51 protein-coding genes and 1 other annotated feature (2 of these 52 cut by a window edge) are annotated in these 57,671 nt (G+C 34.5%); of the genes, 29 read left to right on the top strand and 22 right to left on the bottom strand.

Going from position 1 to position 57,671, the window contains the following annotated elements; genetic code table 11:
• Nucleotides 1-1,711 carry the 3' portion of a hypothetical protein gene (locus H3S74_RS04020; RefSeq protein ID WP_198247284.1) on the top strand. It extends 125 nt beyond the left edge of the window, so only the last 1,711 of its 1,836 coding nucleotides appear in the window; the start codon falls outside the window, past its left edge; its stop codon occupies nt 1,709-1,711.
• Between the two features lie 293 nt (nt 1,712-2,004).
• A complete protein-coding gene (locus H3S74_RS04015; protein ID WP_198247283.1) occupies nt 2,005-2,664 on the top strand; it encodes a hypothetical protein in 660 nt (219 codons plus the stop codon).
• 244 nt (nt 2,665-2,908) lie between these two features.
• On the opposite strand, the gene H3S74_RS04010 is transcribed toward H3S74_RS04015, so the two are convergent.
• Complete coding sequence (locus H3S74_RS04010; protein WP_086364555.1) at nt 2,909-3,232, bottom strand: YnfA family protein; 324 nt, start codon at nt 3,230-3,232, stop codon at nt 2,909-2,911.
• A 479-nt stretch (nt 3,233-3,711) separates the two neighbouring features.
• Between H3S74_RS04010 and H3S74_RS04005 the strand changes: the two genes are divergently transcribed.
• The 4 genes from H3S74_RS04005 to H3S74_RS03990 all read left to right on the top strand — a co-directional run bounded on the left by H3S74_RS04005 (nt 3,712) and on the right by H3S74_RS03990 (nt 9,311).
• Nucleotides 3,712-4,557 (top strand): Rossmann-like and DUF2520 domain-containing protein, encoded by an 846-nt coding sequence (locus H3S74_RS04005; RefSeq protein WP_198247282.1) that lies wholly within the window; start codon nt 3,712-3,714, stop codon nt 4,555-4,557.
• Nucleotides 4,554-5,396 (top strand): 3-methyl-2-oxobutanoate hydroxymethyltransferase, encoded by an 843-nt coding sequence (gene panB, locus H3S74_RS04000; RefSeq protein WP_198247281.1) that lies wholly within the window; start codon nt 4,554-4,556, stop codon nt 5,394-5,396. Before H3S74_RS04005 ends, panB begins: the two co-directional genes overlap by 4 nt.
• Before the next feature lie 18 nt (nt 5,397-5,414).
• Nucleotides 5,415-6,260: a pantoate--beta-alanine ligase gene (gene panC / locus H3S74_RS03995; RefSeq protein ID WP_198247280.1), complete on the top strand. Its 846-nt coding sequence runs from the start codon at nt 5,415-5,417 to the stop codon at nt 6,258-6,260.
• A 192-nt stretch (nt 6,261-6,452) separates the two neighbouring features.
• Entirely contained in the window at nt 6,453-9,311 is a 2,859-nt protein-coding gene (locus H3S74_RS03990) for a valine--tRNA ligase (RefSeq protein ID WP_198247279.1), read from the top strand.
• A 53-nt stretch (nt 9,312-9,364) separates the two neighbouring features.
• On the opposite strand, the gene H3S74_RS03985 is transcribed toward H3S74_RS03990, so the two are convergent.
• The 4 genes from H3S74_RS03985 to H3S74_RS03970 form a co-directional block, all read right to left on the bottom strand.
• Nucleotides 9,365-10,885 (bottom strand): glycoside hydrolase 43 family protein, encoded by a 1,521-nt coding sequence (locus H3S74_RS03985; protein WP_198247278.1) that lies wholly within the window; start codon nt 10,883-10,885, stop codon nt 9,365-9,367.
• Between the two features lie 44 nt (nt 10,886-10,929).
• Nucleotides 10,930-12,315, bottom strand: coding sequence for a glycoside-pentoside-hexuronide (GPH):cation symporter (locus H3S74_RS03980; RefSeq protein WP_110447744.1), 1,386 nt, complete (start codon nt 12,313-12,315; stop codon nt 10,930-10,932).
• Between the two features lie 359 nt (nt 12,316-12,674).
• On the bottom strand, nt 12,675-13,346 hold the full coding sequence (locus H3S74_RS03975; protein ID WP_198200059.1) for an OmpW family protein: 672 nt from the start codon (nt 13,344-13,346) through the stop codon (nt 12,675-12,677).
• Between the two features lie 588 nt (nt 13,347-13,934).
• Nucleotides 13,935-15,347 carry an EmmdR/YeeO family multidrug/toxin efflux MATE transporter gene (locus tag H3S74_RS03970; protein WP_232354829.1) on the bottom strand — a complete coding sequence of 471 codons (1,413 nt, stop codon included), beginning with the start codon at nt 15,345-15,347 and terminating at the stop codon, nt 13,935-13,937.
• A 221-nt stretch (nt 15,348-15,568) separates the two neighbouring features.
• Between H3S74_RS03970 and H3S74_RS03965 the strand changes: the two genes are divergently transcribed.
• The 13 genes from H3S74_RS03965 (at nt 15,569) to H3S74_RS03905 (ending at nt 31,070) form a co-directional block, all read left to right on the top strand.
• Complete coding sequence (locus tag H3S74_RS03965) at nt 15,569-15,997, top strand: hypothetical protein (protein WP_198247277.1); 429 nt, start codon at nt 15,569-15,571, stop codon at nt 15,995-15,997.
• Between the two features lie 190 nt (nt 15,998-16,187).
• Nucleotides 16,188-16,349: a hypothetical protein gene (locus tag H3S74_RS03960; RefSeq protein ID WP_198247276.1), complete on the top strand. Its 162-nt coding sequence runs from the start codon at nt 16,188-16,190 to the stop codon at nt 16,347-16,349.
• Between the two features lie 382 nt (nt 16,350-16,731).
• Complete coding sequence (locus H3S74_RS03955; protein WP_198247275.1) at nt 16,732-17,760, top strand: hypothetical protein; 1,029 nt, start codon at nt 16,732-16,734, stop codon at nt 17,758-17,760.
• 424 nt (nt 17,761-18,184) lie between these two features.
• A complete protein-coding gene (locus H3S74_RS03950; RefSeq protein ID WP_198247274.1) occupies nt 18,185-18,652 on the top strand; it encodes a hypothetical protein in 468 nt (155 codons plus the stop codon).
• A gap of 630 nt (nt 18,653-19,282) precedes the next feature.
• Entirely contained in the window at nt 19,283-19,828 is a 546-nt protein-coding gene (locus H3S74_RS03945; protein ID WP_065578649.1) for a hypothetical protein, read from the top strand.
• A gap of 470 nt (nt 19,829-20,298) precedes the next feature.
• Entirely contained in the window at nt 20,299-21,015 is a 717-nt protein-coding gene (locus H3S74_RS03940; RefSeq protein WP_110447749.1) for an epoxyqueuosine reductase QueH, read from the top strand.
• Nucleotides 21,016-21,227: 212 nt separating this feature from the next.
• Nucleotides 21,228-25,502, top strand: a complete 4,275-nt coding sequence (locus H3S74_RS03935) for an acyl-CoA dehydratase activase-related protein (protein WP_198247273.1) — start codon at nt 21,228-21,230, stop codon at nt 25,500-25,502.
• Between the two features lie 21 nt (nt 25,503-25,523).
• Complete coding sequence (locus tag H3S74_RS03930; protein ID WP_198200052.1) at nt 25,524-26,141, top strand: CDP-alcohol phosphatidyltransferase family protein; 618 nt, start codon at nt 25,524-25,526, stop codon at nt 26,139-26,141.
• A gap of 3 nt (nt 26,142-26,144) precedes the next feature.
• Nucleotides 26,145-27,902 carry a bifunctional alpha/beta hydrolase/class I SAM-dependent methyltransferase gene (locus H3S74_RS03925; RefSeq protein WP_110447752.1) on the top strand — a complete coding sequence of 586 codons (1,758 nt, stop codon included), beginning with the start codon at nt 26,145-26,147 and terminating at the stop codon, nt 27,900-27,902.
• A 2-nt stretch (nt 27,903-27,904) separates the two neighbouring features.
• Nucleotides 27,905-29,227 (top strand): phosphatase PAP2/dual specificity phosphatase family protein, encoded by a 1,323-nt coding sequence (locus tag H3S74_RS03920; protein ID WP_198247272.1) that lies wholly within the window; start codon nt 27,905-27,907, stop codon nt 29,225-29,227.
• Complete coding sequence (locus H3S74_RS03915; protein WP_198247271.1) at nt 29,221-29,685, top strand: hypothetical protein; 465 nt, start codon at nt 29,221-29,223, stop codon at nt 29,683-29,685. Before H3S74_RS03920 ends, H3S74_RS03915 begins: the two co-directional genes overlap by 7 nt.
• Before the next feature lie 35 nt (nt 29,686-29,720).
• Nucleotides 29,721-30,662, top strand: coding sequence for a phosphatidate cytidylyltransferase (locus H3S74_RS03910; RefSeq protein WP_198247270.1), 942 nt, complete (start codon nt 29,721-29,723; stop codon nt 30,660-30,662).
• 144 nt (nt 30,663-30,806) lie between these two features.
• Entirely contained in the window at nt 30,807-31,070 is a 264-nt protein-coding gene (locus H3S74_RS03905) for an HPr family phosphocarrier protein (RefSeq protein WP_034913021.1), read from the top strand.
• Nucleotides 31,071-31,193: 123 nt separating this feature from the next.
• On the opposite strand, the gene H3S74_RS03900 is transcribed toward H3S74_RS03905, so the two are convergent.
• Both H3S74_RS03900 and H3S74_RS03895 read right to left on the bottom strand, forming a co-directional pair.
• The gene (locus H3S74_RS03900; protein WP_198247269.1) at nt 31,194-32,573 is read right to left on the bottom strand and encodes an APC family permease; all 1,380 of its coding nucleotides are present in this window, start codon (nt 32,571-32,573) and stop codon (nt 31,194-31,196) included.
• 366 nt (nt 32,574-32,939) lie between these two features.
• Nucleotides 32,940-34,622 (bottom strand): amidohydrolase, encoded by a 1,683-nt coding sequence (locus H3S74_RS03895; RefSeq protein ID WP_198247268.1) that lies wholly within the window; start codon nt 34,620-34,622, stop codon nt 32,940-32,942.
• Nucleotides 34,623-34,770: 148 nt separating this feature from the next.
• Here H3S74_RS03895 and matP point away from each other — a divergent pair, with 148 nt between their 5' ends.
• The 3 genes from matP (at nt 34,771) to cysB (ending at nt 39,014) form a co-directional block, all read left to right on the top strand.
• Nucleotides 34,771-35,235, top strand: a complete 465-nt coding sequence (matP, locus tag H3S74_RS03890) for a macrodomain Ter protein MatP (RefSeq protein ID WP_198247300.1) — start codon at nt 34,771-34,773, stop codon at nt 35,233-35,235.
• A gap of 29 nt (nt 35,236-35,264) precedes the next feature.
• Nucleotides 35,265-37,865, top strand: coding sequence for a type I DNA topoisomerase (gene topA / locus H3S74_RS03885; RefSeq protein ID WP_198220341.1), 2,601 nt, complete (start codon nt 35,265-35,267; stop codon nt 37,863-37,865).
• A gap of 177 nt (nt 37,866-38,042) precedes the next feature.
• On the top strand, nt 38,043-39,014 hold the full coding sequence (cysB, locus tag H3S74_RS03880) for an HTH-type transcriptional regulator CysB (protein ID WP_198200041.1): 972 nt from the start codon (nt 38,043-38,045) through the stop codon (nt 39,012-39,014).
• Between the two features lie 65 nt (nt 39,015-39,079).
• On the opposite strand, the gene hisIE is transcribed toward cysB, so the two are convergent.
• The 9 genes from hisIE to H3S74_RS03835 all read right to left on the bottom strand — a co-directional run bounded on the left by hisIE (nt 39,080) and on the right by H3S74_RS03835 (nt 46,903).
• Complete coding sequence (gene hisIE / locus H3S74_RS03875) at nt 39,080-39,679, bottom strand: bifunctional phosphoribosyl-AMP cyclohydrolase/phosphoribosyl-ATP diphosphatase HisIE (protein ID WP_370547471.1); 600 nt, start codon at nt 39,677-39,679, stop codon at nt 39,080-39,082.
• A 20-nt stretch (nt 39,680-39,699) separates the two neighbouring features.
• Nucleotides 39,700-40,476, bottom strand: coding sequence for an imidazole glycerol phosphate synthase subunit HisF (hisF, locus tag H3S74_RS03870; protein ID WP_065613040.1), 777 nt, complete (start codon nt 40,474-40,476; stop codon nt 39,700-39,702).
• Nucleotides 40,458-41,195: a 1-(5-phosphoribosyl)-5-[(5-phosphoribosylamino)methylideneamino]imidazole-4-carboxamide isomerase gene (gene hisA, locus H3S74_RS03865; protein ID WP_110448054.1), complete on the bottom strand. Its 738-nt coding sequence runs from the start codon at nt 41,193-41,195 to the stop codon at nt 40,458-40,460. Before hisA ends, hisF begins: the two co-directional genes overlap by 19 nt.
• Nucleotides 41,196-41,212: 17 nt before the next feature.
• Nucleotides 41,213-41,800 (bottom strand): imidazole glycerol phosphate synthase subunit HisH, encoded by a 588-nt coding sequence (hisH, locus tag H3S74_RS03860; protein WP_198247266.1) that lies wholly within the window; start codon nt 41,798-41,800, stop codon nt 41,213-41,215.
• Nucleotides 41,801-42,868, bottom strand: coding sequence for a bifunctional histidinol-phosphatase/imidazoleglycerol-phosphate dehydratase HisB (gene hisB / locus H3S74_RS03855; protein WP_198247265.1), 1,068 nt, complete (start codon nt 42,866-42,868; stop codon nt 41,801-41,803). It abuts the gene before it with no gap.
• A gap of 11 nt (nt 42,869-42,879) precedes the next feature.
• Complete coding sequence (gene hisC, locus H3S74_RS03850) at nt 42,880-43,935, bottom strand: histidinol-phosphate transaminase (protein WP_232354827.1); 1,056 nt, start codon at nt 43,933-43,935, stop codon at nt 42,880-42,882.
• A 9-nt stretch (nt 43,936-43,944) separates the two neighbouring features.
• A complete protein-coding gene (hisD, locus tag H3S74_RS03845; RefSeq protein WP_198247263.1) occupies nt 43,945-45,246 on the bottom strand; it encodes a histidinol dehydrogenase in 1,302 nt (433 codons plus the stop codon).
• Between the two features lie 4 nt (nt 45,247-45,250).
• Nucleotides 45,251-46,150 carry an ATP phosphoribosyltransferase gene (gene hisG, locus H3S74_RS03840; protein WP_198247262.1) on the bottom strand — a complete coding sequence of 300 codons (900 nt, stop codon included), beginning with the start codon at nt 46,148-46,150 and terminating at the stop codon, nt 45,251-45,253.
• Nucleotides 46,151-46,189: 39 nt separating this feature from the next.
• Nucleotides 46,190-46,315: a sequence feature (His leader region), on the bottom strand.
• Nucleotides 46,316-46,510: 195 nt separating this feature from the next.
• Nucleotides 46,511-46,903 carry an Lrp/AsnC family transcriptional regulator gene (locus tag H3S74_RS03835; protein WP_065613034.1) on the bottom strand — a complete coding sequence of 131 codons (393 nt, stop codon included), beginning with the start codon at nt 46,901-46,903 and terminating at the stop codon, nt 46,511-46,513.
• Nucleotides 46,904-47,009: 106 nt separating this feature from the next.
• Between H3S74_RS03835 and H3S74_RS03830 the strand changes: the two genes are divergently transcribed.
• On the top strand, nt 47,010-47,561 hold the full coding sequence (locus tag H3S74_RS03830; RefSeq protein WP_198247261.1) for a cysteine hydrolase family protein: 552 nt from the start codon (nt 47,010-47,012) through the stop codon (nt 47,559-47,561).
• 314 nt (nt 47,562-47,875) lie between these two features.
• Complete coding sequence (locus H3S74_RS03825; RefSeq protein WP_146208320.1) at nt 47,876-48,157, top strand: hypothetical protein; 282 nt, start codon at nt 47,876-47,878, stop codon at nt 48,155-48,157.
• Nucleotides 48,158-48,164: 7 nt separating this feature from the next.
• Here the strand turns inward: H3S74_RS03825 and waaZ are convergent, their stop codons facing one another.
• Nucleotides 48,165-48,920 (bottom strand): 3-deoxy-D-manno-oct-2-ulosonate III transferase WaaZ, encoded by a 756-nt coding sequence (waaZ, locus tag H3S74_RS03820; RefSeq protein ID WP_198247260.1) that lies wholly within the window; start codon nt 48,918-48,920, stop codon nt 48,165-48,167.
• 227 nt (nt 48,921-49,147) lie between these two features.
• Between waaZ and H3S74_RS03815 the strand changes: the two genes are divergently transcribed.
• Nucleotides 49,148-50,059 (top strand): zinc-dependent alcohol dehydrogenase family protein, encoded by a 912-nt coding sequence (locus H3S74_RS03815; RefSeq protein ID WP_198247259.1) that lies wholly within the window; start codon nt 49,148-49,150, stop codon nt 50,057-50,059.
• Between the two features lie 297 nt (nt 50,060-50,356).
• Entirely contained in the window at nt 50,357-51,232 is an 876-nt protein-coding gene (locus H3S74_RS03810; RefSeq protein WP_198247258.1) for a DUF4261 domain-containing protein, read from the top strand.
• A gap of 69 nt (nt 51,233-51,301) precedes the next feature.
• Here H3S74_RS03810 and H3S74_RS03805 read toward each other — a convergent pair whose 3' ends face one another.
• The 3 genes from H3S74_RS03805 to H3S74_RS03795 all read right to left on the bottom strand — a co-directional run bounded on the left by H3S74_RS03805 (nt 51,302) and on the right by H3S74_RS03795 (nt 54,028).
• Complete coding sequence (locus tag H3S74_RS03805; protein WP_110447771.1) at nt 51,302-51,718, bottom strand: DoxX family protein; 417 nt, start codon at nt 51,716-51,718, stop codon at nt 51,302-51,304.
• A gap of 253 nt (nt 51,719-51,971) precedes the next feature.
• On the bottom strand, nt 51,972-52,805 hold the full coding sequence (locus H3S74_RS03800; RefSeq protein ID WP_086364579.1) for a phosphoenolpyruvate hydrolase family protein: 834 nt from the start codon (nt 52,803-52,805) through the stop codon (nt 51,972-51,974).
• An 11-nt stretch (nt 52,806-52,816) separates the two neighbouring features.
• Nucleotides 52,817-54,028: a Tm-1-like ATP-binding domain-containing protein gene (locus H3S74_RS03795; RefSeq protein WP_198247257.1), complete on the bottom strand. Its 1,212-nt coding sequence runs from the start codon at nt 54,026-54,028 to the stop codon at nt 52,817-52,819.
• 219 nt (nt 54,029-54,247) lie between these two features.
• On the opposite strand from H3S74_RS03795, the gene H3S74_RS03790 reads away from it, so the two are divergent.
• Entirely contained in the window at nt 54,248-54,874 is a 627-nt protein-coding gene (locus H3S74_RS03790; protein ID WP_198220331.1) for a TetR/AcrR family transcriptional regulator, read from the top strand.
• A gap of 606 nt (nt 54,875-55,480) precedes the next feature.
• Here H3S74_RS03790 and H3S74_RS03785 read toward each other — a convergent pair.
• Together H3S74_RS03785 and crcB are read right to left on the bottom strand one after the other, a co-directional pair.
• Nucleotides 55,481-55,879, bottom strand: a complete 399-nt coding sequence (locus H3S74_RS03785) for a cell division inhibitor SulA (RefSeq protein WP_110447774.1) — start codon at nt 55,877-55,879, stop codon at nt 55,481-55,483.
• Between the two features lie 105 nt (nt 55,880-55,984).
• On the bottom strand, nt 55,985-56,362 hold the full coding sequence (crcB, locus tag H3S74_RS03780; protein ID WP_086357986.1) for a fluoride efflux transporter CrcB: 378 nt from the start codon (nt 56,360-56,362) through the stop codon (nt 55,985-55,987).
• A 194-nt stretch (nt 56,363-56,556) separates the two neighbouring features.
• Between crcB and H3S74_RS03775 the strand changes: the two genes are divergently transcribed.
• Nucleotides 56,557-57,165, top strand: a complete 609-nt coding sequence (locus H3S74_RS03775; RefSeq protein WP_110447775.1) for a riboflavin synthase subunit alpha — start codon at nt 56,557-56,559, stop codon at nt 57,163-57,165.
• Nucleotides 57,166-57,266: 101 nt separating this feature from the next.
• Nucleotides 57,267-57,671: the 5' portion of a YbhB/YbcL family Raf kinase inhibitor-like protein gene (locus H3S74_RS03770; protein WP_198200015.1), read on the top strand. The gene runs 150 nt beyond the window's last position; 405 of the gene's 555 nt are visible here — the first part of the coding sequence; its start codon is at nt 57,267-57,269; its stop codon lies off the right edge, out of view.

Raw genomic sequence — 57,671 nt, 5'->3', positions numbered from 1 at the left:
ACTTAATCAATATTCCAAAAGGCTACTATTAACGCAAAGATTATATGATTTTAGTCGTTTAATCTTTATTGTTAATATTATTCTGGCGACTAATGCTTATGGTTTAAATGTAATTAATATAACGACATCCAACGCCATTCAGGGCCACGAACCCTATTTTACTATTGATAATGGTGCCAGCAAACTAGATAAGTTTGATGATTTTTTTTGGATCACTTTATCAGATGGTACAACTATCCAAGCTTCACAAGATACTTCTAGCTTCAATAACCCGATAGAATTACCATTAGACATGGAAACCTTTGCTAGTATCAAAACTTTTGTTCCTTTATCTAGTGCCGGTAATGCCAGTTATCCCAAATTAGATATGGCGGAGTTGTTAAAAACACCTTATAGTTATTTTGGTGATGATGATGGTGACGGTTACGATAATACTGGAGAAATTACCGCCACAGCAACAGGTAATCTCAGTTTAAAGTGGGAATCGCCGTATCCTGGGCAATCCACCTTTTATGACATTACGCCAATAGTTCAACAAAATATCAATGCATTAATGAATAACTGTAATGGCCCGTATAAATTAACCATCACTGCCAGTGATACCACATTAATCACACCTTATGGTGATCCCCAACAAAACACTATTCCCTCTAGTAGCCATTCTTATTACATCAAACCGAATAAATTATTAGCAACGACTTGTTATGCTCAACCTAGTTTGGTTTATCATAATCAAATTCTTCCATCAGGAGGTTATGACGTATCGGGTAAATTATGGGACGAAGGGTATTCCTCTAATGATGGAGGAATAACACGCATACCAGGTAGAGGATATAAAGTTATAAATGCCTCAAATAGCGGTGATTATAATGGTGCAAATCAGGTATTTAAGAACAACTTTCCCAGCACTGGCTCTCATGGGCTCTATTTTTACTTAATATTTGGTGGTATAGATCCTCAAACTGTCTTAAATGCTAATGGCCCAATAGTAAATGCAGAAGAAGGGGGAAATGTGACCTTATCACTGAGTGCTGGCTCGACTGAGAAATGGGAATATTTCGGTGGTTCCTTTGGAATAATCGAACCTGCTTTAAAAGTAAAGTTAAATGGTCCACGTTACAATTCAAATGATAAACTATTTAGGCCATCCACTTTTAAAATATATCTTGATAGGGCTAAAACTAAGTTACTGTATGAATTTAGATTAATGCGATGGTACATTCCTCAACCAGTTGTCAATTATGCCAAGAGTACATCGTCTTTGTCTGAAGTTATTGCTGCTCAAAATAAGGCTAAAGAATATTGTAGCAATTTTGGTTTTGGTTATCGTTTGGCTGAAGTGAATGATTATGTCAATACACTGAGTCCAAAAAATGGATGGAATATTGGTATCCCTAATCGAAATGGTACATGGTATTCTCGTCAGTTAAGTTATCGAGATAATGGACAATGGATCGGTGGAATTAATAGCGAATGGGGATGCATGGTTAATGATTGGAATGCGACAACGCAATATTCACTTCAGTGCTCAGGCTATTCGGGCAGTGATTGGGATTCCTATTATTACTTAACCGCCAGTCAAGCAAGCAATGCAACCGTATCAGCCAATAATGGCAAACCAATCATTAATCATTTGAATTTTGGTATACCGCTTGTGTATGACTTTAACCAATATGGCGATATATACCGTATTGCTTGTGTAACACCTTAGTCTTAAATTTAAAAATTAAGCAAAGTCTATTTGTTAATTTTCTATTTTTTTAACTGTAAATAGAACATTCATGGCAGCGGAAAAATTGACAATTATTAAATTAATTTTCAAATGAGCTTCAATTTCAATAATATTATAAATATGAAGGTTATACAAAATATTATGAAATGTAATCATTATTCAGTTTATTAAAGTTGTTTAGTAATGCTTAATTAGTCTATATATAGGACATTGAAATGGGGTTTTGATTTTGTTATTTTGTCGCGCTTTTAAACATGAATAGGAAATAACATATGAAGAAAGTATTAGTAACACTCTCAATAGTTATGTCGTTAACTGGCTGTAAAGTCGAGCTTGCACCAATAGTAAATCTAAGTGACATTAACAGTGAATCGGCTAAAACAGTACAATCAAAATTAATTGTTGAAGTTATGTCATGTAAAAGTTATGAAGATTCAAGACAAGAGTCATCAGATGTAAAGGATGCTAAAGAAGCTATTGCTAAAGTGTTTAATAATGCTAAATATATTGAATGTTATACTGAAAAAATGGATTCAAAAGCGTTATTTGAAATTCCGATAACGGTTGGAGGTAAAAATCCAGTTGATGGTATTCAAATCACCAATACGGATATTGGCGGTGGAATGGTAATTAAAATGTCAGATAATTTAAAACATAATTTTGAACGTCAAAAAAAAGCATCATTTATTGATATAAATCCACTAATAAAAATAACCATAAATAATGACATTAATAAAGATCAAGATATTGTTGTTCATGGTATTTTGGCAAATAATAAAACTTACCTTCCTTACTCATGGTATAGTATAAAAGCAAATGAAAATCAAATATTTAATCTATCTGATGTTTCGGTATCTTCGTTGATTCAAAATGGGGAAACTCTGGTATATGAAGATTTTGATAAACGTGTTGAGATAACAAAACCAGAATAATAAATAGTCAAAAACCCTCATCAGAGGGTTTTATATTATCTTAACTGAATCAGTTTTGACGATCTTTTAGCTCAATTATTAAAATAACCATATGAAAAATATTTAATTATAATTATTTTTGCATGGTAATTAAAATAATTACTGTAACAGGTGAATATTAATAGTAGAAAATTTCCTTTATTTTTTAGCAAAAGCTTTTGATAAAACTTAAATAATCAGAGTTAGTTAACTATTTTTCATAAAATCATGAGCGCCAGCCGGAAATAATAACCACAGTTCCCAATAAAATAATACCCGCGCCAATTAAGTCAAAACTAGACAATTTAACATTATCAACCAATCTAAGCCAAATCATTGATACGATAATATAGATACCGCCATAGGTAGCATAAATACGGCCACTTGCTTCTGGATGTAATGATAGTAACCAAGCAAATAACATTAAACTTAGTATAGCTAATCCCAAAAAACAATGAGATGCTGTTTTTTTGAACCAAATATAGACACAATAGCAGCCAAAGATTTCAGCTAAAGCAGTTAAAAAGAAAAGACTAATAATTTTCAGCATAATGTAATCCTAAAAGAATCAATATAACTATTTTATCATAATGCATTGTGTTACTTGTTGGCGATTTACAGGCATGCATTTATCATTGAAAAGTAATATGCTAAAGATTATTTATTATCGATTGGGGCAATACCGACCCAAGAGGAGAAAAAATTCCTATGTATATTAAAGTTACAAGCATGGGATAAGATAACTAAGCAATACCAAAAAGTTCCATTTATTCTTTATCAAGGTAAATAATTATTTACATTATTCTAAACCGCTTATAAAGCGGTTTAGAATTGATTACCGAGATAAAAAACTGACAACAAATTAAATTCTTCTATTTAAAAAATCCCACAGCAAATTCCCCCAAAAAAATTAAGAAGAGGGGGTTTTTAATCACATCTAATCCAATATTGCTTGATCTTTCTGGTTAAAAATTGAATCTACATCAAATTAGGCTATAATGCCGCATCGTTTAATTTTTGTTATTAAAGATGAATATTGGTTTTATTGGTGCAGGTAAAGTGGGTTGTACTTTGGCTAAATATTTTAGTCTTTGCGGTATGCAAATTACTGGTTTTTATAGTCGTGATTATCTACAAACACAAGCGGCAAGTGAATTTACAGACAGTGAAGCATATTTAACTTTATCTAGCTTAATAGCAAATTGTGATTGTCTATTTTTGACTGTGCCGGATAGTCAAATTAGTTCTGTATGGCAAGAGGTTAGTCGATTACTGATTGAGAATAAATTGGTTGGTCATTGCAGTGGTTTGCTGACATCGCAGTTATTTACTATCGATCAGATTGTTTATCCTTTAGCATTTTCGTTACACCCTTTATCGGCAATTTATGATCGTTTTATCTGCTACAAGGACATGGCTAAGGTATCTTTCACTTTAGAAACCAATAATCCCTTAGCATTAGCTAAATTACAACAGATGTTGTCACCTTTGGTTAATTCGATAGCAATATTATCGGCAGAACATAAAGCGCTTTATCATGCGGCTTGCGTTATGCTAAGTAATCATGTTATTGCCTTAGCTCAGGTTGGCAGTGATATGTTGGCTAGGTGTGGTTTAGATCACCACTTTTGTCAACAAGCGTGGCATAATTTATTTTTAGAGAATGCCAAAAATATTTGTAATGTTGGTACGTTAAATGCATTAACTGGTCCGGTTGAGCGTAATGATGCAAATACTATAAAACAACATTTACTCAACTTACCTGCTGATATAAAACCTTTATACCAACAATTATCGACAAAATTACTTAATCTTAGTCGGCAAAAACATCCTAATAGGGACTATCATCAATTAGAACTGGAGCTGTTACCTTGAAAAATACAATTCTAACTTTACAACAACGTAAACAAAAACAACAAAAGATCACCATGTTAACTGCTTATGACTACACAACGGCAAAACTGATGGACGATAGCGGTGTAGATTGTTTATTAGTTGGTGATTCATTAGGAATGGTGATGCTAGGCTATGAAAGTACGGTTTCTGTCACCATGGAAGATATGATTCATCACTCTAAAGCCGTGGCAAAAGGTGCTAAAAACGCATTGGTTGTGACGGATTTACCGTTTATGTCTTACCATGCTTCTGTTTATGATGCTGTACATAATGCTGGTCGTTTGATTCAAGAAGGCAATGCACAGGTTGTAAAACTAGAAGGTGGGCGAGCATTTTGTGAACATATTAAGATGATTGTTCAAGCATCGATTCCCGTTATTGCCCATATTGGTTTGATGCCACAATCAGTATTAGCATTAGGAGGTTACAAAGTACAAGGTAGAGATTACCAAGCGGCTAAAGATATAATTTTGGATGCATTAGCAGTTGAACAAGCCGGTGCTACAGCTATTTTACTCGAATGTGTACCTGCCGATTTGGCTAAATTTATTACTGAACTTGTTAGCATACCAACGATCGGTATTGGTGCTGGTCATGGTTGTGATGGTCAAGTGTTAGTTTATCAAGATATGTTGTCAATGTATGATGGCGTATCATCTAAATTTGTTAAATCTTTTGCGCCAATCGGTGATCAAATGAAGCAAGCATTTGCCGATTATTGCCAAGAGGTAAAACAGCAACAATACCCAGCATCAATGCATGAGTTTGCCATTGACGGTGAGATTATGATTCAACTTAAATCTGAATTTTCAAAATAGCCAGAAAGGATAATAATTGTGAAAGTTGTAACAACAATTGATGAAGTTCGTCAGCAGGTTAAATCGTGGCGTAAAAACGGTGCAACCATTGGTTTAGTACCAACCATGGGGTATCTGCATGAAGGTCATCAGAGCTTAATGGCTGTGGCTAAACAAGATAATCAAAAAGTGATTGTTACCATTTTTGTCAATCCAATGCAGTTTGGCCCGAAAGAAGACTTAGCCAGTTATCCTCGTGACTTAGAACGCGACAAAAACGCCTGTCAACAAATGGGGGTTGATCTGCTCTTTTGTCCATCAGCCAGTGAAATGTATGATGCCAATTTTAATAGCTATGTGAATGTTAATGGCCTAACTGATGCTCTTTGTGGCAAAAAGCGACCCGGCCATTTTAAAGGTGTTTGTACTGTGGTTACTAAGTTATTTAATATCACGCAACCTGATCGAGCCTATTTTGGTCAAAAAGATGCTCAACAACTAGCTGTTATTCAGCGTATGGTAAGTGATCTTAATGTTGACATCGAAATTATCGGTTGCCCAATTGTGCGTGAAAGTGATGGGCTAGCTAAAAGTTCTCGCAATAGCTATTTATCGCAACAAGAACGTTTAGCCGCTACCTGTTTGTATCAATCAATCGAATGTGCCCAGCAAATGATTCAAACTGGTGAAAAATCAGTACAGACCATCTTAACTGAGATGCAAAATATCATAAATGCACAGCCATTAGCTAAAATTGATTATATTGAATTTGTTGATTATGCAACATTAACCGCGGTTGATCGTTTAAATCAAGATAGTTTATGTGCTTTGGCGGTTTATATTGGTAAAACCAGATTGATTGATAACTTTATTTATCATCATTAGTATTTACGATTCTAATCGTTCATAACGTTAAGACCACTTGCTAACAAGTGGTTTTTTTATACTAATTTCATTGTTATCTGATTTAAATTTGATTTAATCAAACACTTTATTCGTCTAGTAATTTATTGTTAAATCATTTTACGGTAGAATAATCACATTTTTATGCCTTGAATTAGGATTGATAGCTTTATTATGAAAAACACGACTTATAATCCACAAGAAATCGAACAACCTATTTATCAACATTGGGAGGAAAGTGGTTACTTTAAGCCTAATGGTGACAAATCTCAGCCAAGTTATTGTATTGCTATTCCACCACCAAATGTAACTGGTAGTTTGCATATGGGACATGCTTTCCAACAAACTATTATGGATGCGCTAATTCGTTATCATCGTATGCAAGGCAATAACACGCTTTGGCAATCAGGTAGTGACCATGCCGGTATTGCAACGCAAATGGTGGTAGAACGTAAAATTGCTGCTGAAGAAAACAAAACTCGCCATGATTATGGTCGTGAAGCGTTTATCGAAAAAATTTGGCAATGGAAAGCTGAATCAGGTGGTAGCATCACTAAACAGATGCGACGTTTAGGTGATTCGGTTGATTGGGATCGTGAACGCTTTACTATGGATGAAGGGCTTTCAAATGCGGTTAAAGAAGTTTTTGTAAGACTTTATCAAGAAGACCTAATTTATCGTGGTAAACGCTTAGTTAACTGGGATCCTAAATTACGTACCGCAATTTCTGATCTTGAAGTAGAGAATCGTGAAGTAAAAGGTTCAATGTGGCATTTACGTTATCCATTAGCGGATGGTGTTAAAACTGCAGAAGGCAAAGATTATCTAGTTGTCGCTACAACTCGCCCTGAAACATTATTTGGTGATACTGGTGTTGCCGTTAATCCAGAAGATCCTCGTTATAAAGATTTGATTGGTAAATTTGTCATATTACCATTTGTTCATCGCCGAATTCCGATTGTTGGCGATGAACATGCGGATATGACAAAAGGTACTGGCTGTGTAAAGATTACTCCTGCGCATGACTTTAATGACTATGAAGTTGGGCGTCGTCATCAATTACCAATGATTAACATCTTAACTTTTGATGGTGACATTCGTGCTCAAGCTGAAGTGTTTGATACTAATGGTGAGCCAAGTACTGCACACGCAACCGATATTCCGGCACAGTTTCAAAATTTAGAACGCTTTGCTGCGCGTAAATTAGTTGTTGCGCAGTGTGAAGCTCAAGGTATTTTAGAAAAAATTGAACCGCATGACTTAACTATCCCTTATGGCGATCGTGGTGGTGTGGTAATCGAACCTATGTTAACCGACCAATGGTATGTGAGAGCAAAAGTATTAGCGGAACCAGCTATTGCGGCGGTAAAAAATGGTGATATCCAATTCGTGCCTAAACAATATGAAAATATGTATTTTTCATGGATGAATGATATTCAAGATTGGTGTATTTCGCGACAATTATGGTGGGGACACCGAATTCCAGCTTGGTATGATAATCAAGGTAACGTCTATGTTGGTCGTGATGAGGCTGAAGTTCGCCGTGAAAATAATCTTGCAGCAGATATTGAATTGTCTCAAGATGACGATGTTCTTGATACATGGTTTTCTTCAGCATTATGGACATTTTCAACTTTAGGTTGGCCAGAAAAGACAGATGATTTAGCTACTTTCCATCCAACTAATGTGCTAGTGACAGGTTTTGATATTATCTTCTTCTGGGTTGCTAGAATGATTATGATGACCATGCATTTCATTAAAGATGAACATGGTAAACCACAAGTACCGTTTAAAACGGTATATGTGACAGGGCTAATTCGAGATGAAGAAGGGCAAAAAATGTCTAAATCTAAAGGTAATGTTATCGATCCTTTAGATATGATTGATGGTATTTCACTGGCTGATCTATTAGAAAAACGTACTGGTAATATGATGCAGCCACAATTAGCGGAAAAAATTGCTAAACGTACAGAAAAACAGTTCCCGAATGGTATTGAAGCGCATGGTACTGATGCCTTACGTTTTACCTTAGCCGCGCTTGCATCTACTGGTCGTGATATTAATTGGGATTTAAAACGTTTAGAGGGTTATCGTAACTTCTGTAATAAACTATGGAATGCCAGTCGTTATGTACTGATGAATACCCAAGACTATGATTGTGGCTTTAATGGTGGAGAGTTAGATTATTCATTAGCGGATAAATGGATCTTGGCGGAATTTAACCAAACCGTGAAAACTTATCGAGAAGCATTCGATACTTACCGTTTTGATTTAGCTGCTAATATCCTATATGAATTCACTTGGAATCAGTTCTGTGACTGGTATTTAGAGTTAACTAAATCAGTATTGGCAAATGGTGAACAGAATCAGCAACGTGCTGCTCGCCATACCTTAGTAACGGTACTTGAAGCCTTACTACGTTTGGCTCATCCAATCATTCCATTTATTACTGAAGCTATTTGGCAAAGTGTCAAACCACTAATGGCAATCAAAGCTGATACCATTATGTTACAACCAATGCCAGCATTTGATAGCAAATTAGTTGATGATAAAGCGGTTGCCGATATCAATTGGATTAAAGACGCTGTCATTGCGGTTCGTAATATCCGTGCTGAAATGAATATAGCACCAAGCAAACCATTACAGCTATTGATTAGAAAAGCATCACCAGCTGTACATCGTATAATTAGTGACAACGTCACGTTTGTCGAATCATTAGCAAGATTATCAGAAATTGTCTTGTTAGATGAAGGTGATGTAGGGCCATTATCAGTCACTAAATTGGTTGATGGCGCCGAACTCCTCATTCCAATGGCTGGACTTATTAATAAAGAAGATGAGCTAGCTCGTCTTGAAAAAGAAATCGCTCGTATTAATGGTGAAATTGCGCGTATTGATAATAAATTATCTAATGCTAGCTTTGTAGATAAAGCTCCAGCAGCGGTCGTTGCGAAAGAGAAAGAAAAACAACAAGGCTATATTAATGATAAAGCAAAATTGCAAGAGCAGCATGCAGCCATAAAAAGTCTTTAACAACTTGAATAAAAAACCTCTCATATGAGAGGTTTTTTTATCTAATTAAACCGTTAACTAATCTTGAAGTAATCAAAATGGCAATGGCCAATAGTATTATCTGCTTCTGTTGCGGCAAAAATTCCTACTTTAGCTCCCACCCATTTACCTTTTCCTGCAGCGAAGCTAGGTTCAATTGAAATCCAGTTTGTCTCATGATCTTTATAGTAAAATTGACAGATACCATTCAATCCCACTTCGACTTTAAGTTGACAATTCTCAGAAGATAATTGAGTGATAATTTGTTGATATTCGTCAACTTGACCTGAATCTTTCATCCAGCCATATCGATAATAAAGCTTATACTGTCCATTATCATAACCGATCATAATTGCTGCATAACGTTCACCATAAACGATTAAACCACCCAAATCACCTGTTTGCTTAGCATTCATTCTAAGTTGAGTTTGCGCCGTAAATTGCCATGCTGAAAATTTTTGCAGTAATAAGTTTGCTGTAAAATAGAGTGTTTGCTGTTGATGACGAGTAGGTAATGGATAACAACTTAAGGTTAATCCTTGATCACTTGCTATTAGCCAATCTGAGTTAGGATTAGCCTGCCATTGCCACTGTAAACCAAATTTACCATGCTGGAAATCGTCACTGGTTTGGATTTTATACTCTTCTGAATGATGGAGCACAGTTGGTTTTTTATATGATAATACCGGTTGTCCTGTAAAGTCATTATAGATACTCTCACCAATGCGAGGCCAATCATCATCACCCCAATACATTGGCTGTAAATGAACAATACGACCATATAAATGGGCATCTTGGAAATGTACAAACCAGCACTCATTGTTGGCCAATTCGATCCATCCACCTTGATGAGGGCCATTGATTGTCGTATTGCCTTGAAATAGCACATTGCGTGCAGTCCAAGGACCCGTTAAATTACGACTACGTAACACCGATTGCCAACCATTTTCAACACCGCCAGCAGGTGCAAAAATGTAATACCAACCATTGCGCTTATAAAGTTTTGGTCCTTCAAGTGTCGGTAAATCGGCAGTGCCATCGTAAATAATTTGACCTTCGCCAATTAATGTTGACCCATCGTTGGCCATTTCAAACAGCTGCAACTTATGTTTTACACCACAACGACTTTGTGCAAAGGCATGCACTAACCATGCTCGACCATCATCATCCCAAAATGGACAAGGATCAATCCAACCGAGTGCTGGTTGTAAGCAGTGTGGTTTGCTCCATTCGCCCCATGGATCAGAGGTATTAGACATAAAAATACCTTCATCAGGGGTACTAAAAAACACCCAAAGTTTTTCATCATGATAGCGAATCGATGGCGCCCAAACCCCTTTACCGGGTTGGACTGCATCATAACCGGGTAAGTCAAGTGCATCAAAAACATGATTGATAATTTGCCAATTTACCAAGTCTTTTGAGTGTAGGATCGGTAATGCTGGCATATGGTTAAAGCTAGATGAAACCATAAAGAAATCATCATTTACTTTGACAATATCCGGATCGGAATAATCACCGCAGATTATAGGATTTTGGTAATAATCTAAACTCATATAATTAACCTTTAATTGTAACTATTACTTATCGACATTCTATCTTAGTCATCACTATCTTTATTTTGTTGTCTAGCAAGTAAATCACTTTGAATTTTTTCCATCATTTTGTCATCTAATTTATAAAAACGCATTAACCACCAAAGTAATAAATAAGAAAATGCTGGTCCAATAGTTAAAAGACCAATAATGCCCATTGTGGCTAATGGTGTTTGTTCATTTACACCAGCTTGATAACCTAATAAACCTAAACTAATTCCGACTAAAGCCCCCGCGATTGCCATGCCAAGTTTTAAGGCAAATAAATTACCTGAGAAAGATAGACCAGTTGCTCGGCGTCCAAATTTCCATTCACCGTAATCAGCAGCATTGGCCATCATATTCCATTTGAATGGTTGATACATGGAATGGAAAAAGCCAATTAAAAAATAGAGTGGGAAAATAACCGCTAACCACACAGGTGGAACAAAAAACATCACCACACCAATAACAAACAACGTTAAATTAATATTTTTAAATAATTGAATAGCAGTAAAACGTTTAGCAAAATAACCAGCAGCCATCGCGCCTAATATAGTACCAACCACGGATGTTGACACAAAGGCTGATTTCATCGCAGTACCCGCTGCTGAGCTAACGCCACCCATCATCAAGTAAGTTGCATAGTAAAGTGTTGCTGAACTACGCATAACGCCAGCCATACTTGAAAAGAAGGTAATAAGAGCCACAATACACCACTGATCATTGCCTAATAAGCATTTTAAATCTTTTTTAACACTGACATTTTTATCTTCAATTGGTACCACTCTTTCTTTAGTGGTTGCAAAACAGAATACTAACATACCAATTGCAATAACGCCCATTATCGCCATGGTTAACTGAAATCCGAGTTGCTTATTTTCTTTTCCTAACCAATCGACTAAGAATAATGTACCGATTGATACCATAAGCCCTGATGCCGATGAAATAGTAAACCGATAGGATTGCGCAGATAAACGATCTTTCTCATCACGAGCAATAACACCACCTAGAGCACAATAAGGGATATTAATAAATGTATAACAAAGCATTAATAATGCATAGGTAATGTATGCATATAAAAGTTTACCTGAATAACCAAAATCTGGTGTTGTATAAGTCATAACAGCTAGTACAGCATAAGGAATAGCAAACCAAATTAACCATGGTCTAAATCGTCCCCATCTTGTTTTAGTACGATCAGCGACCATACCTGTAATCGGATCGATAATAGCATCGAAAATTCGTGTAGCGAGGAACATTATGCCAACCGCAGCGGCAGAAAGGCCATAAATATCAGTATAAAAATAGGTCAAAAACATCGTCACCGAGGAATAGACAATACCACAGGCTGCATCGCCCATCCCAAAGCCGATTTTTTCCATGACTGATAATTTTTTATTATTATCCATCATAAACTCCTTTTAGTTATCAAAATATAATTTGCATAAAACTGTCATTATTTAATTATCGGTTGCGTTAACAACTTATTGAAAAAATAACAATAAATAGAGTTTATAAAATTCATTTTCAAAACAGTATTATGATTTTGCATACCTTAATTACGTTATATGGTTAATGTGATAGATATCACAAATTTATAGCGCCATTTTGGACACAAATAATGTAGGATGTATCGATATTTAACGAGCTTTAATGGCAAGAAGAACTGAATTGTCGAGGTTTATTTTGATAATTTAGATTAATTGTGGTAGAGCATTGAATAATTTATTAAAAAACCTCTCATGGAGAGGTTTATTTATTAATTACATTAAAATTTATAACCAACACCAAGCATCATCACCCAAGGATCAAGTTTATACTTTGCAGTTACTTTAGTATTGCCCAGATGAGTAGTGGCTTTAGTTTCAATATCAATATAACGGACTTGAGCATTGACTAGCCAATTATCGTTAAAAGTATAATCGGCACCGACTTGAGCAGCCCAACCCCAAGAACTATCCAAATCTAGGCCATGAAAACCTGCTTTTTTGGCTTCGCCACTAAGTTTTTCATCAAAAAAGAAAGTGTAATTGACACCAAGTCCTACATAAGGTTGGAGTTCATAATTACTATCAAGTGGATACCAAACTGCGCTTAATGTCGGTGGTAAATGTTTAATTTTACCTAATTTTGCACCAGCCAATCCGGTAGAATTACCTCCACCTAGTTTAACTTGATGACTAAATGGTGTAGCGCCTAATAATTCGATACCGAAATTATCAGTAACCATATATTGAAAGTTTAGCCCAAGTTGCGTGTCATTATTAGCTTTGGCTTTAAGATCGCTTTTTGCTCCACCAACTTTAACATGATCACTTTTATCTTGTGGATGAACATAGACTGGACCGCCACGAATAATGATTTGATCAGCACTATGAGCGAAAGCTGCTGAACTGGCTAATCCAAATGTGACTAGCATAGCTATTGACGTTACCTTCATTTATTATCTCCTTATGTTACTTATATCTACTGACAATTTAACCAGAAATACGAGTTTAATTATCAGACCTTGCTGAAGTAAAAATCTTAATCAATTGAAGAAATATAGCTAAAAGTAATTAGTGATATGTTATCACTATAATTAGTGTATTGATATGCTGTTGAAATAATTTTCATCTTTAAAATAATTGTTTGTTAATTGCGTAATTGATTAAGAGTCAATTGATCAATATTGAATTTATTTAAGATCATGTTTTGTAGACGAATTTAGGGCTTCATTGGATGGATTTTGGCTTTAAAAACCCCGTTCCTCAAATTTTTTGGTTGGTTGAGTTTTGGACGTTTTGTTATTTGGTGGCTATTTATATATGTTATTTCCGTTTGAATAAAGAGTGTTTAAGTGAATGCTCTTTACCAACTTCCACGGCGACCACGCAAGTGGTCACGATGTGACAGCCTACCGCCTGCGTTCGCTTTTAATGCGCCTATGTTTGTCATGCTAACTTCACTCAGTTGTCAGCACATTGTTGATATCGTTAAATTAAATACTCCAAACTTATTTGTAAGAAATAGATTTTCAGTATTGGTACTAGCTGATTTTTTGATGACGCCATAGCCATTTACCACTAATAAGTCGATAATAAAAGAAAATACTTCTAATAATCCAATCTAAAAACATACCAAACCAAACACCAATAACTCCAAATCCAAAATAGACGCCAAAAATATAACCCACAACAATCCGACACATCCACATACTAGCAATAGCGACCCACATGGTATAACTTGCATCTTTCGCACCTTTAAAACCGTATGGCAAAACGAAAGATGAAGCCCAAAAAGGGGTAAATAAAGCATTAAACCAAAGTAAATGTTTGGAGATTTCTATAACTTCTTGATCATTAGTGTAAAGCGAGCTTAATAACCCTGCGAATGGGATCGATAAAAAAGCTAAAAAACAGAGTAATAAACTGGTTACATGAAAAATAAATTTAAGTTGCCGTGTTGGTTGATAAATTTGCCCCATACCAATACGTTTACCAACAATAATTGTCGATGTTGCACCGAGAGTTCCACCTGGTAAATTAAGCAATCCAGCAATTGAAAACGCAATAAAATTAGCGGCTATAGTTGAGGTGCCCATTCCTGCAACGAAGGTTTGCGTGAGCAATTTTCCGATATTAAACATTACCGATTCCACACTAGCAGGAATTCCAATACTTAAAATATCAATCAAAATTTTGCCATTAAATGAATGAAAATAACTACGGAGAGGAATAAATAACGCTCGACTTGGTTTTATGGTTAAGACTAATAAAATAAAGAACATGCCACAATAGCGTGAAATTGTTAAGCCGATACCTGCGCCAATAAAGCCTAATCCTTGCCAACCAAAAGCGCCGTAGATTAGCACATAACTGATCGTCAAGTTTAAAATGTTCATGATAATGTTTAAGTACATTGGTAATTTGGTATTGCCAGCACCACGTAATGCACCACAACCAACTAAAATAAAGGCAAGAGCAGGGTAGCCTAAAACGGTTAATCTTAGAAAAGTAAGCGTTAATTCCTTCACTTCAGGATCGGCTTTACCTGCAATAATTTCGACAATCCAATAACCAGAGAACTCGACAAACAAAAACAGTAAAATCGAAATTATTACTAACAACGTAATGGATTGCCTTGCTGCGACCACGGCTTTTTTACGATTGTGTCGGCCCAAGCTAAACGCCACCACCACAGAAGTACCTAGTGCAACTGCCATAAAGAAGGACATGATAATCATATTAAAGCTTTCTGCAAGTCCGACGGCAGCCATCTCGGCCTTACCAATCCAACTCACTAAAAACGTACTAAAAATCCCCATCAAAATGACCGACAAATTCTCAATCAAAATTGGCATAGCTAAAGGGTAAATTTCGCGCCAGAACAGCACATTATTTGAACGTCTTTTTTTATAAAGTTGAAGATTCTTTAATCGACTAACAAGTTGAAAATCCAATTTCAGGCCTAAAATTTTATTTAGAAAATTGAGTATATTATAACGCCTTTATTTGCTAAAAATGAAATTAAGTTTTATAAAAAAATCAAAATTAATAATTATCATTATCAATAGAGCGTAGCTCTATTTCAAGGCTTATAAATTATAAATAAATTGAGGAATGGAGTTTTATTGTCAAAATTAAATAAAATACCATTGCTAAAAATTTTTGGAGGAAAGGTATGAAGAAATTATTGGTTAGTGGCTTTTTAACCTTAGTTTTAATTGGATGTTCTACTAGACCACCAGCTGAACATGAAATAAAACAAGTACCAGAAGCAAGAATATTCAATCATCAAGCTAAACTAGATAATAATGCGACATTAGTGTTTATCAGAGATAAAGGATTGACTGGTAGCGGATGTTACATAAATTTATTTTTAAATGGGCAAGAAGTTGCTAAGTTTGAAACTAAAGAAAGGGCAACTTTTTATCTGCCTGCTGGTGAAGTTATTATTGGTGCATCTATACAAGGTCACGGATTGTGTAGTTTTAATGCTCCCCGTCGTGAACGTGATTTTAATTTAAATAACAATGAGAAAAAAATCTTTAGATTATTTATAGACCAAAATGGAAACACTGACATAATTCCAACAACTTTATATCAATGATTCAAAAGTTTAAAAAGAACCTGTTTTGCAGGTTCTTTTATTTCTTAAATTATTATAAGTAAATCAAAATTTAAATAATCAAATCAGATAAAAGTATATTACTTTATTACAAATCAATATGATGAGTCTTGTTTAGTGACATTAGCAAAGTGCTGACAATTGAGTGAGATTATCATGACAAAGCAGTTGTTTGTCAGGAAAAAATACAGCCAGTGCGTTAAAAGCGAACGATGACGGAAGACAGTTACGCAAACCCTCTTTACTCGGATGTAATCGCCGTATAGAAATAGCCATCAAACAACAAAACGTCCGAAATAGATCGAATAAAAAATTTGAGGAACGGGATTTTTGAAATCTAAAACATCCTATTACTAATTCTTTTTTTTGACTTAAAATAAAATATTTAAAAATCAATATATTGAAGAATAGCTCAAAAAAAGGGTTTTTATTGGTAAAATTAGACTTTGCCTTTTTGCCAACAACATTTATAGTATATCGGGTTCTAGTTCACTGCCGTGTAGGTAGTTTAGAAATAACGAGTATTCAACATGACTACAGCACAGATGTTCACTGCCGTGTAGGTAGTTTAGAAACTCATCGCGTTCGTTTTCGTTTTTGGCGTTTCGTTCACTGCCGTGTAGGTAGTTAAAAATTCATACAAACCGCCCTAGTGGCGGTTTTTTATTGCTCTAAATTCCTAAATAACATACCATTACCCAAAAAAAGGAGATGGTATGAAGAAGATATTATGTTATTTAATGCTGGTTTTAACTTGTATTTCATTTGATTCGTTGGGCGCTGTAAAAAAAGAAAAATATAATCCCGAAGGTAAAGAGGTGTACATTTTTAATGAATATGATTCTTCTGCTATTGGACGTAAGGTGTATGGCGGATTATATACCTCTCCAAATATATATTCATTATATTATCCACCATACAAAAAATATAAAGGAATGGAAGGTTATTTGGATAAAGAAGTTAAAGTTGGACGTGATACATATCAGAAAATAATTTTAAAAAACGGGGAGGTTTTTTATCTTTCTGACTTAAAATATTATGATGAATTTGAAAGCCTTAAAAACTATAAAAAACGGTTAGAGCAAATTGAGAAGTTTAAAAATATTAAATTTCCTAATATAGATGAATTATCAGTAACAGAAGTTGTAACAGAACCAAAAGATATTTTTATAATTACGTTTTCAAATGGTCAAAAGCTATATAATAAGCAACTAGAAGGACTTTTACAGTTATCTAAAAAAATAACAGATGCAAATGACTTTCGCCAATTGCTTAATGCTATTAATACAAAAAATATACATTTTTCATATGACCCAATTGATAATTTAGCGAAAATTAAGCTAGATAGTGATTATTTAAAAATATACATATCAATTCTTAAAGAAAGAGTTTATCTAACAACAGTTCAAGTTATTTGTAGTAGCTATGATGGAATTTCAGTTAAGAATTTCAAAATATATCAAAGCGGCAATACATATAATTCTCCTAGTGATCTTACGTTTAAAAGAGAATATGGCAGCTATGTCTATGAGTGGTATAACTTTATATTAAATAATGAATTTATTTCATATATCAATTCACTTGATGATACCCAAGACGCCATTATTAGATTTTACGGCTTGAAAAGAAATAGTGATGATAATATAGATTCAAAATCTATTTCTGAAATAAAAAACATGCTCGCTTTAAACAAAACATTAGCTAAATATTTAGAGTTTGCAAATGATAATGAAACAATTAAATAAGTTATAAAATTATTTTCTAAAAGTTACATTTGTATTGACTATCAAATTAATTCAAACCCTCTTTAAACCCTCTTAGAGGGTTTTTTATTAATTATTTTGAAGAGTGTTTATGTGTTCCCTGTGTATACAGGGATAAACCGGACGGAAAAGACTTCATTGGCATCACACAACAGTTTTCCCTATATACATAGGGATAAACCCGGCGCAGAAATAGCAACACCTGTTATAGCATCGCGAGTTCCCCGTGCTCACAGGGATAAACCGAATAGTGGTTTCTGAACAAAGTTTATTGTGTATAATGTTCTAGTTCACTGCCGTGTAGGTAGTTAAAAATTCATACAAACCACCTTCGGGTGGTTTTTTATTGCTCCGAATCAATAAATAAAATACTATTACAAAAAAACTCAAAGATTAAGGGAATGATTTGAAGAAGATTATATTGTGTTTGTTATTATTTCCACTTTTTGTATTTGCCAAAGAAATTAAGTATAAGGAATGGAGTGTTATAATCGATACTGATCCAATAACAGATAAAAAAAGTACTATGATATTCGCTATTGATAAGACGAAAACAAAGGCTATTGATAGTGCTGCTCTTATGTTTAATTGCCAAGGAGCGGGTCTTTTACCTTCAACAAACTACTGGAAGGACAATCAAGACAGTGCTATTAAAGTCATTTTTAGAGTAGATAAAGAAAAGCCAATTGAAATGGAATGGGAATTGGATAAAGACATCGTATCCGCAAAAAGAGAAGATTTTATGAATAAAGCACTTCAAAATGGTAAAAAGATCGTCGTAAGGGCTGGTTCTAACTTTACAAGGGATTTTACTTTTTCTCTACTAGGTTACAAAAAAGCTTATGAACATCTCGAAAAAGAATGTGCAAATTGAAGTACCCATAACTTTAAGTTCATCACAAAAAACTCTAAGAGGTTTTATTGTGTCAAAAAGTAAATAATTATTTAAAATAATCAAAACTAATTCAACCGCCTAATGGCGGTTTTTTTATGCCTGTCATTCGACCACTCAGCAGATGAAGTAACCAAACTCTTACAAAGAGCTAAAATTATCATTGATGTACAAAAAAGCAACGATAAGCTACGTAAAAATTGTAGGTAAGGATTATTTTAAAGATGATTATGAGAATGGAAATTTGTCTCAATATTGAGTGACCTTGTTTGTTGATTATGAAGCTAAAAATGATTTTGGTGTTGATTTAAAAAACACTTCAATATGTTATTTTTATTCTATTTTAATAAGAAATGATTATTTTATGTTCCCAGATTTTGATAAAATGGCGATCTCAAATAAAATATATAGTTATATTGATTTAATGACATCAATAGAACATTTTCATTCTTCTTTATTTGATATTGGAAAAATAAGTATTGTCGATAAAATATCGTACCAGATTGATAAAAATAATTTCCTCTATTATGAGAATGATTGAATTAATAACTTTTATTGCACTTGGCTAACAAATTTTATACTATCTATCAAAATTATTTATAGGAGAATGGGGTGAAAAAATTATTATTATTAACGTGTTTAGGTTTTGTTTTCTCTGGTTGTAGTGTTCATCATCAATTTAATGATAGGTTGTCTTATCAATCATTAAAGCAAATAAAATCAGAGATACATATTACTAAAAAACAAAGCTTAGATATTACATGGATCCCTAGTGATTTTACGTCACGAATTGATATACAAGGGGCCTCAGGATTTGTTGGTGGTGGGACTCGTACTAGAATTCCGATTGGAATAGGTCTTTCATCAAGAATTGAAGAAGCAATTAGCACGTACGCAGATTTAAATTCTGGCGGTAGAAAGTTAACATTAATAGTTAATAATGCTAAAACAAAATTCACTTATGGAGTAACGAATATTGATAGTGCGAGCGTAATTTTAAATGTAACATTTGAATTATCAGGCAATAGATGGACTAAAGAATTTTCTACTAAACAGAATGATAGCGGTGTAAAAGATGCAAAAGTTACTTCGGTTATCGAGTATGCGTGGGATCAGATAGCTTTAGACGTGGCTAGAGAAATAGCTACACACTTATAATCAAACCCTCTAAAAGGGGTTTATAACATGTTCCCTATATGAATAGTGATAAACCGGATCCGATATTATTGAGAAATAAAACCAATCCGAGTTCCCTATACATAAAGGGATAAAAATAAAAAAATATTACAAACTGCCTAAGTGTTAGTTTAGAAAGTTAGCGGTGATAATGATATCGTCTGAGACTAGTTCACCGCCGCATAGTTAGTCAAAAAATTCTGTTGAAACAGTTTATTAAAAATGTCTAACTCATGATTTAGGCATTTGTCACTTTTTTACTGCTGCAAAATGATGAAATTAGCATTTAAAAATTTGAGGAAAAGGGTTTTTAATAACCGCAAATTTAGGGTGAAAATTAAATGTTAATCCCGAAAAACAAAATTGTAACTTAAACTTGAACGCTAAAGTAGAACACTATATTATACGCGCCTTAAAATTCATCAATCAGCCTGATACTTGAAAGAGTCCCAATGTTAATTAATGCCAAAGATATTCTCGAAAAATTAAATCCACATAATAAAGTAAACTACGATTCAGTTTTGAAAGAGGTGATTGCTGATTGGCAGTTAGCATCAGCACGACCAAAGTTACTAATTCATAGTTGCTGTGCACCATGTAGTACTTATGTACTGGAGTATTTGGCTCAGTATGCAGATATTACTATTTATTTTGCTAATTCGAATATTCATCCGCGAGTAGAATATGAATATCGTAGTGTTGTACAACAAAAATTTATTGCTGATTTTAATCAAAAAACCGGCAACAATGTTCAGTTTTTAGAAGCTCCATATCAACCTGCAGAATTTATTAAAAAGGTCGAGCATCTACGTGATGCACCAGAAGGCGGTGAACGTTGTCATCTTTGTTATAAAATGCGATTAGATTTAGCAGCGATTAAAGCACAAGAGTTAGGTTTTGATTATTTCGCTAGTGCTTTAACGCTAAGTCCAAAAAAGAATAGCCAGAAAATTAATCAAATTGGTTTTGAGATTCAAGAGCTTTTTTCGGTAAACTATCTGCCTTCTGATTTCAAGAAGAATAATGGTTATAAACGATCTATCGAACTTTGTAAGGAGTATGATGTTTATCGTCAGTGTTATTGTGGTTGCATTTTTGCTGCAAAAGCACAAGGGGTTGATTTAAAAAACGTTATTGCCACGGCAAAGCAAGGTTTGGCAAATGCATAACGTTAATTTAGCGGATTTTGTATTTGAAACTCCGTTGAATTTTTATTAGTCAAAAAATATCCAAAAATATCCAAAAATGTCATTTTTTAAACAAATAGATTAAAAATTAGAAAGATTTCGCTATAATAATTCCACAATAAAAATATAGTTATTTAGTAATATTTGTGACCCTTTTATAGGTTAAGTCTAATTTTGCAAATGTGAGTTTGTTTATGCCAAAAATGTATAGACTTGGATTGGATGTCGGATCTACTACAGCAAAATGTGTCGTGCTTGATAAGCAAGATAATTTTGTTTATACCAATTATGTTCGCCATAATACCCATATTGTTCCAACAGTTTTATCACTATTAGATGAAATTAAACAACAATTGGGTGAAGAGATTGTATTATCGGTCAAGGTGACTGGTTCTGCTGGGATGGGTATTTCAGAAAAAGCCGATATCGCCTTTATTCAAGAGGTGGTTGCCGCTTCGGAAGTGGTGCAGCGCAAATATCCAGAGGTTAGAACGTTAATCGATATTGGCGGTGAAGATAGTAAAATGATCTTCTTTTTTCCTGACCGCCCGCCTGATATTCGAATGAATGGTAGTTGTGCTGGAGGTACTGGGGCATTTATCGATCAGATGGCGACCTTGCTCAATACTCCAGTACAAGAATTTGATCTTCTAGCAACTCAACATGATAAAGTCTTTCCTATTGCATCACGTTGTGGTGTATTTGCTAAGACTGATGTGCAAAATTTAATTAGCCGTAATGTATCAAAAGAGAATATTGCCTATTCAGTTTTACATGCTGTCTGTATTCAATTGGTCAATACGTTAGCTCGTGGTTATGATATCGTACCCAAAGTAATGTTGATTGGTGGACCGTTTTCGTTTATTCCAACGTTAGGCAAGGCCGCGTTAGAGACACTAAAGTTAAATGAAGACCAGATAGTTACCACCGAGCATCCTACTTTGTTGTCCGCTTGGGGCGCAGCGATTCATGCAATTGAACGTAGTCAACTTACACTTACTGAATTTATTGATAGATTAAATGCCTCAACCAAGATTCAAGTCAATCAATCTTTTAGGTTAAAACCACTTTTTAATCAAGCCTTGTCTTTTGATGATTGGCAACAAAAACGCAACTATATTCAAATCCCCCGTCTAGCTTTAACAGCTTACCAAAAGCAGAAAGCGTATTTGGGAATTGATAGCGGTTCAACTACCACTAAAATTACCTTAATTAGTGAGGATGACGAGCTACTTTTTACTTATTATGCGCCTAATAATGGCCACTCAATCACCGCATTAATTAAAGGGTTAACGGTATTAAAGGATGAGATTGCTGCATCAGGTAAAGAGATTATTATTGCTCGCACAGGTGTCACTGGTTATGGTGAGGAACTACTAAAAGCCGCTTTTGCGATTGATGATGGTCTAGTCGAAACAATGGCGCATTTTGCTGCTGCTAAACATATTGAGCCTAAGGTCAGTTTTATCATGGATATTGGTGGTCAAGATATGAAAGCCATCTTTATTGCCAATGGTGTCGTAAATCATATTGAGTTAAATGAAGCATGTTCTTCTGGCTGTGGTTCATTTATTGAAACCTTCGCAAAATCACTCAATTCAAATACTATTGATTTTGCTGACGCAGCATGTAAGTCCAATAATCCCTGTGATCTGGGTACCCGTTGCACAGTTTTTATGAACTCAAAAGTGAAACAGGCACTGCGTGAAAACGCAACAATGGGCGATATTTCTGCAGGGTTGGCTTTTTCGGTGATTAAAAATGCCATTCATAAAGTACTGAAATTACATGATATGCGCAAATTAGGTGATCATATTGTGGTGCAAGGAGGGACGTTTAAAAATCCTGCGGTGTTTCGTGCCTTAGAGCAGTTAACTGGGGCTCAAATTGCTAGTTCAAATATTCCTGAACTCATGGGGGCTTATGGTGCAGCATTAGTGGCAAAAAACCATTATGCGCAACAACAAACACCTTCGCAATTTATTGGATTAGATAATCTACATAAAGCTGAAGATAATAAAGCGAAACCATCACGCTGTAAGGGGTGTGAAAATAAATGTGATATTATGATTTATCGTTTTGCCAATGGTCAGCGTTATTATTCTGGTAATAAATGCGAACGCTTTTTGAGTAATAATCAATATCAAGATAAAAATGCATTTAATATGTTTGATTATAAAAATGCGTTATTATTTGAGCGAACCAATATCCATAATACTGAATCTAAGCTCAATGTTGGTATTCCTCGTGTTTTAGGACAATACGAAAATTTTCCATTTTGGCACACGTTGTTAACCAATAGTGGTATTAATGTAACGTTATCACCATACTCGACGCATGAGATTTATGAAAAGGGCGCAGGTACAGTAATGTCGGATAGTATCTGTTTTCCTGCCAAATTGGTTCATGGGCATATTATAGAGCTGATTGAGCAAAAGGTTGATCGTATTTTTATGCCGATGGTGGTGTTTGAATCTGATCAGTTTACTAATGCAGTTAACAGCTATAACTGTCCAATTGTCAGTAGCTATGCTGAGGTGGTAAATAGCGCTATCAATCCTAGCCAAAAATATGATGTGCCACTGGATTATCCAGTAATCAATTTCAGTAATCAAAAATTATTGAAAAAGGGCTGTATTAATTATTTAACTTCGCTTGGTATTGCAGAAAAGATAGCTAATCAAGCATTTTCTAATGCATTAGCTGCTCAAGCTGAATATAAGAAATCGCTGTATAACAAAGCGGTTGAAGTATTAAATAATGCTAAACAAACGGGGCGTTATGTATTTATTTTGGCCGGTCGTCCTTATCATAGTGATAGTTTAATTAATCATAAAACTCCAGAGATCTTAAATGCGCTTGGTTGTGATGTAATAACCGAAGATTCAGTGTTAGGTGCGATCAGCCAACTATCACCTGAACTACAAATTTGCTCACAATGGAGTTATCCAAATCGCTTATATGCAGCAGCTAGTTTTGTTGCTGAACAACCGAAAAATATTCAGTTTGTACAACTTAATTCGTTTGGTTGTGGCCCTGATGCGATTGTTACCGATGAATGTAAAGCAATCTTAGAGTCTAAGGGTAAAACGTGCACTATCATTCGTATTGATGAGATCACGGCAACAGGTTCGGTGCGATTGCGATTACGTTCGATAATTGAGTCAATTCGAATGAATCATCAACAACCGTTAAAAGTGGTTGAACGTAAGCAGACAGCTATTTTTGCTAAGCAAGATAAGCAGCGTCGTACTATTTTGGCGCCATATATTTCAGACTTCTATTCACCTCTTTTAGCGCCGATTTTTGCCTTGTCAGGTTATAAACTTGAAACCTTGCCAAAACCTGATAAAAGTTCTGTTGAGTGGGGACTTAAATATTGCAATAACGAGATATGCTATCCAGCGACCATTATTGTTGGTGATATTATTAAAGCGCTTAATTCAGGTAAATATCAACGTGATGAAGTGGCTATCGGCATTACTCAAACGGGTGGCCAGTGCCGAGCGAGTAGTTATCTTTCTTTAATTAAGAAAGCAATGATTAGTAATGGTTTCGAAGATATTCCTATCGTGTCACTCAGTACCGGTAATATTAATGAAATTGAGCAACCAGGTTTTAGAATTAATTGGCTAAAAACTTTACCAACGACGTTTTTTGCGATGTTATTTACTGATTCGATTTCGAAGATGTTCTACTCGGTTGCGCCTAGAGCCAAATTTAAACAACAAGCTAACCAAGCGAAAGAGCTTTATATTAGAAAGTTACAACAACTTATCAATCAACATAAAGGCAAAAAGGCGATCTTTGCGCTGTTAAAAGAGGCGGTGGATCATTTTAATCAAATCGAGACTTTAAATAAAGATTGCCCACAAATTGGTATTGTTGGTGAAATTTATGTTAAATATAACAGTTTTGGTAATCAACATAGTGTTGATTGGCTAGTTGATCAGGGTATTGAACCTGTTATTCCGCCAATGATTGAGTTTTTTGCACAATGTTTTGTTAACTATGATAGTAATGTTGACAATTATATTGTTAACAAGAGTTTCGTCGCTTATTTTGTTCACTTTTTTGAAAAGGTAGCGCAAAAGTATATTGATCAAACTAATCAGATTTTATCTGATTTTAAACACTATCAACCATTTCATAATATTCGTGATATGGCGAAAAAGGCAGAAGAAATTTTAAATTTAGCCAATCAATATGGTGAGGGTTGGTTAATTCCTGCAGGAATTATGACCTTTGCTGAGCATGGCATCAATAATGTTATTAGTTTGCAACCATTTGGCTGCATTGCTAATCATGTTGTTTCTAAAGGGGTTGAGAAACGTATGCGTGATCTTAATCCAAAATTGAATCTACTCTATTTGGATTTTGATGATGGCGCAGGTGAAGTCAATGTACTCAATCGTTTGCATTTTATGGTAAGTTCATTAAAGTATGCTCAATTACAAAGAATTGTATAATTATATATTAAGGATCGATCTGTGTTTTCTATTTATCAATTAAAATCTCGCTTTCAAACATTGCTTCGTCCTTATGTTAATTCGCTTTATTATTCACGAATAACCGCCAATCAAGTCACGTTAGCTGCTTGTGCTGGATCGATATTGATTGCTTTATTAGTTGGCTTTTTTGCAGATCATCAATGGCTGTTTTTGTTAATACCCGTATGGATGTTTATCCGGATGGCTCTTAATGCTATTGATGGTATGTTAGCCAGAGAATATCGTCAGAAATCCAATTTAGGAGCCTATTTAAATGAGATTTGTGATGTGATTTCCGATTGTGCTCTGCTGTTAATCTTTACTCAAATAAATCAAGTTAATACCAATTTAATGATATTAGTAATCTTGTTATCATTTCTAACCGAATACGCAGGCGTACTAGGTGTGATGATTGGTAGCTCTCGACGTTATGATGGACCTATGGGGAAAAGCGATCGAGCTTTAGCTTTCAGCCTAATTAGTTTAGGAATTGCAACCTATTTATTGCCTCTTGAATGGCTAAATGTTCTATTGTGGTTTATCACCTTTTTGTTATTAATTACTGTGATTAATAGAGTGAAAAAAGGATTGCAAGAAGCGAAAAATAATAAGGAATAAGGAATGCGTGAACAGCAGCAAAACACATTTATTAGTCATGATGACTGTCAATTATTTTATCGTTATTGGCCTGCAGTCGATAGTGATACTAAAACGCCTTCAAAAGCAATTGTACTTTTTCATCGTGGGCATGAACATTCTGGACGAATTGCTCATTTAGCTGAAGAGCTGGAATTACCTGATTTCCATATTTTTGCTTGGGATGCGCGAGGAAATGGCCAATCTGATGGTCAACGTGGTGATGCGGTAAATTTTGCCACTCTGATAAAAGATGCCAACTGTTTTATACAGCATATCATTAAAGAATATGCGATTGAAATGCAAGATATTGCTATTATTGCACAAAGTGTTGGTGCAGTAATTGCTGCTGGTTGGGTGCATGATTATGTACCGAATATTCGCGCTTTAGTTTTAGGTGCTCCAGCTTTTAGCGTTAAATTATATGTGCCATTAGCGGTACCTGGACTTAAGTTATTATATAACTTGAAAGGCAATTTCTTTGTAAATAGTTATGTCAAACCGAATTTACTAACTCATGATGACAGTCGAGCAGATTCTTTTAATAAAGATCCTTTAATTACTAAACCCATTTCGGTTAGATTACTGCTTGATTTGTATGCGGTAGCGGATCGAATTGTTAAGGATGCCAACGCGATCACTGTTCCTACACAGTTATTAGTTTCTGGTTGTGATTTTGTGGTGCGACGAAAACCACAACAGGCGTTTTATGATAATTTAGGAACCAATCAAAAAGAGTTTCATATCCTACCAAAATTTTATCATGATACCTTTGGTGAAAAAGATCGTTATATGGCAATTGATAGAGCAAGGCGATTTATTCAAGGTTGTTTTGCTAATCAACCCAATGTTCCAAAGTTAACTAATGCCGATCGGGTAGGTTATACTCGATCCGAAACCGATAAGTTAGCTTTACCACCTTCGGGTTGGCTTAAACCATGGTATTGGAAGTTAGTCAAAGCGACCTTGAAATATGCTAGTAATATGTCGGATGGAATTAAACTAGGATTTGAAACAGGTTTTGATTCCGGTAGTACACTTGATTATGTTTATCGAAATGAGCCATCCGGCACTTCAAAATTGGGGCAATTTTTTGATTATCTCTATTTACAATCTATTGGTTGGCGAGGGATTCGACAACGAAAAATTCATCTTGAACTGCTCTTAAAGCAAGCTATTGAACTGTTACAACAACAATCTACTGAAGTAAATATTGTTGATATAGCCGCAGGGCATGGTCGATATATTTTAGAAACCATTAATCAAATCGCTAATAAACCTAATTCGGTTTTGTTGCGCGATTATAGTGATATTAATATCCGTGATGGACAAGCACTAATTGAGCAACAAGGTTTAAGCGACATCGTTCGTTTTGAAAAAGGCGATGCATTTAACCGTGAGCAACTCGCACAATTATCTCCGCAGCCTAATTTAGCTGTGGTATCAGGATTGTATGAATTATTTGGTGATAATCAACTGTTACAGCAATCTTTATCTGGCTTGGCTGATGCAATTCCACAAGGTGGGTATTTACTTTATACCAATCAACCTTGGCATCCTCAATTAGAGTTTATTGCTAGAGCGTTAACTTCACATCGAGAAGGGCAACCATGGATCATGCGACGCCGAACACAGATCGAGATGGATCAGTTAGTTGCCGAAGCAGGTTTTAGTAAAGTGACCATGTTAGTAGACCAGTGGGGGATTTTTACCGTATCACTGGCACAACGAACTTCGCATTGATTATGTTAAAACTCTTTAGCCGACTTAATGTCTATAAATGTGTATGGTTAGCCGGTTTATCAGTATTCTTTTTTGCTAGCTATAATTTTGCCAACTGGCTATCATCTCAACGTGAGGATGTAACAAGTCTATTTTTTAGTTGGGAATATTCTATTCCACTTTGGTCATGGACGATAATTCCTTATTGGTCTATCGATCTGATGTATGGATTAGCTATTCTTTTAACATCTTCTTGGCAATCACTTAAAAATCTTGGTTTAAGGCTGTTAACGGCACAAGTGATTTGTATCACCTGTTTTCTAATTTTCCCGCTTAAGTTCTATTTTGAACGCCCAGCTTTGGATGGATTTTTGGGCTTGATGTTTGATATTTTAATGGGATTCGATAAACCGTTTAATCAAGCTCCTTCATTACACATCACATTATTAGTTATTTTATGGCAATTTTTTGCTCAATATTTTCGGGGGATTGGACGTTATATATTACATGCTTGGTGTTTTTTAATTGCACTTTCGGTTTTAACGACTTGGCAACATCATTTTTTCGATATTCCAACTGGATTATGGGTAGGGTGTTTTTCTATTTTGTTATGGCCCGATAATATGACGACGCCATTAAAACATCGACCATTAACTAAAAACTATATTTGGGCGATGATCTATTTTTGTTTATTCCTACTGTCACTCACTATAGCTATTTACTTTTCTGGCTGGGCACTCTGGTTGTTATGGTTGGCTGGTGCCTGGTTATTGATTGCAACTAATTATTTGTTGTTTGGCACCTCCGGTTTGCAAAAACAGCAAAATGGTCATTTTAAGTTAGCCGTTTATCTGCTCTATTTGCCATTTTTTGCTATTATGTGGCTCAATTCAAGGTTATGGACAATTAAACATCCAACTGATGATTTGATTATTGATGAAGTTTATTTAGGTCGCATTCCATCCTCAAAAACGCTAAATCAAAATCATTTTATATCGGTTGTCGATCTTTGTGCCGAGTTGCCAATTGGATTTTTTAACGGTAACTATAAGCTTATTCCTGTTTTAGATATGACCCCCTTATCACAACAAGAGTGTCAGCAGGCTGCACAAGCTATCGAATATTATCGACAGCAGGGTAAACTATTAGTCTGTTGTGCTTTAGGTTATTCGAGAAGTGCAACTGCAGTTATTGCATGGTTATTGTGGACTAAAAGAGCTAATACTCTGCAACAGGCGATAGGAATAGTAAAAGAACAGCGGAATTCAATTGTAATTTCTAGCCAGCAACAATTGATTTTATCCAATTGGTTGGTTAACTTTAAAGATAAGATAGCGATATGTTGAGTAGTAATAATAGGTCGCAAAATAGTGTAACTAAAATAGATATAGTAACGTTTTGTTGTTTTTTATCGATAAGTAAACATATTGATCTTTTTTCGATACTATTAACCATATTAGCTGCTATTGTCGCTTTGATTCATATTTCTCTAACATCATTAACTATCAGTTGTCTAATCATTTTTATTCTAGGTTTAATGAGTAAGTATTATGCAATAAGGATAGATTTTGATAGGAAATTGTTTGAATATTTATCTGAGCATGTTGATCATTTACCAGAAGAGCTGCTAGCTATGGACATAGCATTAGCCAATTTGCAACTAATCAAACCTCATCAATCATCAAGAACGCTGTCTGAACGGCAAAAAGGGATTTTATCACTGTTTAAAAGGCAGGTAGTACTATTTTTATTACAAAATTGTTTAGTCGTTTTTATAATGATTAATGCTATTATCACAAGTTAATAGATTACCACCACAGCAATATAAGGAGCGCTGAAATGTCCCATTTCCAATATGATACACTATTATTATTTTTGGGCATCGGCTTGTTTTTATTAGTGGCAACAATTATTGGTCAATTGTTAAAATATCGTCTTACATCGCCTAATAGTGTTATCGATAATTTAAATACTCGCATCAATGCGTGGTGGGTAATGGTTGCCATTATTGGTTTAGCATTTTGGTTTGGACAACTGGCAGTAATTTTTTTGTTTTTTGTTATTTCAGCTTTAGCATTGCGAGAGTTTCTTATTTTAACGCCTATCAATCACTCTGATTATTTTGCCCTAATATTTGCTTTTGCAGTTGCTTTACCCATGCAATATATTTTGGTCGCCTTAGCATGGTATGGTTTATTTAGTATCTTTATTCCTGTTTATGCTTTCTTGTTTCTGGCGATATTTGCCACAATAACTGGTTCAACCGCTAATTTTTTGGCGAGAATAGCCGATGTGCAATGGGGATTAATGATTACGGTATATAGTATCTCGTGTGTGCCAGCATTATTAGTATTAGATATCGAAAATTACCAAGGCCGTAATCTATTACTCATTGCTTATTTAGTATTAATCGTTCAGTTATCTGATGTGTTGCAGTACGTATTTGGCAAATTGTTTGGTAAACATAAAATTAGCCCAAACGTATCACCATCAAAGACGATTGAAGGCTTTATTGGTGGTGTTTTATCTGCTAGTTTTATTGGTGCCTGTATGTGTTGGATCACTCCGTTTACTTTTATACAATCAGGACTTATTTCTTTAATGATCACTTTGTTAGGATTTATGGGTGGTCTAGTTATGTCTGCTATTAAACGCGATCATGGCGTAAAAGATTGGGGTAAACTAATAGGTGGTCACGGTGGAATACTTGATCGTTTTGATTCTATTTGCTTTGCTGCGCCGATATTTTTTCATATCGTAAGATATTTTTGGGTAGTATAGCTTTTAATGTGATGAAAAATATTAGCAAAACTATCAGATAATCAAATAATTTCAAAAATTGATGCTAAAAAAGAGCAAAAAAAGTTAATTTATGATATAAATACATGCATTGTATTAACGTTAGATATATGTAAGGACTATAATATGTTAAAAGAGCAAATGGTAGTAAAAAATTCAACTGGTTTACATGCACGCCCAGTAACAACGCTTGTTAAATTAGCTGGCCGTTATAAATCATCAATTGAACTTGTTTATAACGACAAAGCCATTAAATTAAAAAGCATGATGGGTTTACTTGGTGCTGGCGTTAAAGGTGGTTCAACTGTTGAAATCATCTGTGATGGTGAAGATGAACAAGCAGCAATGGATGAAATCCGTGAATTATTTGCTACAGGCTTTGGTGAATAATTTTAAGCGATTTTAACTTAGCTTATTTTATTTACTGAGAAATGAAAATTCCGTCGACTAAAGTCGACGGAATTGTTTTAAAAGGGCATCAACTAAATACTTTTAAGTAGACCTAATAGATTACTAATCTTTGATGATTGAATCCAATTCTGTATGATCAATAGAAGGCAATGATTTGGTAAAACATCGAGTTAAATAAAGCAAATAACAAAATCCAATTGCTAACCAAATTAAACCTACCGTCATCGCTGTCGTTTCAAGACTGGTCCATAGCCATAACGAAAGTGATACGCCAATTGCTGGCATTAATCCATATTTTAAAAGCATTGGTACTGTTTTTTCCGTACCACTTAGGTAGCTTTTGATTACGCATAGGTTAACGAAGGTAAAGGCTACTAAGGCGCCAAAACTGATCATTGAAACGACTAAACTTAAATCAAGTACCAAAGAGAGTAGTGAAAAACAGGAAACAAAAATAATTGATAAATAAGGTGTTCGAAAACGAGGATGAATTTTATAGAAGATCTGTTTTGGTAACACACCTTCACGCCCCATTGCATAAAAGATTCGTGACACACTAGTTTGTGCGGTCATTGTAGAGGCAAATACACCTGTCAAATAAGCGGTTTGGAAGAAATTATACATAAAATCATTACCGTATTTGCCAAGTATACTGGTTAGATGACTTATGCTATCAACTTTACGCATTACATCTAAACTGGCAGTATCTTTATTATCAACAAAATCTGTCCATTGTGGGTAAGCTAAATGTGCACAATATGAGACAACTAAAAATATACAACCAGCAATCAATACGGTGCCGATAATTGCTCTTGGTAAGGTTTTTTTCGCATCATTGGATTCTTCTGCTAGTGTTGCTATAGCATCAAAACCTAAGAAGGCAAGACATAATATGGCAGCTCCAGAAAATAAACCACTAAAATCATCGGTTGTGACGGATATTGGTTTTAACATTGTTTCAGGTGTCAAATGAACATTTGTCAATGTCAAAATAATAAACAATACGATGAATAATGCTTGAAAGAAATTCAAAGTAATATTGGCCCAATTAATTAACTTGATTCCAAGGTAATTTAATACACTTACACCTATAATCGATGCCAATACATATACATAAGCTGGAATATTATCATATAGTTCATGTAGATAGATCCCTAAAACCAAATAATTTAATATTGGTAAAAATAGGTAATCAAGAATTTGTGCCCAACCAACTAAGAAACCTGCTTTTCCACCAAACGTTCGTTGTACATAGGTATAAGCCGAACCAGCAATAGGCAGTTTATTTGCCATTCGGCAATAACTTAATGCTGTGAAAAAGATCATGGCAAGGGTGATGATATAGGCTACAGGCAAGTGTCCATTACTGACAACGGTAACTTCCCCATAAGTGGTAAAGATCCCTAAAGGAACCATATAAGCTAAACCAAATGCAATCAATGCAGGTGTGGTTAAAACTCGTTTCATTTTTATTGCGGACATGATTTAATTTGCTCCTCTGTCCCAAAAAACAATAAAAAACTACTAAGTATAGTTTTGCCTTTTTACCCGCTTAAAGCGGCAGGGAATTCTCCCACATTATTATAATTATGCAAGCTAATTTTTAGTAAAGATCATAAGTCCGCATAATTTGTGAGCTTTTTTTTATAAAAAAAATAAGTCAGCTCGTTAATTGTGTTCAATAAATACTAAATTTGAATAATTTAATTGGCTATTTGATGGCTTTATTGTTGTTTGAAAAATGTATTTTCCAATCGATTGTTGCACAGGTTTGATATTGATTAGTTATAAAAAAACACCCTGCCAATGGCAGGGTGTTATATTTTTTAAAACAATAGGTTAGTTCAATTATGCTTGTTGGTAAACTGTTTTGCCGCCTACAATTGTGGTTAATACTTTGACGTTTTGTATATCTGTTGCCGGAATGGTAAATGGATTACGATCTAAAATAATTACATCAGCAAACTTACCTTTCTCAATAGATCCGATATAGTCTTCTTGTTTTAAAACATAAGCAGCATCGATGGTCGCACAGCGTAGTACTTCAAGTGCTGTTAAATTGCGATCACTGTTTAAACGTGGATGTTCAGTATCAATCTGTCTAGTCATAGCTATTTGGAAATCATACCATTCATTAAGCGGATCAATTGGCCAATCACTACCAAAAGCACAAGTTACCCCAGCATCAATATATTGACCGTGTGCTTCTAAACCATTATAACGTTCAGCACCAAATAATGTTTTATACTGTTCAATCATTGCAGAACTACAACCGGCCCACTGGAATGAAAAAACAACATTTGCATTTAATTGTTTATAACGGTCAAATTGATGCATCGCACTAAGTTCATTATGAGCTGTGCTTGGTCTAATATCTGCATTGGGTAGTGCTTTACGCATTTTTTCAATCGCATTAAGCACCACTTCAATGGCTCCTTCGCCAACGGTGTGCATGTGTGGATGAAAGCCTGCCCGTGATGATTCTAAAATTAATGAATCAAGCATTTCTATCGAATAATATAGGTCACCATAGCGATCTTTTTCATTTTCTAATTGATAAGGTTGTAATAAACGAGCGGTCATTAGTGGCGCTTGCATTACACCATCGACAAATAATTTGGTATGAGATACTTTAATTCCTGGTTTTGGTTGCCAGTTTTTATCATTATAATGTTCAGCAAATTGTTTAACGCGATCAATAACTGCTGGAATATCTTCTATACTACCAACATCATCAGGTGGTAATTCTCGGGCACCAAATAATCGGATTGACAGTTGGTCTAGTTGTTGTAATTTTAGAAATGCATCGGCTTGGGTTTCTGTTATCCGCGCATCCATTACCGCTGTTACACCTTGCTTATTTAATTCTTCTTGTGATAATTTAGCAATGTTTACTGCTTGTTCGTCGGTAAGTTTAGAAATACTGTCAAATGCACGCATTGCAGGGGCATCTTCTAATATACCGTTTAAATCACCATCCTTAGTACGCCCAATTTTGCCATCAGATGGTTCAGGTGTATTACGATCAAGGCCAAATTTTTCTAATGCTATGCTGTTGGCAACTAGCGTATGACAGTCATTTGAAAATAGAATGATAGGACGCTGAGTATTAAGTTTATCTAGATCGAATCGAGTAATATCTGTACCAATTGGTAAAACTTCTTGGCGTAACCAGCCTCGAACTTGTAACCAACTACTACTATTGTGAACGGAATCATTGTCTAAATATTGTTGAATGATAGCTAAAGTATCATCTACAGTTAAACTCTGGTAATTTAGATTACATGAGGATAATTGCATGCCGCCCCAAAAGGTGTGTAAATGAGCATCAATAATCCCTGGCATCATGGTTTTACCTTGTAGGTCATAGATTATCGTGGAATTATCAACATATTGACTGTTATTTATCTCTTGCGTGCAGCCGGTTGCAACAATATAGCCATTTTGAATTGCAATCGCTTCACAAACCGTATCGTGTTGGTCAGCAGTATAGATGTGACCATTAATATAAATAACATCGGCTTTTGCCATTATTTTTGATTCCTTAAAAAAGATCTGAAATTAAGGGTGAACGATAGCAGATTTATAAAAAATTTGTCAAATGCAATAATTTTCTTTATTGTGTGTCAAGATTATGTTACAACTAACATATTTAGTTACAGCGTCACAAGGTGAACCGATGAAATACCAGCAGTTAGAAAACCTTGAATGCGGTTGGAAGTGGCACTATTTAGTAAAAAGGCATTTGGAAGGGGAGCTTATCACTCGTTATATTGAAAAGAGTGCTGCTCAACAAGCCGTAAATGAATTATTGTTATTGGAACACAGACCGACTGCGGTTATTGATTGGATTAAGCAGCATCTAAATCCAGATTTAGATAATCGTATGAAGCAAACCATTCGAGCACGACGAAAACGACATTTTAATGCCGAACAGCAAAATACACGTAAAAAGTCTATTGATTTGGAATTTCTAGTCTGGCAACGATTGGCTAATTTAGCTAAGCGCCGAGGATGTACGCTGTCACAAACAATTACACAACTAATTGAAGATGCAGAGCAAAAAGAGCAATATGCTAGTAAAGTATCGACAATTAAAGATGATTTACTGTCATTATTTGATGTCAATATAGACGGTAAATAACTTAAACTACAGGATAAATAGGTTTAATTATGGGAAAATCCCTTGTTATTGTGGAATCACCAGCCAAAGCAAAAACGATTAATAAATATCTTGGCAAAGATTTCGTAGTTAAATCAAGTGTCGGACATATTCGCGATCTTCCAGTGAGTGGTAGTAGTCAACGCACTGAAAAAACAAGTAAAGATAAAGCCGAGAAAAAAGTTAAACGATCGGAAAAACAAGTGTTAGTCGATCGTATGAGCGTTGATCCTTACAATGGCTGGCAAGCGCATTATGAAATTTTACCTGGCAAAGAACGAGTGGTTGCCGAACTTAAAAAGTTAGCCAAAGATGCCGATATGATTTATCTCGCAACCGACTTGGATAGAGAAGGGGAAGCTATCGCTTGGCATCTAAAAGACGTTATTGGTGGTGATGATAATAAGTATCGTCGAGTCGTATTTAACGAGATAACCAAAACGGCGATTAAAAATGCTTTTAATCATCCAGCCATGTTGGATATGGATCGGGTTAACGCTCAACAAGCAAGACGATTTATGGATCGTGTGGTTGGCTTTATGTTATCACCACTACTTTGGAAAAAAGTCGCTCGTGGCTTATCAGCAGGTCGTGTTCAATCAGTTGCGGTACGCTTAGTGGTTGAACGTGAGCGAGAAATTCATGCATTTATTCCTGAAGAGTATTGGGATCTTTATGCTGATTTAAAAACTGCTCATCAAGAACAATTAACAATGCAAGTAACGCATTATAAAAATGATGCGTTTGAACCTAAAGATCGTGTTGCTATTGATATTGCTTTGGATGAATTAAATAAAAGCCAATATCAAGTCACTAATATTGAAGAAAAACCGACTAAAAGTAATCCAACAGCGCCGTTTATTACTTCAACTTTGCAACAAGCGGCAAGTACCCGTTTAGGTTTTGGTGTTAAAAAGACGATGATGTTAGCACAACGCCTATATGAAGCTGGTTATATTACTTATATGCGTACCGACTCTACTAATTTGAGTCAGGATGCGTTAACCATGGTTCGGGACTACATTGGACAAAACTTCGGTGAGAAGTATTTGCCTAAATCAGCTAACGTTTATAGCAGTAAGAAAAATTCGCAAGAGGCGCATGAGGCAATTCGTCCATCTGACGTGAATATTCTAGCGGATAGTCTTGGCGATGTTGAGGCTGATGCAGCTAAATTATATCAATTAATTTGGCGTCAATTTGTGGCTTGCCAAATGACATCAGCCGAATACAACTCAACAACTATTACAGTTAAAGCGGGTGATTTTACCTTAAAAGCTAAAGGTCGAACCTTGCGTTTCGATGGTTGGACAAAAGTGCAACCACAATTAACTAAAAATAATGAAGATAAGATGTTGCCAGCAGTATCTATGCAAGATATGTTGGAATTAATAGGCTTAGATCCTAATCAACACTTTACTAAGCCTCCAGCTCGTTACAACGAAGCTTCATTAGTTAAGGAACTTGAAAAACGAGAGATTGGTCGTCCTTCTACTTATGCAACGATTATATCAACTATTCAAGATCGTGGTTATGTACGATTAGATAATCGTCGTTTTTATGCGGAAAAAATTGGCGAAATTGTCACAGATCGTTTAAGTGAAAATTTCAATGACTTAATGAGTTACGATTTTACTGCTCGCATGGAGCATGCACTTGATGAAATTGCCAATAAAAAGCAAGAATGGCGTGAAGTTTTAGATCAATTTTTTGATGATTTCAGCCAACACTTAACCATTGCAGAACAAGATCCTGATCGTGGAGGTATGCAACTTAATCCACTAGTTTTAACACCAGAAATTAAATGCCCTAATTGTGGTCGTGAAATGGGCATTAAAACTGCGGGTACCGGTGTATTTTTAGCGTGTTCTGGTTATGCGTTACCTCCTAAAGAGCGTTGTAAGCAAACAATTAATTTAATTCCCGAATATGAAACATTAAATATTTTGGAAGAGGCAGAGACAGCCGAAACTGACGCGTTGAGAGCACTTAAACGTTGTCCTAAATGTCATACGGCTATGGACAGTTATTTGCTCGATAATGAACGTAAATTACATATTTGTGGTAATAATCCAATCTGTGATGGTTCATTGGTTGAAAAAGGCACATTTAAGGTAAAAAGCTATGAAGGTCCAATTATTGAATGTGAAAAATGTGGATCAGAAATGCATCTTAAATCAGGCCGTTTTGGACTTTACATGGGATGTACCAATCAAGATTGTAAAAACACTCGTAAGATCTTAAAAAATGGTGATGTAGCGCCACCTAAAGAAGATCCTGTTGATCTGCCTGAGTTAAAATGTACTAAGTCAGATGCACATTTTGTATTACGAGATGGTGCTTCAGGTATCTTTTTAGCTGCACATAATTTTCCAAAATCAAGAGAAACTCGTGCACCACTAATTGAAGAACTACAACGTTTTAAAGATCGTCTACCCGAAAAATTTATTTATTTAACGCAAGCGCCGAGTCAAGATCCAGAAGGTAATCCAGCTATTGTGCGATTTAGTCGTAAAAGTAAACAGCAGTACGTTACTTCGGAAGTCAATGGCAAATCGACTGGCTGGGTAATGCAATACGTTGATGGTAAATGGGTTAATAGTAAAAAATAGGTAAGAACACCTGATGATTTATGTAAAATCGCTCAGGTTAAGGAATCGTTTTAGTATAAAAAGCTGTTTTTTGTTTGTGCTAAAGTGTGAAAGGAATTACCTTACGATTTCCCTCTTTTTGACTTTTTATATAGTTTTAAAAAGGGGGAAAGGTATACAGTTAAAGGAGCCTTTGTCATGAAGTTGCAACAACTGCGTTATATTGTTGAAGTCGTCAATAACGATCTTAATGTGTCACTTACCTCTGAAAAACTGTATACTTCTCAGCCAGGGATCAGTAAACAGATCAAATTATTGGAAGATGAACTTAATGTGCAAATTTTTACTCGTGTCGGTAAACATCTTTCCGAAGTTACCCCCGTTGGTGAGAAGATTATTGCTTTAGCTAAAGAGATTTTAACTAAATCGCAAGATATTAAAATTATTGCTAAAGAATTTAGTCAGCCTAATCAAGGCTCATTAACCATTACTACAACTTACACTCAAGCTCGTTATACTTTACCAATTGTTATTCAGCAATTCATGCAACAGTATCCAAGTATAACACTCCATATGGAGCAAGGATCATCTCCGCAATGTCTTTTACAAGCGCAAACAGGCCAAGCTGATTTTGCTATCATAACTGATTTATCTGAACTTAGCGATGATATGATTGCCATACCTTGCTATCATTGGAACCAAGCTGTGATTGTAATGAAAAATCATCCATTAGCTAAAAGCAGTTTAATTACTATCGATGAATTGTCTAAATATCCTTTAGTCAGTTATGATTTTTCTAATGATGGGTCTGATTTGAATCAAGCTTTTATCAAAGCTAATCAAATTCCTAATATTGTTTTTAGTACTACTGATGCGGAACTGATCAAAACTTATGTTAAGTTAGGGGTTGGCGTTGGCATTGTCGCTAAAATGGCGGTTAATGAAAGCTCTGATAGTGATTTTGTGGTACTTAATGCTGGACATATATTTCCATATAGTACCACTTATATTGCCTTTGCTCGTTCGCTATTTTTACGCAATTATATGTATGATTTTATTAATCAGTTTTCGGCACATTTAAATAGGCAAACAGTTGATAGACTTATCTTATGTGAAAATAATGTAGCAGTACAGGCTATGTTTAATGGGATTAAATTACCTGTTAGGTAGTAGGAAAATCTTTTGCTTATAAATTTTAAAGACCAAGCACAACAGATTGTGCTTGGTGACTAATGTTATTTATGTCTAGCTTTTAAAATAGCAATGACATCTTGCATTGAGAGATTTTGATCTTGTAGTAAGACCAATAAGTGATAAATTAAATCGGCTGATTCATTTTTTAACTCTTCTTTGTCGTGTACTGTAGCTGCAAGTGCAGTTTCAACACCTTCTTCTCCCACTTTTTGGGCAATACGCTTCGTACCATCATGGTAGAGTTTTGCCGTATAAGATGATTTAGGATCAGCATTTTTACGAGCACCAAGTAATTGTTCTAAATCGTATAAAAAGCCCCATTCAGTTTGGTTATTGTTAAAACAGCTATTTGTTCCAGTGTGACAGGTAGGACCAATTGGATTAACTAAAATCAGTAAGGTATCATTATCACAATCCGTCGAGATGCTTACTACATTTAAAAAGTTACCTGATGTTTCACCTTTGGTCCATAAGCGTTGTTTGGTACGAGAGTAGAAGGTTACTTTGCTACTAGTTTGTGTCTGAATTAATGCTTCTTGATTCATATAGCCAAGCATAAGCACTTCACCAGAAACATAGTGTTGTATGATAACCGGCATTAAATTATCAACTTTTTGCCAATCAAGTTGTTTAGTGTCTATTTGTATTTGGGAATGTTGAGTTAACATAATCGGATTTCTACTCCATGTTGAGCTAAATATTGTTTAAGTTCACCAATATTAATTATTTGTTTGTGAAAGACGGAAGCGGCTAATGCACCATCAACATTGGCTTCTTGAAAAGCTTGCAAAAAATGCTCCATCGTACCAGCACCACCAGATGCAATCAGTGGTACATGACAAACTTCTCGAATTGTTTTGAGTTGTTTTAGATCGTAACCATTACGGACACCATCTTGATTCATCATGTTTAGCACTATTTCACCTGCGCCGCGTTTTTGTACTTCTTGCACCCAATCAAGTGTATTCCATTTGGTCGCCACAGTGCGCTTTTCATCGCCGGTAAATTGATAAACATGATAACTATCGGAATCTTTATCATACCAAGTATCAATCCCTACCACGATACATTGCACTCCATAACAATCAGCTAACTCAGTAATTAAACTCGGATTAGCTAACGCAGGAGAGTTGATTGAAATTTTATCAGCACCGAAAGTTAAAATTTGTCCTGCATCTTCAACCGTTTTTATACCACCAGCGACACAAAAGGGGATATCTATTACTTCAGCGACTTTTGCCACCCAACTTTTATCAACTACTCGACCGTCGGAGGAGGCTGTAATATCATAGAATACCAATTCGTCGGCCCCTTCTTCGGCATAGCGTTTGGCTAATGGTACAATATCGCCAATGATTTCATGATTACGAAATTGTACTCCTTTTACAACTTGCCCATCACGGACATCCAAACAAGGTATTATCCTTTTTGCCAACATGAAATCGCCTCCTGAACTGTAAATTTACCTTCTAATAATGCTCGACCGACAATAACACCGGCAACACCACTATCTTTTAATGCTTTAACATCATCTATTTGACCAATACCACCAGAAGCTTGAAACGCAATTTGTGGATATTTTTGGCTGATCTCTTGATAGAGTTTTACATTAGAGCCACTTAGCGTTCCATCTTTAGAAATATCTGTACATAGTACATGTTTCAAGCCATAGGGTAGATAATCATCAATAACTTGTTCCAATGTCTGTTTAGAATCCTCTTGCCAACCATGGATAGCGACGTTTTTGTTACCTTGTTGGTCAATACGAACATCTAAGGCTAATACCAACGATTCAGGGCCATAAGTATCAAACCATTTTTTTACTAAATCAGGTTGTTTAATAGCTGTTGAACCAATAACTACTCGAGTTGCACCTGCGGATAATAATGCTTTAACATCTTCTTCTGTCCGAATTCCACCACCAATTTGTACTGGAACTTGTACACCATTAATCAGGGATTTTATCAATGAGATTTGTCGAGCTTTCGGATCTTTAGCGCCAGTTAAATCAACCAGATGTAATAGTTTCGCACCTTGCTTTTGATAATCTTGTAGACGAGCTAAAGGATCATTACCATAATCTCGTTTTTGATCATAATCACCTTGATGTAACCGCACAACAGTACCATCAATTAAATCAAGCGCGGGAATAATAATAGGATAAACTGCCATAGTTACATCTCCAAAAAGTTTTTGAGCAATTTTGCACCGGCTAAGCCAGAACGCTCTGGATGAAATTGCACACCGTAAAAGTTGTCTTTTTGTACGGCAGCAGTAAAGCTTTCGCCGTAATTGGTTTCTGCGATAGTTGATGAGCATAATGGTAAGGCGTATCCATGTACAAAGTAAAAGTAAGCACCATCAGGAATATCTCTAAATAGATGATGTCCGGCTTTGGGATTGACTTGATTCCAGCCCATATGTGGTAATGGTAATCCACAATCAGGAATTTGTACTACTTTTTCGTGAATAATACCTAAGGTATCGACATGACCTTCATTACTATAATCAGCTAAAAGTTGCATACCGAGGCAGATACCTAATACTGGTTGAGTACAGACTTTGATAAGATCAATTAAATTACGTTCTTCTAATTTTTGCATTGCAGTAGAAGCTGAACCGACACCTGGTAAAAACAGTTTGTCTGATTCGAGTACTGTATCAGGATCAAGGCTGATAATTGGATTATAGCCTAATCTCTGTATTGCATATTTGACTGAGGAAAGATTAGCACAGCCAGTATCTAGAATGACAATTTTCATCTATAACACTCCTTTCGAGCTAGGTAATCTATCACTTTCAATTTTAATCGCCTGTTTGAGTGTTCTGGCAAAAGCTTTAAATAAGCTTTCGATACGATGGTGGTCATTATCACCGGTTGTTTCAATGTGCAAGGTAATTGCCATAGTATAACTTAGAGAATAGAAGAAATGTTCAACCATTTGTGTACTCATATCGCCAACTTTCGGATCACTGAATTGTGCTGAAAACTTGAGGTAAGGCCGACCTGAAATATCCATTGCACATTTTGCTAAACACTCATCCATTGGAATAACTGATGCATAACGAGTGATACCTCGTTTATCGCCAAGTGCTTTTTTTAGTACTTCGCCTAAGGCAAGACCTGTATCTTCAATAGTGTGGTGATCATCAATATGTAAATCGCCTTCTACTTGAATGTTTAATTTGATACCGCCATGAGTGGCGATTTGGTCAAGCATATGATCAAAAAAACCAATGCCGGTATTAATTTGACTGCCACCTTGTCTATCTAACCATACTTCAATTAAAATTTTGGTTTCTTTGGTATTTCGTTCGACTTTGGCATAACGATCTGCAGTGGTTAAACGTTGGGCTATTTCATTCCAATTAAGTGATTCTGGATTATAGTGTAATCCTTTTATTTGCATATTTTCAGCAAGTTGCATATCTGTGACCCTGTCACCGATAACGTAACTATTTTGTTTATCTAACTTACCACTGGTTAAATAAGGTAGAACTAAAGTGATTTTCGGCTTACGACATTCACAATTATCTTGAGGAAAATGAGGGCAGATCAGTACATCTTCAAAGTTAACACCTTGTGATTCGAATATTTGCATCATTAAATTATGCGGTCCATCAAAATCAGCTTGCGGATAACTACTGGTTCCTAATCCATCTTGATTGGTAACCATAACCAATTTGTAACCAGCAGCTTGTAGTTTTAGTAGTGCTGGGATCACATTAGGTTCAAATGCAAGTTTTTCAAAACTATCAACTTGATAATCAATAGGGGGTTCAACTATTAATGTTCCATCACGGTCGATAAATAAATATTTTTGTAACATACTTGCTCCTATTATATCGCTTTGAGTGCTGTTATTACTGCTTCACATTCTGCTTGTGTACCAATCGAAATTCGAATAAAACCATCTTGGCCAATTGATTTGCTTTGATCACGCAAAATAATGCCTTCATTCCATAATTTGCTAAATACCTCTTTATTGCTTTGGAATTTAACACATAAATAATTAGCTTCGCTAGGATAAACTTCTTCAACGATTTCTAAAGCCGAAAGTTGATTCGCTAATTTCTCTTTTTGATTATTGAGATTGATAACATGTAACTTCATGGTATTTATACCATCTTTACTTAATGCTTGGGTTGCTATATCAGCAACCGGTGTTGCTAAAGGATAAGGTGCAATGACTTTCTGTAAAGCATCTATTACTGGTTTATTTGCTAAAGTAAAGCCGCAACGTAGTCCTGCTAGTGCAAAAGCCTTCGATAAAGTTCGTAAAATAACTAAGTGAGGATAATTTGCAAGCCAGCTCACAACGGTTGAATTTGGAGAAAACTCAATATAAGCTTCATCAATAATCACTAAAGCGCGATTTTCAGCTAGTTTAAGTAAAGTTTTAATATCATCTTGGTCTATCATATTACCCGTTGGATTATTAGGTGAACATACATAGATCAATTTAACATTGTCTAGATTTTGTTTAATTCCGTCTAAATCTAGTTGCCAATTAGATTTAGTTTGTACGGTTTTGGTTTTTATACCTAGTGTTTCGGCACTGACTTGATACATACCATAAGTTGGAGGGCAGTAAAGTACTGTATCGGTTTCAGGTTCACAAAAAGCTCGCATTAATAATTCTATTGCTTCATCGGCCCCCCGACTAACAATCACTTGCTCTGGAGTGACACCCGCATATTGCGCATAACGATTAATCACTTGTTCGGGTTGTGCTTCAGGATAGCGGTTTAAGTTTTGCTCAGTTAACTGAAAATTGGGTGCAACAGGGTATTCATTGGCATTTAGCCATACATCACCATTACCACCTATACGCCTAGCTGATTGATAAGGAGTCAACTTTTGTACGTTCTTTCTGACTAATTGATTAATGTCCATTTTATTCACCTATTTTTCAGAATCTGAGTTAAGTTTAGCTAAACGAATAGTTACGGCATTTTTGTGGGCGGTAAGTTGCTCAGCTTGAGCCATTAGCTCAACAGCATTACCGATTGCTTGCAAACCTTCAGTAGTCAATTTTTGTACTGTCATACGTTTTTGAAAATCAGCTAAACCAAGGCTCGAATAAGTAGCTGTATAACCATAAGTAGGTAAAACATGATTAGTACCCGATGCATAGTCACCTGCTGATTCCGGTGACCAATCACCTAAAAATATCGAGCCAGCGCTATTAATTTTATCAACTAATTCATCAACATTTTGCGTTTGAATAATTAAATGTTCCGGTCCATAGCGATTACTAATATTCACACATTCTTCTAAATCTTTAGTAACAATAAGTCGGCTTTCTTGTAAAGCTTTTTCTGCGATCTCTTGGCGTGACAGTTGTGCTAGTTGTTTATCTACTTCAATTGAAACAGCTTGAGCAATTTTTTCATCGGGTGTTAGTAGTACTACTTGAGAGTCTGGACCATGTTCAGCTTGAGAAAGTAGATCAGCGGCAATAAATGCTGGATTAGCAAAACTGTCTGCAATCACCAATACTTCTGAAGGTCCAGCTGGCATATCTATAGCTGCACCATCTAGCCTTTGACTAACTTGACGCTTCGCTTCGGTCACATAGGCATTACCTGGGCCAAATATTTTATCAACTTTTGGTACTGATGCAGTACCTAATGCCATTGCAGCAATTGCTTGTGCACCACCTAGCTGATAAATCTCGCTCACTCCACATAGTTCTGCTGCATATAAAATTTCATCAGCAATAGGTGGTGGTGAACATAAAATTACTTTACGGCAACCAGCAATTTTAGCTGGTATTGCTAGCATCAATACGGTAGATAATAAAGGTGCCGAACCTCCTGGTATATACAGTCCTACCGAATCAATTGGTCTGGTGACTGACTGACATTTGATGCCCGGCATCGTTTCCACAGTTATAGTTTGTCTAACTTGTGCTTGGTGGAATTTTTCGATGTTACTTACAGCTAATTGCATCGCTTGTTTTAATTCTGGTTTAACACGGCTAGTCGCAGTTTTTATTTGATCTTCAGTTAATTTGATTTGCTTAATTTGTACTTTATCAAATTTATTACTTAATTCTTTTAGGGCTTCATCGCCGTTTTGTTTTACTTGAATCAAAATATCTTTAACCGCTTGGCTAATAGTATCAGAAGCAGCTATAGCAGGACGAGTCAGTAATTCTGCTTGTTTTTCTTTAGAACATTGTTGCCAATATGATAGTTTCATTTAATTACTCCATCATTTTTTCAATTGGTAATACAAGGATTGAGCTTGCGCCTAAATCTTTCAATTTTTCCATGGTTTCCCAGAATAATGATTCAGTACTCACCATATGTAGAGCTACCCGATTTTGTTCACCCGTTAATGGTAAAATGGTTGGGTTTTCTGCGCCAGGTAATAATGATACAACTTGATCTAAAACGGCTGTTGGAGCGTGTAACATAATGTATTTGGATTCACGAGCTTGAATTACCCCTTGAATACGCGTCATCACTTTGTCGATTAATGCTTGTTTTGTTGGTGACATTTCACCTTCTCGTTGAATTAAACAAGCTTTCGATTTATAAATTACTTCAATTTCTTGTAGACCATTAGCTTCAAGTGTGGCCCCACTAGATACTAAATCACAAATTACATCTGCAAGGCCTGCTCGTGGTGCAACTTCAACAGAACCATTAAGTAAACAGGTTTTAAAATTGACATTGTATTGTGAAAGATAACGGCGGAGCAGGTGAGGATAAGTGGTTGCAATGCGTAAATTATTTAAACATTCTGGTCCGCTGTAAACAAAATCACGAGGAGCTGCAATTGATAAGCGACAGCCACCAAAATCTAGGCGACGCAAGGTTTTATATTGTGGATTTTCACCTTCGGCTCTTCTATCAAGAACTTCTTCTTCTAACACATTCTCACCGACAATACCAATATCGACAACACCATCAATCACTAGTCCAGGAATATCGTCATCGCGAACTCGTAAAATATCGATTGGCATATTTTCGGCAAAAGCAATTAAGCGTTGTTCTTGCAAATTGATTTTTACGCCACATTGAGCCAATAATTTTTTCGACTCATCGCTTAAACGTCCCGATTTTTGCATTGCTATACGTAAACGTGAATTATCCAACATATTATTCTCCAACTTGTTTAAATAAATTTATAAACCACAAATAAAAAACCCTCGGAAGACTGATCTTCCGAGGGTTCTCTAAATGCTTTTGCGATATCACCGGAAGACCTTTTGTCTTCCAGCACCAATCGCCCGAAGACTATTCAGGAATGATGGTGATGATGATGTTTAGTAACGAAAACACAAAAACAATTCATAAAAAATAAAACCTTTAAATTTAACTGTTGTACAACATATAACACAAATGACTAACTCGCAACTTATTTTTGTCGATTTATTAAAAAAATATAAAAAATTGAAATTTTTTAATTATCTATCTTATTTATTTTTGTCATGTTTAAATAACAGAAATAGATTAAATTATAAAATTTGTTTTAATTGATGGCTGACCTTATATCGGCCATAAATCGAGATTTTTGTTAAGAAAGCATCCAATGCATCATTTTCAAAACAGCTAACTATCATATAACAACCGTCACCAGTAATCTTATAAAACTCAGAAATTTCATTAACAGATTTTACTAATTTTTCAAAAGATTCAAATTGATTTGAGTTCATGTAAATAGTGATAAATTGTAATTGATGTTTTGGTTCTTTAATTGTGAACTTTTCTATAATATGATTATTTAGCAACTCTTGTACACGTTGCCCCACAGCTTGACTTGATAAGAATACCTTCTCGCCGATCTCGCGCCAGGATTGACGACTGTTTTGTCTTAATTCATTTAAGATAGCGTGATCTTTTTTATCCATATTTTCAATTTGAAAGCTGACTGAGGTTTATTACTTCAATTTGCTATGTCATTTAGAGGTTGATTATTTCAAAATAATAACACAAAACATTACAAAGGAGAGCAAAATGACTCAAGCATTGATGATTATTGATGTACAAAATGATTATTTTCCCAATGGAAAATACCCATTAAACAATACCGAACAGACATTGCAATGTACCTTAAAGCTACAAAATTATTTCCGCCAAAAGCAATTACCGATTATTTATATCCAGCACGTTAACCAAGATGCTAATGCTGTTTTCTTTGTTAAAAATAGTTATGGTTGTCAGTTACATCCTAAATTACTTCCTATTCAAGAATATAATGAATTTGTGATTGAAAAGGCTTATCCGAATAGTTTTTATCAAACACAATTACAGCAGAAGTTAAAGCAAGCAGAAATAACCCAGCTGGTCATTTGTGGCATGATGAGTCATATGTGTGTTGATTCTACAATTCGTTGTGCATATGAACTCAATTACCAACCAATTTTAATTCATGATGCTTGTACTACCCGTGATCTTGAATTTAACGGTAATATTATTTCATCGTCAGATGTTCATAATAGCTTTATGTCGGCATTGATGCGATTTGCAACAGTAATGAATATTGAATCATTCATTGAAACAAATTAATAAGTTAAAATACTTTTTCTTAATTTTTGAGGATTAATAAAAAATCCTCATTTTTTGACATAAATATTTATCCGTGATAATCCTAACTGAAAGGAATTTTGTTATAGCTAGTTTTATAAATTGGATTTTATATGGCTCATCCTGCTAATCATATTAATAGTTATATTTTTTTGGGTTTTTCATGCTACCATTTTTTCATGGTATTTATACGTTTTCGTTAATATTTATATTTGTACGGATGCATTGGATTATCAAAACCATTTAATAATGGCATCGAATTACATAGATTTTATCCACATCAAAACACCCTAATTATGACTCAAGTAGATTGGTTACCTTCGCAAACAGAAGCTTTAGAAATTAATTTCTATCGTAAAAGTGTTTTAAGGTGTACTTATATTTATGAGTATAATCAAGATTGGAATGTATCAGTTTTCTATATATTTAATATTAGAGATAGTATCGAAAATGAAAATGACGACGATAATATGCCAATTTATGATCAAACTTTCATTGATATGAATTTAGAAGGGGCACAAAAAGCTTATCAAATAGTAGAAGATTTTATTGAATCATTAATGATAAAAACACAATAAATTTATTTTATATGGTATTAACGTTAACAAAAGGAATAACTTCATAAGGTATTGCAGTTTCTTCTGATAAATTATAAATATTTCCGTATTGCTTTTGCATTAAAAAAGAAAATGATTTTAATATTAAATCAAAATCTTTTTGAAGACTTGTTGGTTGAGCTATGTCTTCTTTATAAAATCTTTGGCATTTTCCTTTCATATCCAAACCTGAAAAGTAAATGTTTCTAAATTTTAACGTTATAGCTAGTTGCAATGCTGTAAATGCAACTGTAGCACTGCCAAATTGGCCATAAGAAATATCAGTTGAAAATCCAATAGTTTTTACTTTTCTTAAAAAAGAACATTTTATAAAAATATTCTTGTAAATTAGGGATTTGATTGTATATCTAACTTTCCTACCTGGTCCTCCCCTAGATTTGCAAAGATCTTTCATTATAAAACACGTGTTTAATAATTTTTCCTTTTCAGAGGGAGTTGCTCTATTAAAAACATTTGGACTAATAAAAGTGTATTTGCTATATGAGGAATATTTAAAAAATAAAGATTTGTTATTTTCGTAATATGAACCATCACAGACAATATAGGCAAAAACAGGTATATTATTATTTTGTAAAAAACCAATACTTCCATTTACAGCTATAATACTCTTTTTGCGTAATATTTTTTCAGGAGTCTTTAATGAAGATGGGCCAGATAAATAAATAATACATTCATCACTAATGTCATTTTTTAATAATTGTAATACTTTGTTCGTTATCTTCATTGTTTTACTCAAAAAATATATTATCTATTATACTAACATTAGAGAAACAAAAATGTAATGTTGCATATATTATTTTAGTTACTAAATATAATATCTTTTAACAAAGAATTGATTATTATAAATAAAATAGCTAATTTACGTTAAGGTTTTATTGACGCTCTAAGTGTTAAATGAATTAATATTATACTTTTTAGTCATAGTAAATTTAAAAATAGGAATAAGCAAACTTGAATGCAGCTTTATTTTATAGAAAATTTGGACTACCAGAACAAGTATTGACACTTGAATATTCAAATAAACCTTTTTTAAAAGAAAATTACATTAGAGTTCAAATGCTATATGCACCAATTAATGCCTCAGATCTTATTCCAATTACTGGCGCTTACCAACATCGTATCACACTGCCGCAAATTGCTGGTTATGAAGGCGTAGGTAAAGTTATAGAAGCTCCACTATCTTATCAACATCTGATAGGAAAACGAGTTTTACCTTTAAGAGGAGGAGGGACGTGGCAGAATTTTGTCGATTTACCGGCAGAATTTGCTATTGAAGTTCCCGATTCAATTAGTGATATTACGGCTGCCAGAGCCTATATTAACCCAGTTGCAGCATGGTTAATGCTGAAACATTATTCGCCACAAGGAAAGCATATTTTAGTTACTGCCGCGGGATCGGATTGCGCAAAATTGTTATGTAACTGGGCAATAAAATTTGCAGCTTTATCTGTTACAGTTATCTGTCGTTCTGATAATCATGCTCAATATTATAATAAACATACAATTAAACATATAAAGCAAGATGATAAGCAAACTATCGAATATTTTGCCAGACAAGCTGATATTGTTTTTGATGCTGTTGGTGGTGAGCTTGCCGAAACAATTTTGGCGCATATGCCTGAGTCAAGTGAATTTGTCTCTTATGGTCTGCTTTCAGGTGCTTTTTTTCAACCTAAAAAACGATTACCAAAAGTTCATTGGTTTCATATTCGTCACTATTTAAAGCAAATAAGTCAAAATCAGTGGCTAAAGATGTTTGATGACATATGGCCCATACTAGATGCAAATGATTTAAATGTAGCAAATTTATTTGAATTTAATGATTGGCTAGAAGCAATAAAAACTTATCGGCACCCCCTATAGAAACAATAAACCATTATTAATATTTGATTAAATCATCGATGTTTTAATATTTATTAATTAATAGGATTTAAATATTTATGCTATTTACCCAAGTCGCAAATTATTACCACTTAGAACTCGATGTTTGATTGACTTTTTAATTATTGAATTAAAAAATTTACAATGGTGAAAATTGATAAATAAAATATTTACTTAATATATGTAAGTGGATATTATTGTTTAAGTTTTATATCGTCAATTACTATAAAATGCACAAACTTTGATTTAATTTAGAATAGTTGTCATAAGGAATATGAAATGGGTATATTTTCTCGTTTTTTTGCTAAAAAAACAGAATCAAAACAGATGGATAATTCGATTGTCCCAAATCCTGATATTGAAAATGCCATTAGCGTAAGTATTGTATTTAGCGGTGCGCTTAATATTAATAACGATGAATTATTAGCAAAACTTAAATCGATTGATCCGACCATAAAAGATATTCGATATGAAACTCCGTTCGGACAACTTGAAGAAGGTATGTGTATTTTAGTAAGTTGGGGTAAACATGTTATTAGAGTATTTGGTCTTAATGCTCCTTATCCTAAAGCTGTATTAGAAACATGTGTTGCACCAGCAAGTTATAGTCAAGAAATAAAACAACAAGTTTATGAAAGTGATAGTCATTTATTATTATATTATGTCGGCTATGAACAAAATGTATTAGAGCAATACTTAGCTTTAACTCGTTTAGCGGTATGCTTTGAACAATTTAATGCGTTAGCAGTAATTAATGAGGATGCCCATACTTCATTACCAGTTAACTTTATTAATTCACTAGCTTCGGAAAAAGATGGTTTAACCACTTTAGGGGAGTGTTTACCTTTGTTGTTTTGTGGTTTTGTTAAATATGAGATAGAAAATATTAAAGGGATTTGGATGCGTACTTATGGTGCTAATAAATTTGGTTTACCTAATTTTGCTGCATTAGCCAATAGTTATGAAGAAAGTGAATATTATTTTGATATGTTTAGTAACATTTTAAATTATTTGCGACAAAGTCAAGCAATAATGAATCCTGGCGATACCATGGAAATGGGGGATAATCGTATGATGTCATTACGAGCGCCTCAAGATGATGAGTATTTCTTAAAAGATCAGGGTGATCTTTTAGTAATTGAAATTAATAACTAATTTTATATTATTCGAGTTTTAGGAAAGGTAATAAATATTTGGCTTTACCTTTCCTAAATACTTAGCATCTTATTGTTGAATCGTTTGTGGATATTTTTTACCAGCTAAAACACTAAATCGCCCAGTTCCTAATAATGCCAAACTAAAAGCGGTTAATGACATAAAAGCTGGATACTCCCAACCACCACCAGGATTGGTAAATGACCAACCATTAGTCCAATGTACAATGGTTATTATTGCTAGTTGAAAAAAAGCAATTAGCGCTACTGCACGGGTTAAAATACCGAGTAACAATAGTGCGCCACCACCAATTTCAAAAACGATAACGATATAAGAAAAAAAGCTAGGAAAGCCAAGAGTATGAAAATACTCTGCGGTACCTTCTGGGGTTAGAACAAGTAGTTTGGTAAAACCATGGGCTAAAAACATCATACCTAAAGCAATTCGTAATACAAATGCAGCTACATCAGTTTGATATTCTTTCATTTTGGTTTCCTATATTAAGTTAGCAAAATAACAATAATGAAACTCATAAAGATTTCTTAAAAACGTTATTACTCTTTTAAAACATAGGATACTGCAATTAAGATTGTCTCACAGTTAACAATCAATAGTAAAGTAATAGACAATTATCATCAATTTTTATAACTGAAAATTAAGATGATATAAGTATAATTTGCTTATGTTTGTGAATAGAAAAAATAGCAGTGCGACGAGTCGTCGCACCGTTATTGCTTACTTATTGTTGGTGTCGAATAGACTTAAATCTTTCTGTTGTCTGAGTTAATGCTGTTTCTGTAGGCAAACGTTCCATTGAACTTGCGCCGTAAAAACCATTACAATCAGGACAATTTTGTAAAATATATTCTGCATCTTCAGGGGATGAAATAGGTCCGCCATGGCAAAGTATAATAATATCTGGACGAATTGCTTTAGCTGCTTTAGCCCATTGATTGATTAAAGGTACACAATCCGCAAGTTTTAATGCGGTTTGGGCGCCAATACTACCACCGGTGGTTAAGCCCATATGTGGAACTAAAATATCCGCTCCAGCTTTGGTCATATCAATAGCATCTTGCTCACTAAATACATATGGTGTAGTTAACAGATCTTTTTCATGTGCTTTGCGAATCATCTCAACTTCTAACGCATAGCCCATACCTGTTTCTTCAAGATTAGCTCTAAAATTACCATCAATTAAACCGACAGTAGGGAAGTTTTGTACGCCAGCAAAACCGGTAGCTTTAATTTGATCTAAAAACTGATCAAATTGGCAGAAAGGATCGGTGCCATTTACACCAGCTAAAACAGGAGTATGTTTTACAACCGGTAATACTTCTTTTGCCATATCCATAACAATTTCATTGGCATTGCCATAAGCTAATAAGCCAGCTAGCGATCCGCGACCCGCCATACGATAACGACCAGAATTGTAAATTACAATCAGATCAATACCACCAGCTTCTTCGCATTTCGCCGATAATCCTGTACCAGCTCCTCCACCGATGATTGGTTGACCTTTAGCAATCATATCATGGAATTTTTTTAATAATTGAGCACGTTTACTACTCATAATTTTCTCCATTATTTAATTATATTTTTAAATTCGTTAATAACTAAATTACAAAATTCTGGTGAATTAATATGATGCGAGGTTTTTATTAACCGTCGTTTTTCAGTTTGAATAAAGACTTTTTCAAACTCATCTATGAAAGCTTGATCCGCTTTCGGTGACCAAAAATCCCCATTTTCAATATCAAGTGCAGAAAAACCACTTTCAGGAATAATAAAAACGACTTCACCTTGACATTTATTTAGTTTAGTAGCGATCCAATTTGCCATGATTTTATTCTCTTCTGGCGTGGTTCGCATTAAAGTAACTTGTGGATTATGAGGATAAAACAGACGATCTCGATATTTTTCTGGAATAGTATCTGGGCTACCGAAATTAACCATATCAAGGGCACCACATGATCCAATATATGGAACTTGACTTCTTGCAATGGCTTCAAATCGATCTTCATCACAAGCAAGTACTCCATCAAATAGATGATCACAAACTTCAGTGGTCGTAATATCAAGTACACCTTTTAATAAATGGCTATCAGCTAATTTTTCCATTGCCTTACCGCCACTACCCGTTGCATGAAAAACTAAGCAATCGTATTTATCATTTAATTTTGCTGAAAGTGATTGAACACACGGGGTAGTAACACCGAACATGGTTAATCCAATTGCTGGCTTATCTTCAACTTGTTCTTGCGTTTTAAATAACACTGAACCTGCGATAGAATTAGCTGCATTGGCGAGTACTTTTCTTGAGATAACATTTACGCCAGCAATATCTGTAACGGAATAGAGCATGGCAATATCACTTGCACCGATATATCCTGATATATCACCTGAAGCCATAGTTGAAACCATCAACTTTGGTACGCCAATAGGCAGTGCTTGCATAGCTGGAGTGATTAATGCGGTACCACCCGAACCACCTAAACCGAGTATAGCGTCAACATCATTTTGCGCTATTAAAAATTGTTTAAATGCATTAGCCATTGCAACGATAGCCTTTCCTCTATCGGTGACAAAAACAGCTTTTTCACCCTCGGGATGATATTTAGCAACAGTGCTAGCACTAATATCAGCAATGTGATTAAAAGAATGTGGTTGCTTAGTGGAGATATCAACGATTTTACTTTCAACATTTCTTTTACTAAGTAAATGTTTGACGTAAACAATCTCTTCTCCTTTTGTGTCTAGTGTCGCGACCAAGTAAACCATATTATGCGATGCCATTTATTTCTCCTTAACAGATAAAATAGAACTCGATACTTCTTACTCAACTATCAGCGATTACTACTTTGACGATTATAAGCTAAAAATGAGACATTAGTCTCATTTTTTTTAAATTTTTTTAAAAATTTTTTTAATATTATAGTTATGTTAAAAAAAGTTGTATAATTTACAAAAGTTTACTAATTGGCAATAAATAAAAATATGAATATAGATAGCTTAATGATTTCTAAGAAATATTCTGGAGCCAAAAAAAGAACTTACGATCGTCTTATCGAAACTGCGATTGAGGCTTTAGAGCAGGGTAAAGAGATATCTATCACTGAATTATCAGATAGAACAGGTATTTCTAGAGCTACTGCTTATCGCTATTTTCCGACTAAAACCGATTTAATATCAGCGGCTGTTGAACAATCACTTAGTCCAATATTCTTATGGCAATCAGATAAAGAAAATGTCGAAGATCGGATAAATGATTTTTTAGCTTTTGCTTTGCCACAAATGTTAAAACATGAGGGAACATTACGTGCAGCTTTAAGCCTCTCTTTAAAACAATGGGCAGATGAACGGTCACAATTAACTGAAAAGACTAAAAAACTTGTGCGAGGTAATCGTAAGGAAATTCTTACCAATTTATTACAGCCACTCAAAGCACAATTATCTGATGAGCTTTTTGATAAAGTTATCTACTCAATTTCAATCATATATGGTTCTGAAATATTCATGGTGTTAAAAGATATTTGGAACTTTGACAGTGAACAAGTAATAGATCTTTCACAATGGATTGTTAAAGCTATCATTAATCAAGCTAAACAAGAAGTGCAAGATGAATCGAATACTGAATCTTGATTGTTCTAAATTCGGTTAAAATTTTTTAATTACATTTTAGCAATAGTTTTAACTAAAATTATAACTTATATTTAAAATACAGTAAGTTATGATACGCTAGTTTAATTTATGCATTAAGTATAAATAAGTCTAATACAGAGTAATCTTAAATTTCCTCTTTTCGATAACAATATTTAACCTATTATCAATTTTAATCTTAATTAGAATAATAAATACAGTGTCTTATTAGGTAAGTTTAAAAATATTTTTAATAACAGCATTCAATTCATTAGAAACTTTAAAGTCTTGTAGCGCAATTTACCATTATTTTCTTAAATAAAAACCAATATTAGTTTGCCAACCTTTTGATGGTTTTAATGTTATTCGTTTGTTAAAAAAGTGATTAAAAACTTAATCCAACATTTAATAAACTTTTTAAAAGCTCGCTTATTCTTTCACAGTAGTAAACAATTTAGTTTATCAGGTGATTTAACATTAATGATCGGATAATAAATAAAAAAGACACTGCTAGATTAGATAGTGTCTTTTTATGATAATTGAAGTTAGTAAAGAAAATAATTAAATTGTATGCCAAATACTTTTATATTTGAAAGGTTAATTTTCAAATTAGTGGTATTGAACAGATTGCTGACTTTGCTCATCGTGAACTAAGAATAAACAAGTATCGCTGGTTAAAACGGCTTGTTCTATACGTTGTTTATCTTGCTCATTAAGATCGTTAATACAAGCAACCACATAACTACAGGTTTTACTTTGTAATGCCTTTTCAATAGTCGAGACTAAATTATTATTAGTTAGGTTAGCTAAATGTACGACTTTTTGTTTATCAAGCCCAGCAATATTCAGCCATGAACGTTTTAACATTGGACGATCTGATAGCCATAATTGCCATTTCTTTTCTTTATTGAACGAACGTAATAAAGGTCTCTGCTGTTGCAACACTTGTTGAAAAGGTGTTTCAAAATTGATAGCCATAAGTTGTGGTGATGAATGTTCAATAAGCATAATAATCTCTACACTGTTTGTTTATACAGTGTATATTAATACAGTATTTTGAGGTTGTAAATACCGTTTTGCTCATTTTTTATATTATTATAGTGTAATATATCTTCATGAACGAAAATATTGATAGGTCAAAATCCCTAAAAACGTCATTAATACTGAACCTGCAACATGAATAGCGATGGTAGTTAATCCCCAACCAATACGTCCTTCTTGAAGAAAATTGACAATCTCAGCTGAAAAGGTGGAGAAAGTCGATAATCCACCACAAAAACCAGTAATTATTAACAATCTCCATTCAGAAGATAGGGTAGAGTGATTAAAAAAGGCAATGGCGAAACCAATAATATAACCAGCAATTAAATTAGCAACTAATGTCCCTAACGGAATAGTAAAAGCAATCACATTTAACTTTAACGATAAAAACCAGCGTAATAAACCACCAGCAACTGAACCGACCGAAATTGCTAAAATAAGTTTTAACATAAATGGTAAACCTTTAAATCATTAATTAACCATGATCATATCAGTAGACTAATAAAATGGGTATCTTTTTGCTGAGTAAATTATTTCATTTATTAGCTAGGCTAACCAAAATCATTTGATTGTAATCATTATTATTTTTTATTGGTTTGCGTTAAAATAGCTGATAATAATGATGAATTATAAAGGTTAAAATAATGTTTACAGGAATCGTTCAAGGTGTTGGTCAAATTATTGATATCATCGATCAAGATAAATTACGTACTTATAAGGTAAAATTACCAGCAAAATTAACACCGAATATCGAAATTGGTGCATCCATTGCTAACGACGGATGTTGTTTAACCGTGACCGATTTTAAAGATGATTGGGTTACTTTTGATATTATGCAAGAAACGTTAGCCTTAACAACTCTCGGTAGTAAAAAGTTAAATGATTTGGTAAATATTGAACGAAGTGCAAAATATGGTGATGAAATTGGTGGTCATGTAATGTCAGGTCATGTATCTTGCCGAGCCACCATTATTGACATCCAAAAAACAGCAACTAACTGTCAAATGACGTTAGCCATGCCAGAAAAATTTATGAAATATGTTTTATATAAAGGTTTTATTGGTATAGATGGTGCAAGTTTAACGGTAGGAGAAGTAAAAGATAATCAATTTAATATCCATCTAATTCCTGAAACATTAGCGATTACCTCTCTAGATAGTAAAAAAATTGGTGATGAAGTAAATATTGAAATTGATTCACAAACTCAAGCTATCGTTGATACGGTGGAAAGGGTATTAGCAACGAAAAAATAAAGTTAAGCTAATTTGTACCTAAATTGGCTGATAGTGTACTGATTGTTAGTTAATAATGGTTTATTGTTAAACATTCATACGTTAATAAAAAAGGAAACAACATGTTTATAGCAAAACACTTTAAACCATTATTATTAAGCTTGGCGATGCTTGCACCTTTTAATTGTTTAGCCGATCAATTAAAATTAATCATTCCAGAATTAGCTAAAGATGGATTTACTAGTAAATTTATTTCCAATCAATTTGGTTGTACTGGCGATAACATCTCACCGCAAATTGAATGGCAGAATGTTCCAACTAATGCTAAAAGTTTAGTATTGACCATGTATGATCCTGATGCACCGACGGGATCCGGTTGGTGGCATTGGCAGGTGGTAAATATTCCTGTGCAAAGCCAACTTATTACTGAATCAGCTGGTAATCAACCTAAATTATTACCTAAAGGTAGTCAATTAATTCGCAATGACTATGGTACGATTAATTATGGTGGTCCATGCCCACCGGAA

The sequence above is a fragment of the Gilliamella sp. W8126 genome (assembly GCF_016102185.1).
In the GTDB taxonomy this organism is placed as follows: Bacteria; Pseudomonadota; Gammaproteobacteria; order Enterobacterales; family Orbaceae; genus Gilliamella; species Gilliamella apis_A.
The sequence above is the reverse complement of the archived record's forward strand: the minus strand, read 5'-3'. Positions and strand labels throughout refer to the sequence as shown.

Bases quoted from the DNA above. Each gene is read 5' to 3' on its own strand.
- H3S74_RS03785 (WP_110447774.1), bottom strand. From the start codon at position 55,879: ATGCTTATTGAACATTCATCACCACAACTTATGGCTATCAATTTTGAA.
- H3S74_RS03955 (WP_198247275.1), top strand. From the start codon at position 16,732: ATGAAGAAGATATTATGTTATTTAATGCTGGTTTTAACTTGTATTTCA.
- H3S74_RS03965 (WP_198247277.1), top strand. From the start codon at position 15,569: ATGAAGAAATTATTGGTTAGTGGCTTTTTAACCTTAGTTTTAATTGGA.
- H3S74_RS04010 (WP_086364555.1), bottom strand. From the start codon at position 3,232: ATGCTGAAAATTATTAGTCTTTTCTTTTTAACTGCTTTAGCTGAAATC.
- H3S74_RS03925 (WP_110447752.1), top strand. From the start codon at position 26,145: ATGCGTGAACAGCAGCAAAACACATTTATTAGTCATGATGACTGTCAA.
- H3S74_RS03805 (WP_110447771.1), bottom strand. From the start codon at position 51,718: ATGAAAGAATATCAAACTGATGTAGCTGCATTTGTATTACGAATTGCT.
- H3S74_RS03895 (WP_198247268.1), bottom strand. From the start codon at position 34,622: ATGGCAAAAGCCGATGTTATTTATATTAATGGTCACATCTATACTGCT.
- H3S74_RS03915 (WP_198247271.1), top strand. From the start codon at position 29,221: ATGTTGAGTAGTAATAATAGGTCGCAAAATAGTGTAACTAAAATAGAT.
- hisG (WP_198247262.1), bottom strand. From the start codon at position 46,150: ATGTTGGATAATTCACGTTTACGTATAGCAATGCAAAAATCGGGACGT.
- H3S74_RS03990 (WP_198247279.1), top strand. From the start codon at position 6,453: ATGAAAAACACGACTTATAATCCACAAGAAATCGAACAACCTATTTAT.
- cysB (WP_198200041.1), top strand. From the start codon at position 38,043: ATGAAGTTGCAACAACTGCGTTATATTGTTGAAGTCGTCAATAACGAT.
- H3S74_RS03920 (WP_198247272.1), top strand. From the start codon at position 27,905: ATGTTAAAACTCTTTAGCCGACTTAATGTCTATAAATGTGTATGGTTA.
- H3S74_RS03940 (WP_110447749.1), top strand. From the start codon at position 20,299: ATGTTAATTAATGCCAAAGATATTCTCGAAAAATTAAATCCACATAAT.
- hisH (WP_198247266.1), bottom strand. From the start codon at position 41,800: ATGAAAATTGTCATTCTAGATACTGGCTGTGCTAATCTTTCCTCAGTC.
- H3S74_RS03900 (WP_198247269.1), bottom strand. From the start codon at position 32,573: ATGTCCGCAATAAAAATGAAACGAGTTTTAACCACACCTGCATTGATT.
- H3S74_RS03975 (WP_198200059.1), bottom strand. From the start codon at position 13,346: ATGAAGGTAACGTCAATAGCTATGCTAGTCACATTTGGATTAGCCAGT.
- H3S74_RS03910 (WP_198247270.1), top strand. From the start codon at position 29,721: ATGTCCCATTTCCAATATGATACACTATTATTATTTTTGGGCATCGGC.
- H3S74_RS04015 (WP_198247283.1), top strand. From the start codon at position 2,005: ATGAAGAAAGTATTAGTAACACTCTCAATAGTTATGTCGTTAACTGGC.
- H3S74_RS03775 (WP_110447775.1), top strand. From the start codon at position 56,557: ATGTTTACAGGAATCGTTCAAGGTGTTGGTCAAATTATTGATATCATC.
- topA (WP_198220341.1), top strand. From the start codon at position 35,265: ATGGGAAAATCCCTTGTTATTGTGGAATCACCAGCCAAAGCAAAAACG.
- H3S74_RS03985 (WP_198247278.1), bottom strand. From the start codon at position 10,885: ATGAGTTTAGATTATTACCAAAATCCTATAATCTGCGGTGATTATTCC.
- hisF (WP_065613040.1), bottom strand. From the start codon at position 40,476: ATGTTGGCAAAAAGGATAATACCTTGTTTGGATGTCCGTGATGGGCAA.
- matP (WP_198247300.1), top strand. From the start codon at position 34,771: ATGAAATACCAGCAGTTAGAAAACCTTGAATGCGGTTGGAAGTGGCAC.
- hisC (WP_232354827.1), bottom strand. From the start codon at position 43,935: ATGGACATTAATCAATTAGTCAGAAAGAACGTACAAAAGTTGACTCCT.
- hisD (WP_198247263.1), bottom strand. From the start codon at position 45,246: ATGAAACTATCATATTGGCAACAATGTTCTAAAGAAAAACAAGCAGAA.
- H3S74_RS03980 (WP_110447744.1), bottom strand. From the start codon at position 12,315: ATGGATAATAATAAAAAATTATCAGTCATGGAAAAAATCGGCTTTGGG.
- H3S74_RS03935 (WP_198247273.1), top strand. From the start codon at position 21,228: ATGCCAAAAATGTATAGACTTGGATTGGATGTCGGATCTACTACAGCA.
- H3S74_RS03790 (WP_198220331.1), top strand. From the start codon at position 54,248: ATGATTTCTAAGAAATATTCTGGAGCCAAAAAAAGAACTTACGATCGT.
- H3S74_RS03825 (WP_146208320.1), top strand. From the start codon at position 47,876: ATGACTCAAGTAGATTGGTTACCTTCGCAAACAGAAGCTTTAGAAATT.
- H3S74_RS03830 (WP_198247261.1), top strand. From the start codon at position 47,010: ATGACTCAAGCATTGATGATTATTGATGTACAAAATGATTATTTTCCC.
- H3S74_RS04005 (WP_198247282.1), top strand. From the start codon at position 3,712: ATGAATATTGGTTTTATTGGTGCAGGTAAAGTGGGTTGTACTTTGGCT.
- hisB (WP_198247265.1), bottom strand. From the start codon at position 42,868: ATGTTACAAAAATATTTATTTATCGACCGTGATGGAACATTAATAGTT.
- H3S74_RS03905 (WP_034913021.1), top strand. From the start codon at position 30,807: ATGTTAAAAGAGCAAATGGTAGTAAAAAATTCAACTGGTTTACATGCA.
- H3S74_RS03800 (WP_086364579.1), bottom strand. From the start codon at position 52,805: ATGAGTAGTAAACGTGCTCAATTATTAAAAAAATTCCATGATATGATT.
- H3S74_RS03810 (WP_198247258.1), top strand. From the start codon at position 50,357: ATGGGTATATTTTCTCGTTTTTTTGCTAAAAAAACAGAATCAAAACAG.
- H3S74_RS03795 (WP_198247257.1), bottom strand. From the start codon at position 54,028: ATGGCATCGCATAATATGGTTTACTTGGTCGCGACACTAGACACAAAA.
- H3S74_RS03835 (WP_065613034.1), bottom strand. From the start codon at position 46,903: ATGGATAAAAAAGATCACGCTATCTTAAATGAATTAAGACAAAACAGT.
- crcB (WP_086357986.1), bottom strand. From the start codon at position 56,362: ATGTTAAAACTTATTTTAGCAATTTCGGTCGGTTCAGTTGCTGGTGGT.
- waaZ (WP_198247260.1), bottom strand. From the start codon at position 48,920: ATGAAGATAACGAACAAAGTATTACAATTATTAAAAAATGACATTAGT.